Origin of the sequence: Pseudomonas sp. NFR02, from assembly GCF_900119375.1 — a bacterium.
Lineage (GTDB): Bacteria > Pseudomonadota > Gammaproteobacteria > Pseudomonadales > Pseudomonadaceae > Aquipseudomonas > Aquipseudomonas paracarnis.
Map to the genome: position 1 here is coordinate 1050145 of NZ_FPJJ01000001.1, position 56984 is coordinate 1107128.

Below are 56984 nucleotides of genomic sequence, written 5' to 3' on the forward strand. Positions count from 1 at the left end.
AGCGGTGGCTCAGTTGAAGAATCATTGACTGACTGGTCGCCATCGCAGGCAAGCCAGCTCCCACATTTTGATCCTCATTGTTCTTCGAATTGTAGGTGAGCCAAAACAAAAAATGCGCCCCTTTGGGCGCATTTTTTGCTCGGTCAGCTATGGCCTATCAGGCCGTCGCATCCCAGGCCCGATCACCGTTCTCGTCTTTGATCCGAGTCGGCAAGCCCATCACATCCAGCGCCTTGAGGAACGGCTCAGCTGGCAGTTCCTCGACGTTGGCCATGTGCTTCACATCCCACTCGCCACGCGCCACCAGCAGTGCAGCGGCTACCGGTGGTACGCCTGCGGTGTAGGAGATGCCCTGGCTGTCAGTCTCGGCATAGGCCTCTTCATGATCAGCCACGTTGTAGATGAACATCTCACGCGGTTGGCCATCCTTGGTGCCTTTGACCAGGTCGCCGATGCAGGTCTTGCCGGTGTAGCCCGGGGCGAGCGAAGACGGGTCGGGCAGCACGGCCTTGACCACTTTCAACGGCACCACTTCCAGGCCTTCGGCGGTCTTGACCGGCTGTTCGGAGAGCAGGCCGAGGTTTTTCAGCACGGTGAACACGTTGATGTAGTGTTCGCCGAAGCTCATCCAGAAACGCACGTTGGGCACGTCGAGGTTTTTCGACAGCGAGTGCACTTCATCGTGGCCGGTGAGGTAGAGGTTCTGCGAGCCAACTACCGGCAGGTCGTCGGTGCGTTTGACTTCGAACATGGTGTTGCTGGTCCACTGGCTGTTCTGCCAGCTCCACACCTGCCCGGTAAATTCGCGGAAGTTGATTTCCGGATCGAAATTGGTGGCGAAGTATTTGCCATGGGAGCCGGCATTGACGTCGAGAATGTCGATCGAATCAATGCGGTCGAAATGCTGTTGCTGCGCCAGCGCGGCATACGCGTTGACGACACCTGGGTCGAAGCCCACGCCAAGGATGGCGGTGATGTTCTTCTGTTTGCATTCTTCCAGGTGGTTCCACTCGTAGTTGCCGTACCACGGCGGGGTCTCGCAGACCTTGCCCGGCTCTTCGTGGATGGCGGTATCGAGGTAAGCCACGCCCGTGTCGATGCAGGCACGCAGTACCGACATGTTGAGGAAGGCGGAGCCGACGTTGATGACGATCTGCGAATCGGTCTCGCGGATCAGGGCCTTGGTCGCTTCCACGTCCAGGGCGTTCAGCGCGAAGGCCTGGATATCGGCGGGAACCTTGAGGCTACCCTTGGCCTTGACGCTGTCGATGATGGCCTGGCATTTGGAGATGTTGCGCGACGCGATAGCAATACGACCGAGTTCGTCGTTGTGCTGCGCGCACTTGTGGGCCACCACCTTGGCGACACCTCCTGCACCAATGATAAGAACGTTCTTTTTCAATTGCTTTATCTCTCCTTTATCCGCCAGCTCAGGACAGGCTGGACAGGTAGTCGTCGTAACCAAATTCACGAACCACCTCGACTGTACCGTCGAGTTGTTTCACTACGATGGACGGCATTTTCAGGCCGTTGAACCAGTTTTTCTTGACCATGGTGTAGCCTGCGGTGTCGATGAACGACAGCCGATCGCCGATGGCCAGCGGACGATCAAATTGATACTCGCCGAAGATGTCCCCGGCCAGGCAGGATTTGCCGCACACCATGTAGGTGTGTTCACCCTCGCTCGGCGCCAGTTTGGCGTTGAGGCGGTAGATCAGCAGGTCCAGCAGGTGGGCTTCGATGGAGCTATCGACCACGGCGAGATTCTTGCCGTTGTAGAGAGTGTCGAGCACGGTGACTTCCAGGGAGGCGCTGTTGGTGATCGCCGCTTCGCCGGGTTCCAGGTAGACCTGCACGCCGTACTTCTCGGAGAACGCTTTGAGCCGTGCGCAGAATGCATCCAGTGCATAGCCTTCGCCGGTGAAATGGATGCCGCCGCCGAGGCTGACCCACTTGACCTTATGCAGCAGCGCACCGAAGCGTTCCTCGATGGTGCCGAGCATTTTGTCGAACAGGCTGAAGTCACCGTTCTCGCAGTTATTGTGGAACATGAAACCGGAGATCTGATCGATCACGCCATCGATCTTCACCGGGTCCCACTCGCCCAGGCGGCTGAACGGGCGCGCCGGGTCGGCCAGCAGGTAGTCAGAGCTGCTCACCTGCGGGTTCACACGCAGGCCGCGGGTCTTGCCTTCGCTGCGTTCGGCAAAACGCTGCAGCTGGCTGATGGAGTTGAAGATGATCTTGTCGCAGTTCTCCAGCATCTCTTCGATTTCATCGTCGGCCCAGGCCACGCTGTAGGCATGCGCTTCACCTTCGAACTTCTGGCGGCCGAGCTTGAGCTCATACAGCGACGACGAGGTGGTGCCGTCCATGTATTGCTGCATCAAGTCGAATACCGACCAGGTGGCAAAGCACTTGAGCGCCAGCAGAGCCTTGGCGCCGGACTGTTCGCGCACGTAGGCAATCTTCTGCATGTTGACCAGAAGCTTCTGTTTATCGATGAGGTAGTACGGCGTTTTGATCATTTTTGAGAGCCTGCGGCGGTGCCTGCCAAAAAAGGACACGCATTGTGCCCGCACTTGGAACAGATCGAAAGGTTAGCCGGCGGATTTTGCGCGCCACGTTAAGCATAGGGCGTAAGTATGACCGTTCATAAGAATCACCCCGCCCCCCGTGGGAGCGCTCGGGCCTCAGCGAGGCCGCGATGACGCCGGCTCTGGCACTACAAACACCCACAGTAGCGCCGCTAATATCATGCCCACCTAAACATGAGTGAATCTTGTGATGATCTAGAGCAAAATGAGTTTGTCTCAAGACATCCCTCTGCCGACAATGACCGCCATCAATTAGACCATCGGAGTTGTAAGTCATGGCAGTCGCTCATTCCCTCGGGTTTCCACGCATTGGACGCGATCGTGAACTGAAAAAAGCGCAGGAAGCGTTCTGGAAGGGTGAGCTCGACGAAGCCGGCCTGCGCGCCGTTGGCCGTGACTTGCGCAGCACCCACTGGGCGCTGCAACAGCAAGCCGGTATCGAACTGTTGCCGGTCGGTGATTTCGCCTGGTACGACCAGGTGCTGACCCATTCGTTGATGTTCGGTGTGGTCCCTGAGCGGTTCCGCCCGGTCGATGGCCAGGCCACGTTGCATACCTTGTTCGCCATGGCCCGTGGCGTCAGTGACAGCTGCTGCGGCGGTGCCCATGCCCAGGAGATGACTAAGTGGTTCGACACCAACTATCACTACCTGGTGCCGGAGTTCAGCGTCGATCAGCAATTCCACCTGGCGTGGGATCAACTCTTCGAAGAGGTCCAGGAAGCCCTCGACCTGGGGCACAGCGTCAAGCCCGTGGTGATCGGCCCGCTGACCTATTTGTGGCTGGGCAAGGCCAAGGGCGCTGACTTCGACAGGCTCGACCTGCTCGAGCGACTGCTGCCGCTGTATGGCCAGATATTCCAGCGCCTGGCCGAATTGGGCGTGGAATGGGTGCAGATCGATGAGCCAATCCTGGCGCTCGATCTGCCCCAGGACTGGAAGAACGCTTTTGAGCGCGCCTATAACCTGATCCAGCGCGACCCGCTGAAAAAATTGGTGGCCACTTACTTCGGCGGCCTGGAGGAAAACCTTGGCCTGGCTGCCAATCTTCCGGTGGATGGCCTGCATATCGACCTGGTGCGTGCACCGGACCAGTACCCGACCATCCTCGACCGCCTGCCAGCGTACAAGGTGCTGTCCCTGGGCGTGGTCAACGGCCGAAACGTGTGGCGTTGCGACCTGGAAAAAGCCCTGGCCACCTTGCAGCATGCCCATGAGAAGTTGGGCGATCGCCTGTGGGTCGCGCCGTCCTGCTCGCTGCTACACAGCCCGGTGGACCTGGAACGGGAAGACCAGTTGGATGCCGAATTGAAAAGCTGGCTGGCCTTCGCCGTGCAGAAGTGTGCGGAAGTGGCGCTACTGGCCAAGGCCGTTGATCAGCCCGAAGCCCCTGGTGTACTCACCGCCCTGGCTGAGAGCCGCGCGGTGCAGGCAGCTCGCGCCGCATCGTCACGTATTCACAAACCTGCCGTTCAAGCTCGTGTGGCCGCCATCACGGCGCAGGACAGCCAGCGCCAGTCGCCGTTTGCCCAGCGCATCGAAAAGCAACGGGCCGGCCTTAACCTGCCGCTGTTCCCGACCACCACCATCGGCTCGTTCCCACAGACCGCGTCGATCCGCCTGGCGCGCCAATCGTACAAGGCCGGCAAGTTGAACCACGCCGAATACGTCGAAGCCATGCACAGTGAGATCAAGCACGCTGTCGAGGTGCAGGAAAACCTCGGCCTGGACGTGTTGGTGCACGGTGAAGCCGAGCGTAACGACATGGTCGAGTACTTCGCCGAACAACTGGATGGCTACGTGTTTACCCGGTTCGGTTGGGTGCAGAGTTACGGTTCGCGTTGCGTGAAACCCGCAGTGATTGTCGGCGACCTGAGCCGCCCGAACGCCATGACCGTGGAGTGGATTCGCTATGCCCAAGGCCTTACCGACAAGGTGATGAAGGGCATGCTGACGGGCCCGGTGACCATGTTGATGTGGTCGTTCCCACGGGAAGACGTGAGCCGAGAAGTGCAAGCCCGGCAACTGGCCCTGGCGATTCGTGACGAAGTGGTCGATCTGGAAGCCGCCGGCATCAAGATCGTGCAGATCGACGAAGCGGCTTTTCGTGAGGGCTTGCCGTTGCGCCAGGCGCAGTGGCAACCCTACCTCGACTGGGCGACTGAAGTGTTTCGTTTGTGCGCGAGTGGCGTGGGCGATGAAACCCAGATCCACACTCACATGTGCTACAGCGAGTTCAACGATGTGATCGAGTCCATCGCCGCCATGGATGCCGACGTGATCACCATCGAAACCTCCCGCTCGGACATGGAGCTGCTCGACGCGTTCGAAGCCTTCGCCTACCCGAATGAGATCGGCCCGGGGGTCTACGACATCCACTCGCCGCGGGTGCCGGATGCCTCGGAAATGGCCAACTTGCTGCGCAAGGCCGCCAAGCGGATTCCGGCAGAGCGCTTATGGGTGAACCCCGATTGCGGCTTGAAGACGCGGGGCTGGCCGGAGACCGAGGCGGCGCTCATTCATATGGTCACCGCCGCTCGCCAACTGCGTGCTGAACTGGCCTGATTCCTGAGCCCGGGCGCGGTTAAAAACTGTGGGAGCGGGCTTGCTCGCGAATGCGGTCTTCCAGTCACAGCAGCAGTGGCTGACACACCGTATTCGCGAGCAAGCCCGCACAGGGGATCTGTGGCAGGCGCTGATTATGTGGGCGATGCGTAACCAGTGTGGGAGCTGGCTTGCCTGCGAAAGCGGTGGTTCAGTTGAATATTTAGTAGCTGACACACCGCCCCGCACAATTAGCCTGCATCAGGTCAGAGGTATTTGAGCCACGCCAGGTCCCGCCGCCGTGCTTTCAGGCCGGCGAACCAACGTACCGGCAAGTACAGGGCAATCGGCAACAGCAGCGCTGCCAGCCACACCGCACCGATACCGTCGAAGCCAAAGTAATTGCCATGGTTGAGGCCAAACAGCGCATCGCAGGCCACATAGAGGATTTTCAGTACATAAAGGTGCAACAGATAAAAGAACATCGGCGCCGCGCCGAACACCGCCAGCACGCCGATCCAGCGCTTATGCCCCGCGCGTTCAAACGCCAGCAGCAACAGCAAGCCAATCCCCAGGGTCAACGCCAGAAACAACAGCGAAGGCGGATACTTGGTGATGTTGAAAAAGCTCATCAGCGTCAGCACGCTGCTGTCATACACCTGCCAAGGCTGCTCGCCATAGCCGTTGAGCGCGCGCAGCAACCCAAAGCCCACCAACGCGCCCACCCCCGCGACCCGTAAATAACGCTGGCGCACAGCCGGCAGCGTGGCATCGGCAAACCATGGCCCGAGGCCGTAACCCAGGGCAATCACACCGATCCATGGCAGCACCGGGTAGGTGGTGCGCAGGCGCAGGTTTTCAGAGACTTCAATCCAGTTGCGTTCATGCAAGATCGTCCACGGCACATGCAACATCGAGCCCGCTGCAACGTGCAACCCATCGAGCAGGTTGTGCCCGGCGATAATCACCAGCGCCAAGCCGATCAGCCAGGCACGCGGTAGCCAGACCAACGCGGCGAGGGCGATCATGCTGATGCCGATGGCCCAGATCACTTGCATGTAGATCACGCTGGGCGGCAGTTGGAAGGTCCACGCGAAGTTGACCAGGGTGAATTCCAGCACCACCAGGAACAGCCCGCGCTTGAACAAGAATGCCGACACGTCGCGACGACCCTGATATTTCTGGCCGTACAGCCAAGCCGACAATCCGGTGAGCAGCACAAACACCGGCGCGCACAAGTGGGCCAGGGTGCGGCTGAAAAACAACGCAGGCTCGGTGCTGTCTATGCTCATGGGGTCGCTGACCTGGCGGTGCAGCAAGAAGGTTTCACGCACGTGGTCCAGCAACATAAACAGGATCACCAGGCCGCGCAGGGCGTCGATGGACAGCAGGCGTTTGCGTAAAGTCATAGCGTCAGTCATAAGTTAAGGATCACACGCAGGCAAAATATTGACGTTATTCTATAACATTAAGCGAGGCGCTGATGACAAGCATGACCCCACACTCGGCCGAAGCCGTAATCGCGTTCTGGAAACAGGCGGGGCCCAAGCGTTGGTTCGCCAAGGACGACGAGTTCGATGCGACCTTTCGCGACAGCTTCCACGCCACTCATATGCAGGCGGCGCGGCGTGAACTCGAAGACTGGTTGACCACGGCGGATGGCGCGCTGGCGTTACTGATCCTGCTGGACCAGTACCCGCGCAACGCCTTTCGCGGCACGGCGCATATGTTCGCCACCGACCCGCTGGCGCGGTTGTATGCGCGAAAGATGGTGGACGCAGGATTGGATCAACAGGTTGAACCTCTGTTGCGTGCGTTCTGCTATTTGCCTTTTGAACATTCGGAAGACCCCCAGGACCAGCAACGCTCCCTGGCCCTGAACCAGCAGTTGGATGCCAGCACCTACCACTGGGCCAAGGAGCATGCCGACATCATCGAGCGGTTCGGGCGGTTTCCCCATCGTAATGGGGTGTTGGGCAGGACGAGCACCGACGAAGAACGCGCCTTCCTCAAGGCCGGTGGCTTCGCCGGTTAGGCGTGCTCTGGCGCCAGGCTTCGCTGGGCGCCAACACGGCGAAACCGCCGCACACCCTTGAGGTCAATCGCCCATCGCAACGCTTCAGTGGCCGAAGGACGCGGGCCCTGGTTGATCGCCTGTTCATCCTTGCCCAGTGCGCTGAGGTAACCCTGCGTACCGCCGCGTTCGCTCCAATAGTGAGTGTGGCTCAACCAGGATTTGGCCAGCCAGCCTTTGCCATTGCCCACGGTCACCGGCAAGTCCAGCACGCCGCCGCCCATCACGGGCTTGACCGGGCCGCCGACGATATCGCCGAACAGGCCGAAGGGGGCAGGGAAGTACAGGTTGGTCCAGCGCGTGACGGCAAAGGCTGCGGCGTGGTGCAGGTAGTGCGGGGTGAAGGGCTTTTGGCCGAGCATCAGCGGTTGGCGGGCGTTGTAGCCGTAGCCTTGGGTGTCTTCGGTGGGCGGGCAGGCCGGGGCTTCGCGGCGTTCCATACGCTGCTGGAAGTCACTGACGCTGCGGCCCAGCAACAGGCTGGCGTGGGCCATTGGGCTGCCGACCGTGACCAGGTCGGTGATGCGCCAGGGGTTGCCCAGGCCGCGCTGTTCGGCAAAAGCTTCGGTCTGTTGCTGACGAAAATTCAACAGGCTGCTCAGGCTGCCGTCCAGCAAGGCGCCGGCGGCGGGCAGGGCATCCTTGACCACCGGTTGCAGCGGTTCGCGGTTGGCATAACGGGCCGCCAGCTCACGGTTGCTGGGGGTCAGTTGGGTCAGTTGGTCGTGGTATTCATGCCAGAGGTAGCCGACGATGTCATAGGCAATCACGCTGCCCAGGCTGTGACCCACGACGATGATGCGCTCGTAGTCGCCCTGGTTGTGCAGGGCACGCAGCAGGTCTACACCGTCGGCACGGATCTGCTCGCGCACCCTCACGTTCTGCGGGTTGGGGCTGAGGTAGCGTGCGGCGTCTCCCAGGTACGCCAGCGCCGAATAGCGCAGCCCCAGTCCCATGGCCACGAGCAGCAGGGGGATCAGCGCGAAGGGGTTGTCGCTGGGGGGCAATTGGCCCCAGGCCGTGGCCAATGTACCGCTGGCAACCAGCAGCAATAACACCAGCACCGTCCAGCGCGTGCTGCGCCAGATCGGCACGATGGCCTCGGGAATGTCGCGACGCGGGCGCTTGAAGATGTCCCACAGCCAGCCCAGCAGATGGCCGAACTTGGTGCCCTGCATCTTGTGGGCCCAGTAGTACTCATAGAAATCCGTCGAGGTACGGCCCGAGGCCTTCAGTACGCGCAGGTCGAAGTTGCGCGATAGCCGATCCGGCTTGCTCCAGTACAGAGGTTTGCCATCGGGGGTGTCCGTGGGGATCATCGCTTCGACAAAGCCGCGCAAGGTGTCCATTGGGCGCTGCTCGCCGATGCCGTGGATAACCACAACTGCTTGTTTCATGTGCTGTTCCTTCCTTGAAAATCAGCGGTAGCCATAATATTGCCACTAGCCGCGCTATTCCCGCCAGGAATGCCCCCATAAAAACCCTGCATTGTCTTTATCGGCCGGCATCTCGTAGCGTGACGCCTCACCCCAGGAGATTGCCCATGAGCCAAGGCCCGCTGCACCTCTACGTTGATTCGCTGTTTACCAGCCCCTATGCCATGTCGGTGTTTGTCGCCTTGCGCGAAAAAGGCCTGGCGTTCGAGACCCTCACCCTGGACCTCGATGCCGGGCAAACCCAGGCGGCAGATTACGCCCAACGCTCCCTGACCCAGCGAGTGCCGACCTTGGTAGACGGTGATTTTGCATTGTCTGAGTCTTCGGCCATCACCGAGTACCTGGACCAGGCCTACCCCGAAACCCGCGTGTACCCGGCGGATGTGCAACAGCGGGCGAGGGCGCGACAGGTTCAAGCGTGGTTGCGCAGCGACTTGCTGCCGATTCGCCAGGAGCGCTCGACCCTGGTGGTGTTCTGCGGGCAGAAGAGGCCGCCGTTGTCAGCAGAGGCTCAAGCCGCCGCGACCAAGTTGATCAGCGCGGCGCAAGCCTTGCTGGCGGATAACCGCGAGTACCTGTGCGGCCAGTGGTCGATTGCCGATGTGGACCTGGCGGTGATGCTCAATCGCCTGATCCTCAACGGTGACGCCATGCCAGCGCAGCTGGTGGCCTACGCGCAACGCCAGTGGCAGCGGCCGTCAGTGCGCGAGTGGGTCGAGCTGCGACGGCCCGCGCTCTAGTTGTGCCTGCTGGGCAACACGCCGGTCGAGGTCTTCCCAGTCGGCCATGCCCAGCACGCGCATGGTGTTCAAACCGCGCAAATAACCGCGCAATTGCTCGGCGCTGGCGCTGCTTTTCGCGGCGTCGGCGTGTGAGTTCAGCAACACGGTTTCGTACTCAACCAGGTAGTCGGCGACTCGCTCGCGAAACTCTGGCAGTACCGCCTCGCGGATACGATCGAAGATTTTCTGGTAGGGCTTCATGGCGGGGTCCTTATAGATTTTATGGGCGGCCTGACACTATCGGTTCAAATGATAGTCACCATCAAGGATCACAAGTTCTGTTTTTTCGCCAAACGCGCAGAATCTGCACATCGAGACGCAGCCAAGGAAAATGCGCGATGAGGACGATTATCCAGTTGGCTTTGATGGCCCTGATGCTGGGCACCGCGGTCATGACCACCCCGGCGATGGCCGATGAAGTGCGTACAGGCCATTTGCTGCCACTGGTGGGTAGCGTAGACTCCCTGCAGCGTGCCCAGTCGGTGGGGGTATTGTTCAGTGAAAACACCCGCGACAACCTCAGCTACCTTGAACGCTACCACGCCATGGCGCAGAACGGCGCCAAGGATGCCCTGGATGGGCGGATTCGCGAGGCGTTCGTCAACAGCTCCGACCCGGAACTGGCGATCGACTGGTTGATGCACTCGTTGCAGGGCACTTTTCTCTCGGTGACGGTCTATAGCAGCCTGGATGAGTTGGTGCAGGCGCACCCGGATGTGGTGGTGGTGCTCGATACCCATAACCAATTGCTCACCCAGCGTAATGACCGGGTCGAAGCACGCTTTGTCGCACGCTTCTACGACGCGAACCTGCAATTTATCGCCAAGGCCGAAGGCTCGGTGGATAAGCACGTGCCGTCAGTGTGGGTGCACGACAAGGCGGCGCCGGAGATTGCTGCACTGATCGAGCAACAACGCGATGTACAGCAAGATGCCCTGAAGCAGTTCGATGCGTCGCTCAAGGCCCTGATTCGCGCAGGTTGATCCGCGATGGTTGTGAACCCTATTTGGTTATTTTCAGGAATGTTTATGCGCTCTTTCTTCGCCTCGGCCCTGGCTTGTGCTTCGTTGCTGCTGACCGGTTGTATCACGGCGCCCAACGCCCCATCGCTGACCCTGCAAACCAACAAGACCCCCGATGGCTATGTGCAATGCGTATTGCCCAAGCTGGAAAAGCACGGCATCACCTCGACCGTCACCCAGAACTCGCGCCACGCCAAGGTGCTGTTGACCAGCAAGATTGCCGCCGATGATGTGCTGGAGGCCTACAAGTCCCAGGACGGCACCAAAGTGTTCCTGTATGAGCGCAAGCCGTTGGCTTCGGCGATCAAGCCATCTAGGCTCGAGCAGGCCGCCCAGGATTGCAAATAAAGCCGGGTACAACGCAAATCCATCCTGTAGGAGCGAGCAAGCTCGCTCCTACAGGCTATTGGCGCCCATTTGGATCAGGGTTTGGCTTCGTTGCTGAAGCTGTCGACGGTCTTGACCAATCCCTGCGCCGCCAACGCCACCAACTCACCGCCTTTCTCCACAGTAGCCAACGCCGGGTCCGAGCCCATGCGGCCGTCAGGGAAGCGCGCACGGAAGTCCAGGGCTTCACGGATCGGACCAGTGTTGGCGATTTGCGGTGAGTACTCGGCAGACTTGATCGCATCCGGATACGCCCACTGCGTCACGGCAATTTCCGATGGCGTGGCGTGGCTGCCATGCCCCACCGGGAATTGACGCTGGGCCAGGTCAGTGACGCCTTCCAGGTCCCACCAGTTCACCAGTTTCAGCGCAAACCCGGCCGGGCGTCGGGCGAAGCTGGCTTCGGCGTACAGCTCGGAGAACGCCGCTTCAATCGTGGCGATGTTGCCGCCGTGACCGTTCAGGAACAGGATCTTTTCGAAACCATGCCCGGCCAGCGAGCGCACCCAGTCGCCAATCGCGGCGATAAAGGTGGAAGGGCGCAGGGAGATGGTGCCGGGAAAGCCCAGGTGGTGTTGGGCCATGCCGATATTGAAGGTCGGGCCGACCAGGATGTCGGCGTGCTTCTGGGCGTGGTGGGCGATGATCTCCGGGCACATCCAGTCAGTGCCCAGCAGGCCGGTGGGGCCATGTTGCTCGTTGGAACCGATGGGAATCACCACCGTGCGGCTGCGTTCCAGGAACTGCCCGATTTCGATCCAGGTGGAGGTGTGTAGAAGCATGCGACGCTCTCTTTTATCTATGGGGACAGGCTATCCGCCACGGATTGTACGACTACTCGCCACCTGTTGGGGTTTGCAATTGAGGTAGGTCGACGACTTCAGCCAGCGCTGGTCGGGGTACCACGAAAACATGAACTGCCCGTCCTTGAGCTTGTCCACCACTTGACGGGCAACTTGCGGGCGCACGGCCGGGCAACCCTGGCTGCGGCCGATGCGGCCTTCGCGCTTGCTCCACAAGGGGCTGACGTAGTCGGCGGCATGAATCACGATGGCGCGGTCGCGGGCCTGGTCATTGAAGCCGGGTTCCAGACCGTCCATGCGTAGCGAGTAGCCATGGGCGCCCAGGTAGCTTTCCTGGGTGCGGAACAAGCCCAGGCTCGACTGGTGGCTGCCCTCGAGATTGGAGAACTGGGTAGCGAAGTTTTCCCCGGACTTGGCACCGTGAGCCACCAGGTCGCGTAGAACCAAGGTCTTTTTGCGCAGGTCGAAGATCCATAGGCGACGGGCGGTCGAGGGCTGGGAGTAGTCAATAACCGCAAGGCGATCGGAACGCTCCTCGCCGTTATTGACCGCGCACTGCACGGCGCTCAGGGCGCTTTTCAGCACGGTGGGATTGAGTTCTGGAGCCGAGCGCGCCAGGCTGCTATACAGGGAAGGAGAGGTGCCATTGGCGGCGAGCGCAACATTGCTCAATAAAGCCAGGCACCCAGTGATCAAGCCCAGGCTGGTTAGCCTGAGCAGGCGTATAAAAGTCAGCATCTACAGTCGAGTCCCCGCTGTGGAGTGGAGCTAAGTCAATTGTTCAAAAAACACGCATGTTACTTGAGCATTTGCCTGCTCGTTGCACCATTGGTCGCTACAGCCGAAACGCTGCCGGTGGAGCCATTGCCCGTCACCACCCCTGCGCCGGTCGCGCTGGCGCCGTTGCAACAGGCGTTAGCGCAGTTGACCAGTGTCTGCCCGCACCTTGCGCCGCGTATCGATGCCGCCGCGCTGGCGCGCCTACAAGCCTTTTACCAGCAGCAGGGCGATGCCCCGCTATGGTCGGCTGACGAACGCCGGCATGCCTTGCACAGCCAGTTGCTGATGCTTGCCGACGATGGCCTGGACCCCACCCACTATAGCTTGCCCGCGGCGGATGCCACGGCCAACGTGCTGTGCAGCGATATCGCCAACAGCCAGCAGTACCTGCAGGCCCTGCAGGATTTGCATTACGGGCGCCTGCAGCAATCGCGCTTTGAGCCCCTCTGGCACTCCCAGCCACCCAGTGGCGATCCGAATACCCAAGTACTGGCGTTCGCCGCCACCGGCCTGCAAGACATGGCCCAAGCCTTCGATCATGCGCGGCCCAGCGCCGATTTGTACCGCAGCCTGCGCAATGCCTATGCCGGCGTGCGCCAGCAGCCGCTGCCCCATTGGGACCCGGTCGCCGAGGGCGCGTTGCTGCGCCCGGGCATGAACGACGCCCGGGTGCCGGAGTTGGCGCGGCGCCTGCACAGCGGTGGCTACCTGGCCCAGTTGCCCAGCGGCAACGGCAAGCAATACCAGGGCGAATTGGTCAAGGCGGTGAAAGCCTTCCAGCTCAGCCACTCGTTGCAGGCCGACGGCGTGGTCGGCGCCGGCACCGTGGCTGAACTCAATATCAGCCCGGCGATGCGTCGTGAACAACTGCGCATCAACCTGGAGCGCTTCCGCTGGCTGGCCCAGGACCTGGAGCCTGAAGGCGTCGTGGTCAATGTGGCCGCCGCGCAACTGAGCGTGTACCAGAGCGGCATCCCGGTGTGGCAAACCCGCCTTCAAGTGGGCCGGGCCGAACGCCAGACGCCATTGCTCAAGTCGCGCATCACCCGGCTGACCCTCAACCCCACCTGGACCATCCCGCCCACCATCATGCGCGAGGACAAGCTGCCCGCCATCCGCCTCAACCCTGAATACCTGCGTCAGCAAAACCTGCAAGTGCTCGACGCCGAAGGTCACCCCTTGACGCCCGACCAGGTCGACTGGGCACGCCCCGGCAATATCCTGCTGCGCCAGCAGGCCGGCCCGCGTAACCCGCTGGGCAAGATTGTGATGCGCTTTCCCAATCCGTATTCGGTGTACCTGCATGACACCCCCAGCCAGCCCTTGTTCACCAAGGGCCCACGGGCGTTCAGTTCGGGATGCGTGCGGGTCGAGCAACCGTTGTTATTGCGCGACCTGCTGGTAACGCCCGCCGAACGCACCCGCACCGATGAGCTGCTGGCGACCGGCGAAACCCATGAATTCAGGCTGGCCACGCCGGTACCGGTGCTGTTGGGGTATTGGACGGTAGAAGTGGATCGTCAGGGCGAGTTGGTGTACGCGCCGGATATCTATGCGCGTGACCCGGTGTTGATCAAGGCCATGGGCAGCGTGCTCTAGGGCACGCTTATTCCGGCATCAGTTGCTGGCGGCATTCCAGCACCAGGCGGGCGCCGCCCAACTCACTGGTGCCGACCTCCAGCTTGAACCCATGCAAGTTGATGATCGCCGCCACAATCGACAGGCCCAGCCCAAAGCCGCCTTGCTGATCACTCTCATCGACCCGATAGAAACGCTGGAACACCGACGCGCGCTCGGCAGCCGGAATGCCTGGCCCGGAGTCGAGCACTTCGATGCGCGTACTGCCCAGGTCGTTGACTGCTCGCAGGATCACCTTGCCCTTGGGCGGGGTGAACTTGATCGAGTTACTCAGCAGGTTGGCCAGGGCTTCGAATAGCAGCGCACGGTCACCGGTAATCCACGGCAGTGAATCAGGCGCTTGTAACACCAGCTCCAGTTCGCCTTCTTCGGCCAGGGGCAGATAGAAGTCATGCAGCTCGCGCAGCAACGGCAGCGGGTCCAGCACCAGGAAGCCCGAGCGGCGCTGGTGGTCTTCCAGTTCCGAGATGCGCAGCAGCCCGCGAAAACGTGCCATCAGCGTATCGGTCTCGGCGATGGCGTCATCGAGCTTTACCGCGTGGGCCGAGTCTTCCTCGGCTTGTTGCTTGATGCGGTAAAGCTGGGCGCGCAAGCGGGTGAGCGGGGTGCGCAGGTCGTGGGCGATGTTGTCGCACACGCCCTTGACCTCGTTCATCAGTTTTTCGATGCGGTCGAGCATGGCATTGACGATGGCGGCAAGCATGTCCAGCTCGTCGCGCCGGTTGGACAGCGGCAACCGGTGCGTGAGGTCGCCGGCGACAATGGCCTCGGCGCTGGCCTGGATCCCGCGAATACGCCGCAGCGGGCGACGGCGCAGCAGGTGCCAGCCGGCAGCGCCGGGGATGATGGTCAAGGACAGCGCCCACAGTAGGGCGTGCCAGATAATCCGCGTTACCCCGAACAACGAGCCGTTGGCGCGCACCAACACCAGCCAGCGGCCGTCTTCGGTGTGGGTGGCCACGGCGTCGCAGCTGTCCTTGGGCAGCTTGGGATCATCGGATTGCACGCAATTGGTCAGGGCGTAGATCTTGCCATCCAGCGGCAAGTCGGGTGGCACGGCGCGGATCGGCCCGCTCAAGGGGCGAAATTGCTCATCGAACAGGCCATAGGCGTCCACGCCCTTCATGTCGAAGGTCATGCTGGTGGTCAGCGCTTCCACCAGCTCTTCGCCGTCGAAACGCTGGAAAAGATGCTGGCGCTGCAACAGGGAATGGCGCGACAAGTCGCTGAGGTAGCCTGAGACCTCGTAGTACAGCACCCCCATGAGGATGCAACTCCACGCCACGAACAACGAACTGTACAGCGCCAGCAAGCGGCTGCTGGAAGAGCGCCAGCCTTTAGAGGGGTTCAGCAATGACATAACCCGAGCCTCGTACCGTGCGGATCAGCGGCGTGAGGCCCGGTGGGTCGATTTTCTTGCGCAGACGGCCGATGTGCACGTCGATCAGGTTGGTGCCGGGGTCGAAGTGATAGCCCCAGACTTCCTCGAAAATCATCATCCGCGACAGGATCTGCCCGGTGTTGCGCATCAGGAATTCAAGCAGTTTGTATTCAGTGGGCAGCAGCGTCAGCGGTTGATCGGCGCGGCTGGCTTCGCGGCTGATCAGGTTCAGTTCCAGGTCGGCCACGCGCAGGGCGGTTTCGAATTCCTGGACCGTACTTTTACGCCGCAGCAGCACTTCGACACGGGCGGCCATTTCATCCGAGGCGAACGGCTTGGTCAGGTAATCGTCGCCGCCGGCACGCAGGCCGCGCACGCGCTCGTCGACATCGGAGAGGGCGCTGATCATCAGGATCGGCGTAGACACTCCAATAGTGCGTAACGTGGTGACGATGGCCAGGCCATCCAGTTCGGGCAGCATGCGGTCAAGGGTGATCAGGTCGTAATCACCACTCACGGCACGGACCAGGCCCTCGCGGCCGTTGTCCACCCAATCTACGTCCAGTCCATGGCTACTCAGCTCGGCGACAATCTCGCGGGCCGTTACGGCGTCATCCTCGATGGTCAAAATGCGGGTCATAGGATTACCTGGTGAGCGTTCACACTAGAAGTGGCGACATTTTGCCAAGAAGTTGCTGAATGTTTCCTAAATAAAACTTCATCTTCTTAAAGCCGACATCGCACTGTGGGAGCTGGCTTGCCTGCGATGGCGGCTTACCTGCTGGCATATTCGTTGGCTGCCATGCCGCTATTGCAGGCAAGCCAGCTCCCACAGGGGAGTGCATTACGCCCGCCTAATATCGCCGTTTATTGCAACCTGCATGATCTGGCTAAGTTCAATTTAAATAAATCATTGAAATTAAAGGAATTTAATTTTAATCGCAGCTGGCACGCTGCCTGCACTGTCCGTTTTGAGACTTGTAACATCATTTTTCGTGCCTGGAGCAAAACAACAATGATCACATCCTCATCCACGCTGCAAGAGTCAAGCACGCTCTCCGGGGTTTCCTGGGGGGCGATTTTCGCCGGTGCTGCTGCGGCGGCCGCCTTGTCATTGATCCTGGTGTTGCTGGGCTTCGGCCTGGGCTTTTCGGCGGTGTCGCCTTGGGCTGACAGCGGTATCAGCGCCAAGGGCCTTGGCATTTCCACGATTGTCTGGCTGGCGTTCACCCAGATTGTCGCTTCTGGCCTGGGCGGCTATATCGCCGGTCGTTTGCGGGTGAAGTGGGCCAATATGCACGGCGACGAGGTGTACTTTCGCGACACCGCCCATGGCTTCCTGGCGTGGGCAGTGGCCACATTGATCACGGCGATGTTGGTGGTCGGTTCGGTCAGCAGTGTGGTCAGCGGCGGCGTGAAAGCTGGCGCCAGCGTGGCATCGGGTGCCGCCAGCGGCCTCACCCAAGCTGCGGGCAGCGCGGCAAAGGGTGCCGACAGTGGTGACTTCGGTTACTACGTCGACAGCCTGTTTCGCGATGATCGCCCAGCGGCGGTCAGCGATGATGCAGCCCACGCCGTGGTCGGTCGTATCCTGACGCGTACGTTGAGCAACGACGGCCAACTGGCAGCGGAAGATCGCGCCTACCTGGCCCAACTGATCAGCCAGCGCACCAACCTGAGCCAGGCCGATGCCGAAGCCCGTATCGACAAGGTGTATGGCGATGCGCGCAAAGCCGTCGAAGACGCCAAGCTCAAAGCCAAGCAAGCTGCTGAAACCGCAGCGAAAGTAGCGGCCTACACATCCCTGTGGACCTTCGTGGCCTTGCTCATCGGTGCGTTCTTCGCCAGCTTCGCCGCTACCTTTGGCGGTCGCCGCCGGGATGCCGTGGTGTATGTCGAAACCGAAAACTACGTTCGTTAATTCAAGGAGAACATGATGCGCTCATTACTGCTGTGGTTCCTCGGCGTGCCGATTCCGGTGATCATCCTGATCGCGATTTTCATGCACTAATTGTAGGAGCGAGCTTGCTCGCGAAGAACTGCTAGGCGCCGCGCTCATTCAAAATGGCCGCGGCGTTCTTGCGTTTTTCGCGAGCAAGCTCGCTCCTACAGGGGCAGGGGTAGGGCAAGCCCCGTCAGTCGTCGAACCCGACCTGCTCATGAATTTCATCCACCTTCAATTCCAACCGATACGCCACCGCAATGAACAACGCCTGGCACAGGCACAGCGTGGCGCTCAGCGAGCGGAAAGCAAACGAGGAGCCTTCATTGACCAACAGCACCGCATTCGCGCGCTTGGCCAGGGGCGACAGGTTGCTGTCGGTGATGATCAGGGTCTTGGCCTGGTGATGCTGTGCGATGCGCAGGCAGTGCTGGGTCTCTTTGCCGTAGGGCGTGAAGCTGATGGCTATCACCAGGTCATTGGCGCGCACGCTGCGCATCTGCTCGCGATAACTGCCGCCTAGCCCCGAGATCAGGTGGATGCGCTTGTTTGTGTGCTGCAGGTTGTAGACCAGGTAGTCGGCCACCGCAAAGGAGCGGCGCACGCCGACCACGTAGATGTTGTCGGCATTGACCACCAGGTCCACGGCTTTCTCGAAGACCGCATCGTCCAACTCCAGCCCCAAGCGTTCGATGCCCGAGAGGGTGGCGTTGACGCACTCGCGCGCCAGGTCGCCGCCACTGGCCTTCTGGGACTTGTTGGCGATCATGCTGCGGATGCGCTGCTGGTAGTTCTGTACCGGCGTGGTCTTGTGGGTATACGCCTCGCGAAACAGCGCCTGCATCTCACTGAACCCGCTGAAGCCGAAGCGCTGGGAAAACCGCACAATGGCCGAGGGGTGCACTTCGCATTCCCGGGCGATGTCGCTGATGCGGTCGACCATGATCCGGTCGCTCTGCTGGCTCATGTAGCTGGCGATACGCTTGAGCTGGCGCGGCAGGCTCTCGTATTCGTCGGTGATCAGCTGCAACAGGCGTTCGGCATTGATCGGAGGGCTGGCGACAGTTTCTTCCAGGGTGGTCTCGGGATCGGTGCGGGACATGGGCAATCCTTCTGGCGTGTTCGTCTGATGCGCTGATAGGTGGCGCAAGTCTACAGGGTAGGCGCAAAAAAATACCCCGGCATCACGGCCCGCGTGGCCTGCTGAAACGATGCATGGGCGCTGGCGTGCCGCTAGCCTGAGGTATTGGAAAAAATATTCCACTAAAAATAATTATGGAATAAATATTGATTGCTGCCACCGGACGTTCTAGTCTGCTCCCACAAAGAGCGTTTGCCGTCGCCACGGCGGCACAGCGCAGGCTGATAAAAATAACAGGAGCCAGCATGGGCCAGACTCGTTTTGCCAGTGGGCGTCAATTGGATCTGATTTGCCTCGGGCGCCTGGGCGTCGATCTCTATGCGCAGCAAGTCGGTGCGCGGCTTGAGGATGTGTCCAGCTTCGCCAAGTATCTGGGCGGATCTTCCGCCAACATTGCTTTCGGCACGGCCAGGCTGGGGCTGAAGTCGGCGATGCTGAGCCGGGTCGGCGATGACCACATGGGCCGTTTCCTGGTGGAATCCCTGGCCCGCGAAGGCTGTGATGTCAGTGGCATCAAGGTCGACCCTGAGCGCCTCACCGCCCTGGTCCTGCTGGGCCTCAAGGACCGCGAAACCTTCCCCCTGGTGTTCTACCGCGAAAACTGCGCCGACATGGCCCTGCGCGCCGAAGACATCAGCGAAGCCTTTATCGCCTCCAGCAAAGCGTTGTTGATCACCGGTACGCATTTCTCCACCGACGGCGTGTACAAGGCCAGCCTCCAGGCCCTGGATTACGCGGCCAGGCACAACGTCAAGCGCGTGCTGGACATCGACTACCGCCCCGTGTTGTGGGGCCTGGCCGGCAAGGCCGATGGCGAAACCCGTTTCGTCGCCGACCAGAATGTCAGCCTGCATGTGCAGAAGATCCTGCCGCGTTTCGACCTGATCGTCGGCACCGAAGAGGAATTCCTGATTGCCGGCGGCGGTGAAGACCTGCTCACCGCCCTGCGCACCGTGCGTGAACTGACCCCGGCCACCCTGGTGGTCAAGCTCGGCCCCCAGGGCTGCACGGTGATCCACGGCGCAATCCCGGCGCGCCTGGAAGACGGGGCCATCTATCCTGGCGTGCGGGTTGAAGTGCTCAACGTGCTGGGCGCAGGCGATGCTTTTATGTCGGGCTTTCTCAGCGGCTGGATCAATGACGCCAGCGATGAGCGTTGCAGCCAGTTGGCCAATGCCTGTGGCGGCCTGGTGGTATCGCGCCACGCCTGTGCGCCAGCGATGCCGACCCCCGCCGAACTCGATTACCTGTTCAACAGCCCCGTGCCCATCACCCGGCCGGACCAGGACGTGACCCTGCAACGCCTGCACCGTGTCACGGTGCCGCGCAAGGCCTGGAAGCAACTGTTCGTCTTTGCCTTCGACCACCGCTGGCAATTGGTGGAGTTGGCGCAAAAAGGCGGCCAGGCCCCTGAGCGTATCAGCGACATCAAGCAGTTGTTTATCCAGGCCATCGAACGCGTGGAGCGCAAACTCAGCGAGCAGGGCGTCGAGGCGGATGTGGGCCTGCTAGCCGACCAACGCTTTGGCCAGGATGCACTCAACGCCGCCAGCGGTCGCGGCTGGTGGATCGCTCGCCCGGTGGAAGTGCAGAACTCGCGGCCCCTGGCGTTCGAGCACGGGCGTTCGATCGGCAGCAACCTGATTGCCTGGCCCCAGGAACACATCATCAAGTGCCTGGTGCAGTTTCACCCCGATGACGAGCCGATGCTGCGCCTGGAACAGGAAGCGCAACTCAAGGCGGTGTACGAGGCGTCGCTGGTCAGTGGCCACGAACTGCTGCTGGAAGTCATCCCACCCAAGGATCACCCGTCCACCTACCCGGACGTGCTCTACCGCAGCCTTAAACGCCTGTACAACCTTGGCATTTACCCGGCCTGGTGGAAGATCGAAACCCAATCGGCCGAAGACTGGAAAAAGCTCGACGAACTGATCCAGGAACGCGACCCCTACTGCCGTGGCGTGGTGTTGCTGGGCCTGAATGCTTCCCCCGAGTTTCTCGCCGATGGCTTCAAGCAAGCCAGCCAGAGCAGCACCTGCCGTGGGTTTGCCGTGGGCCGCACGATCTTCCACGAGCCGAGCCGGGCGTGGATGGCGGGGGAGATTGATGATGAAACGCTGATCCAGCAGGTGCAGGCGACCTTCGAACAGCTCATCAATGCCTGGCTCAGCGCCCGACAGTAAATACGATCAAATGTGGGAGCTGGCTTGCCTGCGATAGCAATCTATCCGTTGCAAATGTACTGCCTGACACACTGCTATCGCAGGCAAGCCAGCTCCCACACAAAGCAGATCCCAGTGAATTCTGAAGATAAAAACAAAAGGTGCAGCCATGCCCGCAATCCGAATTGGCATCAACCCGATCTCCTGGAGCAACGACGACCTCCCGGCCCTCGGCGGTGAGACCCCGCTGAGCACGGCCCTGAGCGAAGGCAAGGACATCGGCTACGAAGGTTTTGAACTCAACGGCAAATTCCCCAAGGATGCCAAGGGCGTCGCTGACGTGCTGCGTCCTTATGACCTGGCGCTGGTGTCCGGTTGGTACTCCAGCCGTCTGGCCCACCGTTCGGTGGCTGAAGAAATCGAGGCGATTGCCGCCCATGTCGAACTACTCAAACACAACGGCGCCTCGGTACTGGTATACGGCGAAGTGGCTGACTCGATCCAGGGCTCGCGCATCCGCCTGATCGAGCGCCCGCGTTTTCACAGTGAACAGGCCTGGCAGGCTTACGCCGACAAGCTTACCGAGCTGGCGCGTTTCACCCTGTCCCAGGGCGTGCGCCTGGCCTATCACCACCATATGGGCGCGTACGTCGAATCCCCCGAGGACATCGACCAGTTGATGAAACGCACGGGCCCGGAAGTCGGCTTGCTGTTCGATTCGGGCCACTGCTACATGGGCGGCGGCGAACCCATCGAGGTGCTGCGCAAGCATATCGACCGCGTATGCCATGTGCATTTCAAGGATGTACGCAAACCCGTGGTGCAACTGGCGCGTAACCAGATGTGGAGCTTCCCGGACTGCATCGTCAACGGCACTTTTACCGTGCCCGGCGATGGTGATATCGACTTCGCACCGTTGCTGGATGTGTTGCTCGCGGCGAACTACAAGGGCTGGCTGGTGGTGGAAGCCGAGCAGGACCCGGCCGTGGCGCCCAGCTATATCTACGCCAAGAAGGGTTACGACACCCTGCGTGCGCTTCTCAACCAGAGGACTTGAGTGATGAGCTTGTTGGTCAAAAGCAGCAAACGCGGGCAAACCATGGTGGCGCTGGAAGCCGGGCGCCTGGAATACGTGGGCTTTGCCGCCTACCGCCTGAGCCTGGGCGAAACCCTGCCGGTCAGTGCGGGCGATCAGGAACTGTGCCTGGTGCTGCTCAGCGGTCGGGTGAATATTGAAGGCGAGGGCTTCAATTGGCAGAACCTGGGGGATCGCCAGTCGGTGTTCGAAGACAAGTCACCGTTCGCCGCCTATTTGCCGCCGGGCACTGACGCCCGAGTCACGGCCCTGAACGATGTGCAGATTGCCGTCTGCGCAGCGCCGGGTGCTACGGGTTTTGCCCCGCGCTTGATCCGCCCCGAGCAGTGCAAGCGCAGTGTGCGCGGCAAAGGCGCCAATACCCGTTACGTGTGCGACATCCTGCCCGACAGCGAGCCGGCTCATTCGCTGCTGGTGGTGGAAGTGCGCACGCCGTCGGGGCATTCCTCCAGCTACCCGCCGCACAAGCACGACACCGACGACCTGCCGCACCAGAGCTTTCTGGAAGAGACCTACTACCACCAGGTCAATCCGCCTCAGGGCTTCGTGTTCCAGCGTGTGTACACGGATGATCGCAGCATCGACCAGGCCATGGCCGTGGAAAACAGCGACCTGGTGGTGGTGCCCAAGGGGTATCACCCGGTCAGTGTGCCGTATGGCTACGAGTCTTATTACCTGAACGTGATGGCCGGCCCCAAGCGTGCATGGCATTTCCATAACGACCCGCAGCACAGTTGGCTGCTGGACCTATAAACGGTTTTGGACGGAGAACAACAATGAAGTCGCCGCTACGTTTTGCCCTTAACCGTATGGTCGCGCCTGATTTGCCCCTGGCGGATTTTATCCAGTTGGCCAAAGCCCTTCAGTGCGATGCCATCGAGATCCGCAACGACCTCAAGAACCGCGAGATCGAATACGGCATGTCCGCCAGCCGCGTGCGTGAGTTGTGCGCCGCGCAGGGCATCAAGGTGTTGTCGATCAACGCGCTGTACCCCTTTGATGTGTGGAACGACGAACGCCGTGCCCAGGCAATCGAACTGGCCACCTACGCCCGTGAGTGCGGGGCCCAGGGCCTGGTGATGTGCCCGTTCAATCAGCCTGGTGATACGCGCAACGACGCGCAGCGCGCCGCCGGTTTGCGCACGGCGTTGAGCGAGCTGGCGTTGATCCTGCGCGAGTACGGGATTCTGGGTTTCATCGAGCCTCTGGGCTTCACCGTATCCGCCCTGCGCCGCAAGCGCGTGGCAGTGGATGCCATCAAGGCCATCGGTGGCCTGGATGTGTTTCGTGTGGTGCACGACACCTTTCACCATCACCTGGCCGGCGAGCATGAGTTCTTCCCGGAGCTGACCGGGCTGGTGCATATCTCCGGGGTGGAAGACCGCGAGGCGCCGCTCGACTCGATCCGCGACGGCCACCGCGTGCTGGTGGGCGAGGACGATATCCTCGGGAATGCGGCGCAGATCGACACCTTGCTCAGCACTGGCTACAGCGGCTATTTGTCGTTTGAGCCGTTTGCCGAAAGCGTGCATGGGTTGGCGGATATCCGGCAGGCATTGGGCAGCAGCATGGCGTATTTGCAAAAGCCCTTGCCATAACGCGATCAAAAATATGGGAGCTGGCTTGCCTGCGATAGCAGTGTGTCAGGCAATACATGTGCAACTGATAGACCGCTATCGTAGGCAAGCCAGCTCCCACAGTGGATCGGTGTTGAACACTTCAATTGCAGTCACACAAGGTGCAAGTGATGACCACAACAAGATTGACCATGGCCCAGGCCCTGGTGAAGTTCCTGGACAACCAATACATCGAAGTCGACGGCGTACAGAGCAAGTTTGTCGCCGGGGTCTTCACTATTTTCGGGCATGGCAATGTGTTGGGCCTCGGTCAGGCCCTGGAGCAGGACAGCGGCGACTTGGTGGTGCATCAGGGCCGCAATGAGCAAGGCATGGCCCACGCCGCCATCGGGTTCGCCAAGCAGCACCTGCGCCGCCAGATCTATGCGTGCACGGCCTCGGTCGGGCCGGGCGCGGCCAATATGCTCACCGCCGCGGCGACTGCCACCGCCAACCGCATCCCGTTGCTGTTGTTGCCCGGCGATGTCTATGCCAGCCGTCAGCCCGACCCGGTGTTGCAGCAGATCGAGCAATTCCACGACCTGAGCATCAGTACCAACGACGCCTTCCGCTCCGTAAGCAAATACTGGGACCGCATCAACCGCCCGGAGCAACTGATGACCGCGGCGATCCATGCCATGCGCGTGCTGACCGACCCGGCTGAAACCGGCGCAGTGACCCTGGCCTTGCCCCAGGATGTACAAGCCGAAGCCTGGGACTACCCCGACTATTTCCTGCAAAAACGCGTGCACCGCATCGACCGACGCCCGGCCACCAGCGCCATGATCGGTGACGCGCTGGCTGCGTTTCGCGGCAAGCGCAAGCCGCTGATCATTTGCGGCGGCGGGGTCAAGTACTCCGGCGCCAACCAGGCACTGCAAGCCTTTGCCGAGCGTTTCGATATTCCTTTCGCGGAAACTCAGGCGGGCAAGAGCGTCGTGGTTTCCAGCCATCCGTTGAACGTCGGCGGCATCGGCGAAACCGGCTGCCTGGCGGCTAACCTGCTGGCGCCTGAGGCCGACCTGATTATTGGCATCGGCACTCGTTATACCGACTTCACCACCTCGTCAAAATCGCTGTTCAAGCACCCCGAGGTGAAGTTTCTCAACCTCAATATCAGCCCCTGCGATGCGTTGAAGCTGGACGGTGTGCAAGTGCTGGCCGATGCGAAAGTTGCGCTTGAAGCACTGGCCGATGCCCTGGGCGATTACCGTTCGGGCTGGGGCGGACAGGTCGCTGACGCGAAGGCGCAACTCGACGCCGAAGTGGACCGCGTGCATCAGGTGCACTACCAGGGCGATGAGTTTGTCCCCGAAGTCGACGACCACCTGGACCGTGCCGTCCTGCGGGAATTCATCGAGCTGACCGGTTCGTGCCTGACCCAAAGCGCGGTGCTCGGCGTGCTCAATGCACGCCTGGCCGATGACGCAATCATCGTGGCTGCCGCCGGCAGCCTGCCCGGCGATTTGCAGCGTGCCTGGCGCAGCAAGGGCGTCAACACCTACCACGTCGAATATGGCTATTCATGCATGGGCTACGAGATCAACGCTGCCCTGGGCGTGAAGCTGGCCGAGCCAAGCAAGGAGGTGTACGCCCTGGTTGGCGATGGCTCCTACATGATGCTGCACTCGGAGCTGGCCACCTCGATCCAGGAGCGCCGCAAGATCAACGTGGTGCTGTTGGACAACATGGCGTTCGGTTGCATCAACAACCTGCAGATCGGCAACGGCATGGACAGCTTCGGTACGGAGTTCCGCTTTCGTAACCCCGAGAGCGGCAAGCTCGACGGCGGCCTAGTGCCGGTGGATTTCGCCATGAGCGCGGCGGCCTATGGCTGCAAGACCTACAAGGTCAGCACGGTAGAGCAGCTGGAAGCGGCCCTGGCCGATGCGCGCACGCAAACCGTCTCGACCCTGATCGATATCAAGGTGCTGCCCAAGACCATGATCCACGGCTACCTGTCGTGGTGGCGGGTGGGTGTGGCGCAAGTGTCCACCAGTGAACGCACGAATGCAGCGGCAAAAAAACTCAATGAACACCTGGCCAAGGCCCGGCAGTACTAACAACAAGAGGAGTGTTTGCATGTCTTTGAAACTTGGAGTGATTGGTACGGGCGCCATTGGCCGGGACCATATTCGTCGTTGCAGCCAGGCCTTGCTCAACAGCCAGGTGGTGGCCGTCACCGACATCAACCTTGAGCAGGCGGCCCAGGTGGTGGCGGATTTAAAGCTGGACGCCGAGGTGTACCCGGACGGCCATGCGTTGATCAATTCGCCGGAGGTCGAAGCGATCCTCGTGACCTCGTGGGGCCCCAGCCACGAAGAGTTCGTACTGGCCGCCATCGCCGCCGGCAAACCGGTGTTCTGTGAGAAACCCCTGGCGGTGACGGCCGAGGGCTGCCGCAACATTGTCGAGGCCGAAGTGGCACACGGTAAGCGTCTGGTCCAGGTGGGCTTCATGCGCCCTTATGATCAAGGCTACCGCGCCCTCAAGGCGGTGATCGACAGCGGCCAGATTGGCGAGCCGTTAATGCTGCACTGCGCGCACCGTAACCCCACGGTGGGCGAGAACTACAACACCGGCATGGCGATCACCGATACCCTGATCCATGAGCTGGACGTGCTGCGTTGGCTGCTCAACGACGACTACGTGTCCGTGCAGGTGGTGTTCCCGCGCAAGACCAGCAAGGCGTTGGCGCACCTGCGCGACCCACAGATCGTGCTGCTGGAAACTGCCAAAGGCACGCGTATCGACGTGGAAGTGTTTGTGAACTGCCAATACGGCTACGACATCCAGTGTGAGGTGGTGGGGGAGAGCGGTATCGCCAAGTTGCCGGAGCCATCTCAGGTGCAACTGCGCAGCGACGCGAAGCTGTCCAACGCGATCCTGATGGATTGGAAGGATAGGTTTATCGGTGCCTATGACGTGGAGTTGCAGGCATTTATCGACAGCGTGCTGGCCGGGCAGGTCGGCGGGCCGTCGGCCTGGGATGGGTTTGCGGCGGCGGTGGCGGCAGATGCGTGTATTGAAGCCCAGGGCAGTGGGCAGATTGTGAAAGTCAGCCTGCCAGATCGCCCACACTTCTACGGCTAACCACTATCCAACATTGGAATGCAGTCTGTGTGGGAGCGGGCTTGCTCGCGAATGCGGTGTATCAGCTAAGGCATTTATATCTGATACACCGCATTCGCGAGCAAGCCCGCTCCCACATTTGGAATGGATTTGCACTTCCTATAAGGAGTTGAGCATGCGAATCGGACTAGTGGGCTACGGCCACGGTGGGCGCTTTTTTCATGCGCCGCTGATCGCCACCCTGCCTGGCGCCACCTTTGTCGGCGTGGTGACGCGTTCACCCGAACGTCGCCAGCAATTGAGTACTGATCTTCCAGGTGTCAAAGCCTTTGACTCCATCGGCCAGATCGTCGAAGCCGGCGTCGATGCCCTGGTGATTTCCACCACCCTCAAAGGTCGCCCGGCCTTGGTGCTGGAAGCCATCGAGCACGGGGTGGCGGTGGTCAGCGACAAGCCCTTTGCCGCCAACGCCGAACAAGCCCAGGCCCTGATTACCGCTGCCGAGCGTCAGGGCTCGTTGCTCAGTGTTTATCAGAATCGGCGCTGGGATTCGGATTACCTGACCCTGCGCAAACTGATCGACGCTGGCGCCTTGGGCACCATCACCCGCTTTGAATCCCGCGTGGAGCGCTACAGCCCGCAAGCTGTGGGCAATGCCAGCGGTGGAGGATGGCTGCGCGACCTGGGCAGCCATCTGGTGGACCAGGCGTTGCAACTGTTCGGACCGGTGGAGCGGGTGTTCGCCCAATTGCACTACACACCAGAACATCCCACCGTGGACCACGGCTTCTTTGTCTCCCTCACTCATGCCAATGGCGTGATATCGCACCTGTGGGGCAACGCGTTGCAGAACAGCCAGGCGCCGCGATTTCGCGTCAGTGGCAGCCTGGGTTGCTACACCGTCGACGGCCTGGACGGCCAAGAAGAAGTGCTGCTGGCCGGCAAGTCGCCGAAAACCGAAGGTGACCACTGGGGCGCTGAGGAGCACCGACGCTGGGGCTGGTTCGAACAAGGGTCGGAGCGTGAGCGGGTGCCGTCGGAGAAGGGCTGCTGGCCCCAATTCTATCGGCAGTTGCAAGCGGCCGTGGTGGGGCAGGGGCCGCTGCCGGTCAACGCCTATGACGCCCTGGAAACCACCCGTATATTGGATGCCGCACGGTTGAGCGCTGAGCGCCAGCAGGTGGTCTCGACAAAAATAGAATAAAATTCTAAAACAAGTTGATATGGAAATTATTTTCTAATACAGTCTTTTCCAGGTTGCATAAAGTACGTCCCGGAACCTACGGGCGACTCAACAAAAACAAGATCAAAAACAACCAGGTACCGTCAGATGAAAATCTTCAACGCTGTACTGCGAGTTTTACGCTCCCTCCAAGCGCCACGCGGACTGCCCCGCGCCCGGCCGTTCTACTTCTCCTTCCTGAATGTGCTGTGCGTCGAAAACCAGGGCGCGCTGGTGTGCTGCATTCCTGGCGCGCCGGTGGTGCGACTGACAGCCGAGTCCTGATCAACGCAACGTCGAAAAAAACCAACAAGAAAGTGGAGACAGACCGTTCATGAAGACCCCGATCCGTTTTACCGCCCTGGCCCTGTCCATGCTGCTGGCCAGTGGCGTTGCCGGCGCCGCCGACCTCAAGGTGGGCGTGACGATGTCCGCGTTCGATGACACCTTCCTCACTTACCTGCGCGAGGACATGGACAAGCAAGCCAAGTCCTATCCAAAAGGCGATGGCGTGCAACTGCAGTTCGAAGATGCCCGCGCCGATGTGGTCAAGCAGTTGAGCCAGGTCGAGAACTTCATCAGCCAGAAGGTCGACGCGATTATCGTCAACCCGGTCGATACCGCGTCGACCAAGAACATCATCAGTGCCGCCACCAAGGCGGGTATCCCGCTGGTGTTCGTCAACCGCCGTCCTGACCAGAAAGACTTGCCCAAGGACGTGGTGGCCGTGACCTCCGATGACGTCGAGGCCGGCCGCCTGCAAATGCAGTACATCGCCGAAAAGCTCGGCGGCAAGGGCAAGATCGTGATTCTTTTGGGCGACCTGGCGAACAACTCCACCACCAATCGCACCAAGGGCGTGAAGGAAGTGCTGGCCAAGTACCCGGACATCAAGATCGAGCAGGAGCAAACCGGCATTTGGTTGCGTGACAGGGGCATGACCCTGGTCAACGACTGGCTGACCCAGGGCCGGGAGTTCAATGCGGTGCTGGCCAACAACGATGAGATGGCGATCGGTGCGTCCATGGCCCTGAGATCGGCCGGCAAGGAAAAAGGCAGCGTGTTGATTGCCGGTGTCGACGGCACGCCCGATGGCTTGAACGCGATCACCAAAGGCGACATGACCGTGTCGGCGTTTCAGGATGCCAAAGGCCAGGCGGTGGGTTCGGTAGAGGCGGCGCGCAAGATGGCCAAGAACGAGCCGGTCGAGCAGAACGTGGTGATCCCGTTCCAGTTGATCACCCCGGACAACGTCAAAGACTTCAAGTAGCCCTGACACCACAACAATAAGCCGGCAGGGCGGTTACGGCCGTCCTGCAGATGGAGTACCTCCCTATGCTTGCTCAAGCCGCCACGTCGCAGCCCGCCGCTCAACCGGCGCTGGCGCTGGACGAACCCTACCTGCTGGAAATCCTCAACATCAGCAAAGGCTTTCCCGGTGTCGTGGCCCTGGACGATGTGCAACTGCGGGTGCGCCCCGGCACGGTGCTGGCGTTGATGGGCGAGAACGGCGCGGGTAAGTCGACGTTGATGAAGATCATTGCCGGCATCTACCAGCCCGACGCCGGCGAGATTCGCCTGCGTGGCAAGCCGATCACCTTTGAAACGCCGCTGGCCGCGCAAAAGGCCGGGATCGCGATGATCCACCAGGAACTCAACCTGATGCCCCATATGAGCATCGCCGAGAACATCTGGATCGGCCGCGAACAGCTCAACAGCCTGCACATGGTCAACCACCGCGAAATGCACCGTTGCACCGCCGAGTTGCTGGCGCGCCTGCGCATCAACCTCGACCCGGAAGAACAGGTCGGCAACCTGAGCATTGCCGAACGGCAGATGGTCGAGATTGCCAAGGCAGTGTCCTACGACTCCGACATCCTGATCATGGATGAACCCACCTCGGCCATTACCGATAAGGAAGTGGCCCACCTGTTTTCGATCATTGCCGACCTCAAGTCCCAGGGCAAAGGCATCGTCTATATCACCCACAAGATGAACGAAGTGTTCGCCATCGCCGATGAAGTGGCGGTGTTCCGCGACGGCCAATACATCGGCTTGCAACGGGCCGACAGCCTGAACAGCGACAGCCTCATCTCGATGATGGTCGGGCGTGAATTGAGCCAGCTGTTCCCGGTGCGCGAAACGCCTATTGGCGAGCTGTTACTGTCGGTGCGCGACCTGAGCCTGGACGGTGTATTCAAGGACGTATCGTTCGACCTGCACGCCGGGGAGATCCTCGGGATCGCCGGGCTGATGGGCTCCGGGCGCACCAATGTGGCGGAAACCATTTTTGGTATCACTCCAAGTTCCAGCGGGCAAATCACCCTGGACGGCAAGGCGGTGCGCATTACCGACCCGCATATGGCCATTGAGAAAGGCTTTGCGCTGTTGACCGAGGACCGCAAGCTCAGCGGCCTGTTCCCGTGCTTGTCGGTGCTGGAGAACATGGAGATGGCGGTGCTGCCGCACTATTCGGGTAACGGTTTTATCCAGCAGAAGGCCTTGCGTGCCCTGTGTGAAGACATGTGCAAGAAGCTGCGGGTGAAAACCCCGTCCCTGGAGCAATGCATCGACACCTTGTCCGGTGGCAACCAGCAAAAGGCCTTGCTGGCGCGCTGGCTGATGACCAACCCACGCTTGCTGATCCTCGATGAGCCGACGCGTGGTATCGATGTGGGCGCCAAGGCTGAGATCTATCGCTTGATCGCCTTCCTCGCCAGCGAGGGCATGGCGGTGATCATGATTTCTTCCGAACTGCCCGAAGTGCTCGGCATGAGCGACCGGGTGATGGTAATGCACGAAGGTGAACTGATGGGCACCCTGGATCGCGCCGAGGCGACCCAGGAAAAAGTCATGCAGTTGGCTTCCGGGATGACCGCAGTCCACTGATCTACAGAATAAGAAGGTGATGGGTTATGAACGCAATAACAGACAACAAGCCGGCAACCGCACCGGTCAAGAACCGTCGACGCATGCCCACCGAGCTGAGTATCTTCCTGGTGCTGATCGGTATCGGCCTGGTGTTTGAACTGTTTGGCTGGATCGTGCGCGACCAGAGCTTTCTAATGAACTCCCAGCGTCTGGTGCTGATGATCCTGCAGGTGTCGATCATCGGCCTGCTGGCCATCGGTGTGACCCAGGTGATCATTACCACGGGCATCGATTTGTCGTCCGGCTCGGTGCTGGCCTTGTCAGCGATGATCGCCGCCAGCCTGGCGCAGACCTCCGACTTTTCCCGGGCGGTGTTTCCGTCCCTCACCGATTTGCCGGTGTGGATCCCGGTGGCGATGGGCTTGGGCGTGGGGCTTTTAGCGGGCGCGATCAACGGCAGCATTATTGCGGTCACCGGCATTCCGCCGTTTATCGCAACCCTGGGCATGATGGTCTCGGCCCGTGGCCTGGCGCGCTATTACACCGAAGGTCAGCCGGTGAGCATGCTCTCGGACTCCTACACGGCGATCGGCCATGGCGCGATGCCGGTGATTATCTTCCTGGTGGTGGCGGTGATCTTCCACATTGCCCTGCGTTACACCAAGTACGGCAAGTACACCTATGCCATCGGCGGCAACATGCAAGCGGCGCGCACTTCGGGGATCAACGTCAAGCGTCACTTGATCATCGTCTATAGCATCGCCGGTCTCCTGGCGGGCCTGGCCGGTGTGGTTGCCTCGGCACGTGCAGCGACGGGGCAAGCCGGCATGGGCATGTCCTACGAGCTGGACGCGATTGCCGCCGCAGTGATCGGCGGTACCAGCCTGGCCGGTGGAGTAGGGCGCATCACCGGCACGGTGATCGGCGCGTTGATCCTCGGGGTGATGGCCAGCGGGTTTACCTTTGTCGGGGTGGATGCGTATATCCAGGACATCATCAAGGGCCTGATCATTGTGGTGGCGGTGGTGATCGACCAATACCGCAACAAGCGCAAGCTCAAGCGCTGAGTTCCTGCCCTGTAGGAGCGAGCTTGCTCGCAAAAGCTGCAAAGATAACGCGGGCTTTCTGACTGAACGCGGTGTCCTTGAGTTCTTTGCGAGCAAGCTCGCTCCTACAGGGGATGAGGCACTTTCAACCGTTTGTCTTCTATATAGCTCCACAACACTGAATTTCTTGCTATAAACGCACTCCGATGACCATTCGCCAAGCCCGTCCTGGTGCCTTTGGGGGTTAATCGGGAAAAAATGCCTGTCTTTTCAGTTGCTGCGCCCTCAAGTCGGCCTTAGACTGCCGCCCCTCGTAAATTGAGTGCCGGGTGGCGCTTGAAATGGACGGCGCCCTTCCGAGACCTGCACAGGCCTTGCGGAACGCTCCCTTATTCGCCTTAATGCACGTATTTTTTATAGAGAAATCAATGACAAAGGAAAAGTTGCTGGCCATGCCGGCGGATGACTACATGAATGCCGAACAGCACGCTTTTTTCGAGAAGTTGCTGCAAGACATGAAGGTGGAACACCACGAGCGCATTGAGCAGAACCGTATCGCCATTGAAAGCCTGGACACCCCGGCCGACCCGGCTGACGCGGCTTCTGTCGAAGAAGAGCGCACCTGGCTGGTGAACGCCATTGACCGCGACCAGCGCATGCTGCCGCAACTTGAGCGTGCCCTGGAACGCATCAAGGAAGATTCCTTTGGCTGGTGTGACGACAGCGGCGAGCCTATCGGCCTCAAGCGCCTGCTGATCAGCCCCACCACCAAGTACTGCATCGAAGCGCAAGAGCGCCACGAGCAGATCGACAAGCACCAGCGTCAAGCTTGATCTGATGAATGGGGCGGCACTCGAGCTGGCCGTCCCCGTCTCTACATTGTTGCTGTTTATGCAATGAAGCTATTCCGCAGATAGCTTTTTCCAACTGGAATAAAACCGTAGCATGGCCAACATTGTTAGCCAGCTAACTAATGCTGCGGAGAAGCTCCATGCAAAACAAAGTCGATGTGGCCGTGATGATCGGCAGTGGCGTGCCTGAAACCCTTCGTGCCCTGGGCCAGCGCGCCTGCTGGGTGGTGTTGCTCAACGGTGAGCAACGCGGCACCGCGTTCGCCAGCCGGGACGAGGCGCAGGAATGCCAGGCTGCCTGGCAAGCGCTGTTACGCAGTGAAGAGTCAGACAGCCTGCATTGAATCAAACGTGGGGACGTTCATGCAGCAGCGCATTGAGGTCATCCACTGCGGGCGCCCACTCTGCGTCGACGTGCAATTGTTCCCTGAGGAAGTTCGCCTGCTGTTCGCTCCAGAATGGCGCGTCGATGAGTTTTACCTCATCGGGCAGGCGATGTTCGGCGGTGAAACGTTCGATGGCTTCCTGGCTGGAATCCAGGCCCAGTTGTTCGAACAGGGTTTCAAGGGTTGGGGTCGTGGTGTCCATAACGTTCTCCAAGCGGGTTTATCGTCATGCATGTGAGGGCTTGGGGGACGCCAGAGTTCTATCGGATTGTCAGGAATTGAGCGCGCCGCAATCCACGGCGGCTTTCAGTGCCTTGGCCGCCTCTTTGCCAGCGACGGCTGCTGCGTCGGCGGTTTTGAACCAGCGGTCTTTTTCCACTTGGTGCGCGGTGACCTTGTTCAGCGGTGGTTTGGCTCGCATGATGATGACCGCTTGAAACTCACCGTCTACTTCTCTCGCATCGCCGTGGATAATAAATTCGCCAATATCAAATTCCGTCACGTATAGCCTTCCCTTCAAGGTAACTGCGCTGATGAAACCTGACCCGCAGGGGGCAAACTTCAATGGACGGGCGAGTATGGCAGTTGTTGAGGGGCGGTGGCGCAGTAAAGTCAGCCAGGTGACGAAACGACGCCACCGCAACGAGCGTGCAGCTTGGCTTCGAGGATCTTGGCCAGTTCGCAGGCCTTGTTGTGATCGCTGCGAAAACCCTTGATCCTGCCACTGGGCACTTCAAGAATGTGAAAAAAGTTCTTTCCTGCCGGTACAACTTGGTACAGAACTGAATTCGAGTACCCATCAAGGTTAAGCAGGCAGTAGGATTGGCGTTCGTCTGGACATGATGAACGAGTGTGGAAAGACGTAGCGTCGTGTTGACGTCGTTGCATGCTCAGCTCCTGTCGATCGATCTTATTGGCCTGTGGTTAGCGTTACCGGTGGTTTTGACCCCGGTCACTGTTTTAGTATTGTCGTCGGCAGTTCGCGACTGGTTCCATGCCCTGCTTTTTTTTGTGTTGGGTGTCGGAAAACTGCATTTTTAATCGGGTTATTCTCTGAAGTTGGTCGACCTGTATTCTCGGGTCGTTGAACCTGTGATTTGCTGTACCACCGGATAACCTTGTATGAGGTCATCCGCAGATGTCTGTACTAGCCTTACGAGTTCTCTTCAGTTTTTTAATGACGCTGTGATCGTGTCGTAACGGCCATTTTTTTGTGCTGCTCGCTTTGTCGACAGTGCTTTTTTTGATGTGGGGGCGTTTCCTTGGCAGTCAGTAATCTGGATATGCACGCGTTATTCGTGCTGGGTGATTTGCGCGCTAAGTTGGTCAAGCAGTTTCAATCCCGGTTTGTCTACGTCACTGAACAGACGCCGGAAGGTATTTATATCGCCGAAATCGATACCGAAACGGCGCTGGTCGTGGATGACAAGCCACGTCTGGAACTCAAAGTGGGTGACCATTTTCGCGCGGCGGTGTTGCCCAGCCGTGAAGGTGGAAAGTTCGAATTGAGGTTTCGCGATATCAAGTTGACTGTGTACGGCATCGGCGACTATGCCTTTGTGTCGTCGAACGAAGGCCAGGGTATCGTGTTCAAGGAAGGCCACAGCGTGATGCTGGTATTCGCTGCCCACGATCAATTGCAAGAAGGGTTGACCAAAACCCTGAAAGCCGTGACGGGCAAAGCCGCCAAATGGCGCAAGGGTGAGCTGGTGACCTTCAAGGCCAGCGAGTAGGCGCTGAACATGTTGTGCCTCTTTGTCTTTTGGAACCTCTACTACAGTTGAGTTGACTTAACTATTCAGAGGCTTCGCGCATTTGCAGCAAAGCCGTTCGCCATGACTGCGAAAACGCGAGGTGCAAAGGCATGAAAGGATTGAAGTCACTGCTGGCGATGGGCCTGACGACCCTGAGTCTGTCATTGCCGGTATCGGCCGCCCAGGCGCCGGTGCATTTTGCCGACCTGAACTGGGAAAGCGGCAGCCTGATCACAGAAGTACTGCGTTTTATCGTCGAGAAGGGCTATGACCTGCCCACCGACACGTTGCCTGGCACCACCATCACCCTGGAAACCGCCCTGGCCAAGAATGATATCCAGGTGATCGGCGAGGAGTGGGCAGGCCGCAGCCCTGTGTGGGTCAAGGCGCAAGCCGAAGGCAAGGTGGCGGGCCTGGGCGATATCGTCAAAGGCGCTACCGAAGGCTGGTGGGTGCCGGAATACGTGGTCAAGGGTGACCCCTCTAAAGGACTCAAGCCCCTGGCACCAGATTTGAAAAGCGTACAGGACCTGGCGCGCTACAAGGACGTGTTCAAAGACCCGGAGTCCCCAGGCAAGGGGCGCTTTCTCAACAGCCCCATCGGCTGGACCTCCGAGGTGGTCAACAAACAGAAGCTCAAGGCTTATGGGCTGGACGACAGCTACGTGAACTTCCGCAGCGGTTCGGGGGCGGCGCTGGATGCGGAGATTGCCTCGTCGATTCGCCGGGGCAAGCCCGTGCTGTTCTATTACTGGTCGCCGACCCCGTTGATGGGGCGCTATAAATTGATCCAGCTGGAAGAACCGCCATTTGATGCAGATGCGTGGAAGACCCTGACTGACGCCGACAACCCGAACCCGAAGCCGACACGCTCATTGGCTTCCAAGCTGAGCATTGGCGTTTCGACGCCGTTCCAGCAGGAACACCCACAGATTGCCCAGTTCTTCGAGAAGGTCGAGTTCCCCATCGAGCCGCTTAACAAAGCCTTGGCGACGATGAGCGAACACCACACGCCGCCTCGGGAGGTCGCCCAGGCGTTCCTCAAGGAACATCCGCAAGTGTGGAAGGCCTGGTTGACGGACGATGTGGCGCAGAAGGTCGAGGCGAGCCTCCAGTAACCGGCGGTCTTTGTATCGAGCGAAGATCAAGATGTGGGAGCTGGCTTGCCTGCGATGACTGAGTGTCAGACAACATATTTTTATGCTGACCCACCGCTATCGCAGGCAAGCCAGCTCCCACATTCAATTGCATTTCAAGTCAACGGTCGTTGCAGCGTTAGAACTTGGTCTGTACGGCCAGCTCAAAGGTCCTCGGTGATCCCAGATAGTACGCCGGCGACACATGGGCAAACTCTGCGTACACCTCGTTAGTCAGGTTACGCACGCGCCCGGTTACCGAGGTGTTCGCATCTAGCTTATAGCGCAGGAAGGTGCCGAACAGCGTATAGGCCGGTACGGTCTGGGTATTGGCATTGTCCGCGTACACCTGGGCGACATACCGCGCATCCACCCCACCTTGCCAATCCTCGGCAAAATCGTAGGTCAGCCATAGGTTACCCACGCGCTTGGGCACGTTGGTCGGCGTATTGCCCTTACGCGACACCACCTCGCCGCTGGCGGTTTTTTCGTTGAACTCATCGTACTGCGCGTCCACCCAAGCGAAGTTGCCTTCGGCCAATAGCCTCGGCGTGATGTGCAACGAGCTGGCCAGTTCGATGCCCTTGGACGACTGCGCGCCCACCGGGATGCTGTTGGTCGGGTCCAGCGGGTCGGTGACGGCAAAGTCCTTGCGTTCGATCTTGTAGGCGGCGACCGTGGCGGAGCCCCGACCTTCCAGGTAATCGAACTTGCTGCCGATTTCCCATTGCTTGCCCGTGGACACGTCGAACACCTGGGTGGTGGTATTGGGCTGTTCGACGGCGGTGCTGTATTGCACATAGACGTTGGCGGACGGGATGAACTGATAGGTCAGGCCCACCCGGCCCGTCACCGGCTCCCAACTGCGCTTGAAGTGCCGCGGGTTGGTGGCGGTGATGGTGCGGTGGTTGGTCACGTCCAGGTCGATGGCGTCATAGCGCAGGCCGGTCAGCAGCGAGAGCTTATCCGTCAGTCCCAGACGGTTTTCCACGAACAGTGCCTTGGTGGTTACTTGGTTGGTCTTGTCCTTGGCGAAACCTGGCTGGGTACCGGGAATATCATAAAAGTGCCCTGGGTCGTAGTGGTTCGGGTCCACGGTACTTTTGCCCGGCACGTTCAAGGGGCTGTTGGTGGTGCTGTTGACCTTGTACTCAAAACCACCCGACCAGGTGGTGGCAAGGCCGAACACGCTCGTGTCATGGCGCAGTTCGAACTGGTTGCCGTTCTGCTCGCCCTGATGCCGCACCTGATAGGCCGTTGAGCGGTTCACCGCGCTGTTGTCGGCGTTGTACTGGTAGGTCTCCAGGTTGCGATAGTCGCGCTGGCTGTCGAGGTGATAGAGGGTATTTTTCAGTGTGGTGCTGTCGTTGATCCGGTAGTCGATGATTGAACGTGCCCAGATCGTGCGTTGCTCATAACGGCCGTCGGCAACGTTGTAGTTATTGAAGCGGTTGTGCTTGTCGATCTTCAGTTCACCGGCCTTGGGGTTGAGCACAGGCGTACCCCAATACGGGCTGTCTGCATGTTCGTCCTGATATTCCAGGGCCAGGGTGTGGGACAGGTTGGGGGTGAGGTCGCTGAGCAGGGAAAACGCCACGCTCCAGGCATCGCGCTGGTCGCGGTCGATGTAGCTGTGGTTGGTGTTGCGGCTCACATCCAGGCGGGCGTAATGCTGCACCTCGGCACCGGGTTCGGTCAGCGCATGGTTGAGGCCGAACGCCAGACCGGCGGTGTCGTAGCTGCCATAGCTCAGTTGGCCTTCGATGGCCTGTTCCTCGCGGTTTGCCAGCTTGGTCACGTAGTTCAGCGAGCCACCCACTGAGCCTGCGCCGTTGATCAAGGAGGAGGGGCCGCCTACCAGTTCGACGCGGTCATAGATCCACGCATCCACCGGCCGCGCCAGGCCCGTGGCGACATTGATGCCGTTGAACATCTGGGTGATCTGGCTACTGGTAAACCCTCGGTACGAGACAAAACCGCCAAAACCGGGCGGGGCGCTGGCGTTGACACCGGGCAGGGTATTGGCCGCATCGCGGAAGGTCTTGGCGCCGTGGCGCTCGATATCGTTGCGGTTGGCGATGGCCACTGACGCCGGGGTTTCCCGCACGCTCAGGCCCAGGCGCGAGGCCATGCCGCTGGATTGGTCCAGGGCCAGCCCAGGCTCGGCACTTTGCTCGCCGTCAATGGTGGTCGGGGCCAACTCAAGGGCCGAGGCGCAAACAGGCAGGCAGCCGAACAGGCCCGCCAGCAGGGGTAAATGTTTCATGGTTGGAATCCTGAAAACTTGGCTCGAAAACAACGCACTGCTACCCGTACTCCTGACGGAAACGGGGCGATGCAGATCAGTAAGCGCAGGGATCAGGCAAGGGCAGGTGGCGCGCGCGGATTAGCCGCAGGCCAGGTGAAGCGGGCAGGGATGTCAGCGGCAAGCACCACCGCAGCAGGCGGTGCATGGGGTTGCGGCAGGACCGCCACATTCAGGTGGGAGTTGAGCGCCGGGCCCATGCCGCCGGTAGAACACAGCGGGCAACCAAACGCCTTCGACAGCGTTGGCAGGTTCTCGTCCGTCGAGTTGCTGGGCAGCGGCGCCTGGGTACGTGGGTCGACCGTACAGAACTGGCCGCTGATGCCGTTGAGCTGCATCCCCACCCTTTGCCCATGACCAATACTGCAGGCGAACACATTGAACAGGACGCAGCAGTAGAGCATCCAGGCAATGAGTGAACGGTCGGCACGGGCAAGTTTCATGGGGCGGCACTTTATCATCAGCGACCGACGAAATGCCTGCAAAAAAACTCAGGGCGGCTATCCTCATTCGCACATTTTTGTGGAGCGCCGACCATGAGCTTTGTGATTGCGCGGTGGATCGTCGGGGTATTTACCTTCATCAGCATGGTGCATCTGTATTGGGCTGCGGGTGGCAAGCTCGGCAGCCTGGCCGCTATCCCGCAACTGCCCGGAGAGTTTGCCAGCGGGCCCAGGCCGGCGTTCAAACCGTCGGCGCTGGGCACTTTTCTGGTGGCGATGGGGCTGGTGGCGATTGCCTTGCTTGTGTGCCTGCGCGCCGGGCTGTATTTCTCGCCGGTGTCCCATGGGGCGTTGCAGTGGGGCATCAGCGCGATTGCCGTGCTGATGTTTGCCCGAGCGATAGGGGATTCGGAGCTGGTGGGGTTCTTCAAGAAGGTCGGCGGGTCGCGGTTCGCTCGTCTGGACACCTACTTCTATTCGCCGTTGTGCCTGGTGTTGGGCGCCGGCTTGCTGGTAGTCGCCTGGACCTGAGCCTGAGCCCACAGATACCAGGCTGACACCGCGCAATCCAAAGGTGGGAGCTGGCTTGCCTGCGATGCAGGCACCTCGGTCTATCAACCAAACCGGGTCGATCCCTTCGCAGGCAAGCCAGCTCCCACCTTCAGCCGCGTTCGACAGGTAACCCCGAGCGCCACCAAGCCACGCTGGCCGCCATTTGATTCACCTCCAAGTATTTCCCAGACAAAACACACCCCCGGTTTTATAGCGCTTGACCTTCCCAGTATGGCAAGCCGGATAAAAACCCACGTGTCGGTTTGTCTTGAAAATTCCAAGGAGGGTGAACGATGTACACCAAACCAGTCAGCCTGATCACCGGGGTGTTGGCCGTAGCGTTGACGCTGGGCGGATGCTCAGACAATTCACCGCCAGCCGCGGCCGCCAAGCCCCCTGGCGTGCCGGTAGCCCAGGTGGTGGCGCGTGCGGTGACGCCGTTTGTGGAGTACACCGGTTCGTTGACCGCCATCGACCAGGTTCAATTGCGCCCGCGAGTCAGTGGCTATCTGCAAAGTGTCAGCGTGCCTGAAGGGCAGTTCGTGGCCAAGGGCAGTCCATTGTTTGTGATCGATCCGCGTATGTTCCAGGCGGCAGTGAACGCAGCCAAGGCACGTCTGCGCGAGGCCGAGGCCAATGCGTTGCTGGCCCAGGCCGAGCATGGCCGTGCCGAGCAGTTATATGCCAAGAAGGTGGTGGCACGTGATCGTCTCGACACCGCCGTTGCTTCGTTGAACGCCGGCAGAGCGCAGGTGGAGGCCGCCAGGGCTGCGCTGGATACGGCCCAACTGGACCTGAGTTACACCCGCGTCACCGCACCTATCAGCGGGCGTATCGACCGCGCCCTGGTGACGGAAGGCAACTATGTCACCCGTGGGGAAACAGCGCTGACCACGATTGTTTCCATCGACCCCTTGCATGTGTATTTCGATGTGGATGAACGCACCTACCTGCATTCGTTGGCAGCGACGCGGCAACACGCCGGGGCCAAGGGCGAACAAGCCGCCAAGGTCATGGTGGCGATGCTCAACGACACCACCTATGCACGGGCCGGTCGCGTGGATTTTCTGGCCAACTCGGCTGACCGCAAGACCGGCACGGTGCGCGTGCGTGCGGTGGTGGAAAACCCGGATGGGCGCTTGACGCCGGGGCTGTTCGCCAAGGTCAAGCTGGACACCGGCGCGGCGCAACCCCGGGTGTTGATTGCCGACCATTCCATCGGCACCGACCAGGGCCGTCGCTATGTGCTGGTAGTCGGTGAAGGTGATAAAACCGAATACCGCCCGGTGGAACTGGGCCCAGTGGTCGACGGCCTGCGGGTCATCGAACAGGGGCTGCAACCGGGCGAGCGCATTGTCGTCAAAGGGCTGGTGCGCCCCGGCATGCAGGTGACACCGCTGGCTGCCAGCATCGAGGGCAAGCCGCTTGAGGCTCCGCTGGCGGTGGGGGGCGTGCAATGAGCTTCCCACGCTTTTTCATTGACCGACCGATCTTCGCCATTGTCCTCTCGGTGTTGATGATGATCGGCGGCATCGTGGCCTTCTTCCATTTGCCGTTGAGCGAATACCCGGCCGTCACGCCGCCCACGGTGCAAGTGACCGCGTCGTATCCGGGGGCCAACCCGCAGGTGATTGCCGAGACGGTGGCAGCGCCGCTGGAACAGGTGGTCACCGGGGTGGAAGGCATGCTTTACATGACCTCGCAGTCGGCCACCGATGGCCGCATGATCCTGACCGCGACCTTCGCCCAGGGCACCAACGCGGACATGGCGCAGATCCAGGTGCAGAACCGTGTTTCGCGAGCTTTGCCGCGCTTGCCCGAAGAGGTGCAGCGCCTGGGCGTGGTCACGCAGAAGACCTCGCCGGACATCCTCATGGTGGTCCACCTGCTGTCCCCCGACCAACGTTATGATCCGCTCTATATCTCCAACTATGCCTACCTGCAGGTGCGCGATGAGTTGTCGCGCCTGCCGGGGATCAACGATGTGCTGGTGTGGGGCGCGGGTGAATACAGCATGCGCCTGTGGCTCGACCCGGACCTGATCGCCGCCCGAGGCTTGACCGCCGGTGATGTGATTGCTGCCGTGCGCGAGCAGAACGTGCAAGTGGCCGCCGGCTCGGTCGGCCAGGCGCCGGACTCTACTGCGGCGTTCCAAGTCACGGTCAATACCCTCGGGCGCCTGACGGACGAAGAGCAGTTCGGCGATATCATCATCCGCACCGGCGATAACGGCCAGGTCACGCGCCTGCGTGATGTGGCCCGTATCGAGATGGGCGCCGATGCCTACGCGCTGCGCAGCCTGTTGGACGGCGAGCCGGCGGTGGCCTTGCAGATCATCCAGAGCCCAGGGGCCAATGCCCTCGATGTGGCGCAGTCGGTGCGCGAGACCATGCAGCGTCTGCAAACCAACTTCCCCGAGGGGCTGGTGTCGCGGATTGCCTATGACCCCACCGTGTTTGTGCGCGCTTCGCTGGAGTCGGTGGCCATCACGCTGATGGAAGCGATCCTGCTGGTGGTGATCGTGGTGGTGGTGTTCCTGCGCAACTGGCGTGCGTCGCTGATTCCTTTGATGGCCGTGCCGGTGTCGATCATTGGCACCTTTGCGGTCATGCACCTGATGGGCTTCTCCCTCAATACCTTGTCGCTGTTTGGCCTGGTGCTGTCGATTGGCATCGTGGTCGACGATGCCATCGTGGTGGTGGAGAACGTCGAGCGGCATATCGAGAACGGCGAGGAGCCGATGCAGGCTGCGCGACGGGCGATGGGCGAGGTCACCGGCCCTATCATTGCGATCACCTCGGTGCTGGCGGCCGTGTTCATTCCCACCGCGTTTCTCAGTGGCCTGCAAGGCGAGTTCTATCGGCAATTTGCGCTGACCATCGCGATTTCCACCATCCTCTCGGCGGTCAACTCGTTGACCCTCAGTCCGGCGCTGGCCGGCCTGTTGCTGCGGCCACGGCATGCGGCCTTGGTGCATGACCCGCGCAGCCTGCGTGGTCGCGCCACGCGGCTGCTTGAGGTGCTGGGCCGGCCGTTTCAGCGAGCGCCACAAGCCTATGGCAATACCGTGCGCAAGGTCGTCGGCCGTCGCGGCGTGGCGCTGTTGGCCTACGGCGGTTTGCTCGCGTTGACCTGGTTCGGCTTCAACGCGGTACCGGCCGGCTTCGTGCCGATGCAAGACAAATACTACCTGGTCGGCATCGCCCAACTGCCGAACGCGGCCTCGTTGGAGCGTACCGATGCGGTGGTGCGGCAAATGTCGAAAATCGCCCTGGATGAGCCGGGGGTCGAGAGCGTCGTGGCGTTCCCGGGGCTGTCGGTCAACGGCTTCGTCAACGTCCCGAATGCGGCGGTGATGTTTGTGATGCTTGATCCGTTCAAAGAGCGCACCTCGCCGGATATGGCGGCGGTCGCCATCGCCGGGCGTCTGCAAGCCAAGTTTGCGAGCATCCCCGACGGCTTCCTCGGCGTGTTCCCGCCGCCACCGGTGCCGGGGCTCGGGGTGACCGGGGGCTTCAAGCTGCAGGTCGAGGACCGTGGCGGCGTCGGGCTTGAGGCGCTGGTGCAGCAGACCCAGGTCCTGATGACCAAAGCCACTGAGTCAGGCCAAGTGGCCGGGCTGATGACCAGCCTGGACGTCAATGCGCCGCAACTGAATGTCGACATCGACCGCACCCAGGTCAAGAGCCAGGGCGTGCGCCTGGCGGATGTGTTCGAGTCGCTGCAGGTCTATCTGGGGTCGCTGTACGTCAATGACTTCAACCGGTTTGGCCGCACCTACAAAGTCACGGCCCAGGCCGATGCGGACCATCGCATGCAAGCCGAAGCCATCGGCCGTCTGCAGGTGCGCAATGCCGTCGGGGACATGCTGCCGTTATCAGCGTTTGTCACGGTCACGCCGAGCTCCGGGCCTGACCGGGTGATTCACTACAACGGCTATCCCTCGGCGGATATCTCTGGCGGCGCGATGCCTGGGGTCAGCTCCGGGCAGGCGGTTGCGCTCATGGAACGCCTGGCCCAGGAGGTACTGCCCGAGGGCGTGACCTATGAATGGACAGACCTGACCTACCAGCAAAAGCTCGCCGGGTCATCGGCCCTGTTTATTTTCCCGCTGTGTGTATTGCTGGCGTATCTGATCCTCGCCGCGCAGTACAACAGTTGGCTGCTGCCGTTGGCGGTGTTGCTGATCGTGCCCATGTGCCTGCTCAGCGCAATCCTCGGCGTGTGGCTGGTGGAGGGCGACAACAACGTGTTCGTGCAGATCGGGTTGGTGGTGCTGGTGGGCTTGGCGGCGAAGAACGCCATCCTGATCGTCGAGTTTGCCCGCAGCCTCGAAGCCGAAGGCGCCAGCCCATTGGAAGCGGTGATCCACGCCTGTCAATTGCGCCTGCGCCCGATCCTGATGACGTCCCTGGCGTTTATCGCCGGCGTAGTCCCGCTGGTATTTGCCAGTGGGGCAGGCGCCGAGATGCGCCATGCCATGGGGGTTGCGGTGTTTGCCGGGATGTTGGGCGTGACGCTGTTCGGTCTGTTCCTGACGCCCGTGTTCTATGTGGTGATGCGCAGCCTGGCGCTGCGCGTGCAGCGCCAGGGGGCGAGTCCGAAGGTGCAGCTAAAGGAGAGCGCATCATGAAACAGGCGTATCCAGCTTTTCTGTTGTCGTTGACCCTGCTGGCCGGTTGCGGCTCGGTTGGGCCTGATTACTCCGCGCCGGTGCTGCCTGCTGCGCAGCGGGCGACGAGCTTCGGCGCGCCCATCGCCGGGCTTGGTCCGGGCGAGGTAGAGGTGCAGTGGTGGCAAGTGTTCGACGAGCCGGCACTGAGCCAATTGATCCAACAGGCACTGGCGGCCAACCACGACATCGGCATCGCTGCCGCGCGCCTGGACGAAGCCAAGGCGTTGCTGCGCGAAAGCCGCCAAGGCTTCCTGCCCAGCGGCGGCGCTGCCCTGGGCTACGAGCACCGCCAGCGTAGCGAGGTCGAGACTCCCTTCGGCGAGCAGCGCTCTATTGAAACTACCCGCGCGGCGGTGGATGCAGCCTGGGAAATCGACTTGTTTGGCCGCGTGCGTCGCTCGGTGGAGGCGGCCCAGGCCCAGGCGGGGTCGCGTCAGGCATTGCTGCGCAGCGTGCAAGCGAGCGTCGCGGCGACGGTCGCGGCAACCTGGTTCGAGTTACAAGGGATCGAAGCCGAACAGGCGGTGGTCGCGGATATCAGTCAGAGCCAGCGCGACAGCCTGGGCCTGGTGGGGCAGATGGTCAGCGTCGGCGCCGCCACCGAATTCGACCGGCTGCGGGCCGAGGCCTTGTTGCGCAATGTCGAGGCGGTAGCGCCTGACCTGGAGCGACGTCGCGCCAAGTCAACCAACGCGCTGGCGGTGCTGCTGGGGCAAGCGCCCCAGGGGTTCAAGCCACCGCTGGCCCGGCCTGGGCGTGAAACCTTGAACCTGCGCACGTTGCAGGTGGGAGACCCGGCCGGCCTGCTGGCGCGTCGCGCCGATATTGCCGCGGCCGAACGCACGCTGGCGGCTGCGACCGCGCAGATTGGCGTGGAAACCGCTGGCTTGTATCCGGACATCCAGGTGCAGGGCTCCATCGGTTTACTGGCCGGAAGTCTCAGCGCCCTGGGCGATGCGGGCATGCAGTCGAACTTTATCGCGCCGGTGATTCGCTGGTCGTTGCTGGACACCGGGCGCGTACGAGCGCGGATTGCCGCCAGCGAAGCGCGCACCCAAGCTGCCTTGATCGCTTATGACCAGACCGTGTTGCGAGCCCTGCAGGAAACCGATGATGCGTTCCAGGCCAACCTTACAGCCGGTAATGCCCTGGGCCTGCGGCTGCTGGAAGCGGCGGCCAATCGTGAGGCAGCCAGCTTTGCGCGTGAGCGGTTTGCGCAAGGTGAAGGGGTGTACCTGGATGTGCTTGAGGCCGAACGCGCGGACTTCACCAGCCGCCGGGCGTTGACGGCGGCGCGCACGGAACAGCGCTTGGCGGTGGTGGGGATCTATAAGGCGCTGGGTGGTGGGTGGGAGGTCTGTGAGCGGGCGGGGCAGGCGTGCCAGGGGGCCACGGTGTTGCGCTAACGTGGACCTGTGGGAGCTGGCTTGCCTGCGATAGCGGCCTGACAGTCGTTACAGTTATACCGAGTACATATCCATTCCTGCGGTAACGGCCACTTAGGGTTCCGCTTTTACAGCGGCTCACTTTTGAAAAGCCGGAATGCCGGCCCAGACAAAAGTAAGCAAAACGCTCTTGCCCCACCACTCGGCACCTCGCCTGGGCTCGGTGTGCCCGTAATCCGCCAGTGATTTGGGGGGCCGCCGCCACGCGCCATCCATGGCGCGGGGCGGCTAAACCGGCATCCCTGCCGGTTTACCCCCCAAATCCCTGTCGAATTACGGCCAGCGTGGTTTAACGGGGCGCTTAAGATCAAAAGCAGATCAAGAGCAAGATCAAGAGCGGCTCGCTTCGCATCGTGGTTACCGTTGGCAGGCAAGATTTCGCGCCTCGACAGCTCTGCGTCCGTCATACTGGCAAGCATGACTTTCGACTCGCCTCTCGCCGCTTATCAACATGCAATCGCCCAACCAGGTTTCGTCGCCGACGATGCCCAGCGCCGGGCGGTACAAGCCTTGCAAGCCTGTCACGAGGCCTTGCATCAAGGGCGTTCGTCGATTGCCGGCGTTTACCTCTGGGGGCCGGTGGGGCGTGGCAAGACCTGGTTGATGGACCAGTTCTACCAAAGCCTGCGCGTGCCTGCGCGGCGTCAGCATTTTCACCACTTCATGGCCTGGGTCCACCAGCGTTTATTCCAGCTCACGGGCACCCAGGACCCCTTGCAGGCGTTGGCCAGGGAGCTGAGCCAGGCGGTGCGTGTGCTGTGCTTCGATGAGCTGTTTGTGAATGACATCGGGGACGCGATCATTCTCGGTCGCCTGTTCCAGGTGATGTTCGAGGAGGGTGTGGTGATGGTGTGCACGTCCAACCAGCCGCCCGACCAGCTGTATGCCGATGGCTTCAACCGTGAGCGTTTCCTGCCGGGCATCGATGCGCTCAAGCAGCATATGCAGGTGGTGGCCGTGGACGGTGGCGAGGATCATCGCTTGCATCCCGGCGTGGGCATGCAGCGTTATTGGGTGAATCAACCCGAGGCACTGGCGGCGGTGTTCCGACAATTGAGCCAAGGCCAAGCCGTGAACAGTGTGGCGGTAAGCGTAGGGCACCGCACCATCATGACGGTGCAGGCCAGTGATACCGTGCTTTGGTGTCGCTATGCCGACCTGTGTGAGCAACCCCTGGCCGCCATGGATTTCATGCTGGTGTGTGATCGCTTCCACGCCATTCTGCTGGGAGACGTCCCTAACCTCAGTGCACAAATACGCCCGGGTCGAATTGCCCGTGGCACCGAAGATGGCGCCGAGCGCGTGGTGGCCGGGGATCGAGAGTTGCCGCAGTTGTCGGTGCACGATGACAGCGTGCGACGTTTTATCGCGTTAGTGGACGAATGCTACGACCGCAAAGTGCCACTCTTTATCGACGCCGCGGTGCCGTTGCACAGCCTGTACACCGAAGGCTACCTGGAGTTTCCTTTCCGCCGCACCCTGAGCCGTCTGCAAGAGATGCAGCTGCAACGCTTCGCCACATAGGAAAAATCGCTGTACCAAAGCTCATTGCACGCTTTGATGCGCGCAACCTTCGCACTTTCTGTCAGCTATTTGTCGCTTATCTCCTTCATCTACTGCCGACTCCACGCTTACAATCGCACCTCTCAAAGGGAACCGATTCCCTGGTTGTCGCTATCGAGGAAGGACATGGACACCCCAGACATCCTGGTGCTGCAAGCCAGCTATACCAACGCCGTGCACGCCGACGCCATTGGCCTGCTGCTCAACTCTTACGCTGAAGACCCGATGGGCGGCGGCCACAGCCTGCCAGCTGATCTCTTGCAGCAGCTGCCAGCCGAACTGGCCAAGCGCCCACACGCGTTCAGTGTGCTGGCGTTCGTCGGGGGGGAGCCAGCGGGGTTGGTCAATTGTTTCGAGGGCTTTTCGACCTTCGCCTGCCGGCCCTTGGTCAACGTCCATGACGTGATGGTGAAGGAGCAATTTCGGGGTTTGGGGTTGAGTCAGAAGATGCTGCAAAAGGTCGAGGAAATCGCCCGGCAGCGCGGTTGCTGCAAGATCACCCTCGAAGTGCTGGAAGGTAATGCCCTGGCGCAGTCGGCATACCGCAAGTTCGGGTTTGACGACTCAGTGTTTGATCCCGCCCATGGGCGAATGCTGTTCTGGCATAAGCCGTTGTAATAAATAACCGGCAAAAAAAGGGCGCCATTAAAGGGCGCCCAATAAACCTTTGCCAACGGAGCAGAATGGCGCAGGGTGCTACGGATTAAGTAAGCATTAACTCAGCTGTTCGGTTGTGCCTGATCAACAGTCTCAGACTTAACCGATTTGCCATCGGCGCTGGCAACTTGTTGCTCAGCCTTGCCGTGGGTTTTTTCCTGAATGAAGCTGAAGTTGTTGTAGAACTCCTTGGAGCGCTCTGCGCCGCCCTCTGCAAAGGCGGCGGCGGAGGTCAGGGTCATCAGGCTGGCCAGTATCAAGGTCGACATTTTCATCGCGGTATTCCCATTAAAAGTGATAGGTGTCCGGTCGCTCCGTGATCAGATCATGGAGCGACTATGGCGCTATCTTATTAAGTGGGAATTAACGGGAGATGCCGTTGAAGTTAACAGTTTTGTTAACTTCAACGGGCGGGGCTATAACTTCCAATCCAATGCCAGCGTGACGGAACGCGGCTCACCCCAATACACGCCGTTATAAAAACCAACGCGCTCGTAGTATTTCTTATCAAAGAGGTTATTCACATTGACCGACGCCGAAACCTGTTCGTCGAACTGGTAGCGCGACATCAGGTTGACCACGGTATAGCCCTGTTGCGTGATCTTCGCCCGGGTGGTTATCGGCCGGCCTTCGCTGTTGCGCTGCCCGGTCGGGCGGTTGCTGAAGTCGTAGGTTTCGCTCTGCCAGTTCACTGCGCCGCCCACCGTCAGGTTGCGCCAGGCGCCCGGCAGGCGATAGGCGCTGGAGATCTTCACCAGGTTCAAGGGTTGGCTGGTGTTATTGCGTTTGTCCGAGCCATTGACTGAATGGGTGTAGGTGTAGCCGGCGGTCAGGTTCCAGTCCGGCGTGATTTCACCGGCGGCTTCCAGCTCGAAGCCGTTGACCTTGTTACCTTTGCCGCCGGATCTGTAGTACTCCTCGCCCGTGACCGGGTTGGGCGGGACTGAGTCATCCCGCTCGGCGACGTTGTCCTGGGTACTCCAGAAGTACGCGGCGGCCAGGTTCAAGCGCTCGTTCAGCACGCTGCCCTTGAGGCCCACTTCGTAGTTACTGCCGACCACGGGCTCCAGGTACTTCTTGTTGGCATCACGGTAGTCCTGGGGTTTGAAGATGTCGGTATAGCTGGCGTAGACGGTGTACTGCGGCGTGATGTCGTAGAGCAGGCCGGCGTATGGCGTCCACATATCATTGTGGGTCTGACTGGTTTTGCCCGAAGCGGTCAGTTGGTCGTTGGCATCGTATTTGGGCTCTGCGCTTTCCAGCTCCCAACTGCCGTAACGGCTGCCCAGTACGGCGTGCAAGCGGTCTGTGAGGCTCAGCCTTGTGGCCAGGTAACCGGCTTTCTGTTGTTTCTTGCTGTGCTCACCCTTCAGGTCGGTCACCTGGTCGGTGAACTTGCCGATGCCGCCCATGTGCTTCCAGTCCTGGATGGGGTAGTAGCTGGCTGGCAGGTCGCTGCGCATGAAGGGCGAGACATCCCGTTGGGCGGCTTCGCCATAGCCCATCATCAGCGCGTGTTCGCGGCCCAGCAGCGTGTAGCTGCCGGCCAGGTTGAGGTCGATGGCCTCCATGCGCGAGGTGCCGCGCATATGGCTGGCCCAGGCCGTCATGCCGCTGCGGTCGGGGTTGGGGAAACCGGCGCCGCCGTAATACACCTTGCCATCGGTGTCGCTCTGGCGATGGGTATAGGCGGCCTTCAGGTGCCAGTCGCCGCCGAGCCGATGGTCGAGGGTGGCGAAGGTGGTCTTGTCGGTCAGCGGCCAGGAACTCCAGTGCGCCGCCATGTTGGTGGAGCGGGGCAGCCTGGCCTTGCCGCCCTGGCTGTTCCAGTAGGGCACGGTGCCCCAGGAGGTGCCTTGTACCTGTTTGTCCTGGTAATCAAAGCCGACGGCCAGCACGGTATCGTCGGAAAGATCGCCCTCGAGAATGCCGTAGCCCACTGCCCGCTGCAGCCCATAGTTGTCACGAAAGGACTGGCTGTCACGGTAAGCCAGCACGTTACGCCCGCGCAGTTTGCCGTCGAACGCCAGCGGGCCGCCGACGTCGACGTAGCTGTAGTAGTTGTCATGGCTGGCGCCACTGATACCGGTCTTGGCCTGCCAGTGGGCGGTAGGGCGCTTGCGCACCATGTTGACGGTGGCCGAAGGGTCGCCTGCGCCCGTGGTCAGGCCCGTCGCGCCGCGCACTACTTCGATGCGGTCGTAGATGATGGTGTCGGCGTCGGTCTTCATGTAGCCAAAAGTGTTGAGCATCCCGTCAACCTGGAAGTTGCTGATGCCATAGCCTCGGGCGGAGTAGTAGACACGATCGGAGTCGTAATGCTGAACGTTGACGCCCGTGGTCTGGCGCAACACATCCGTCAGGGTGTTGAGATTGAAGTCGTCCATCTGCTGGCGTGTGACCACCGAGATCGATTGCGGGGTTTCCTTGACGGAGAGGTTCAGCCGCGTGGCGGTGCTCATCGAGCCAGTAGTGTAGGCGCCGGTGTGCTCGGTGGTGGCGCCCAGGTTGTCGGCGCTGATGGTGGTCGCGCCCAGTTCCAGGGCTTTGGCGGGGGCTGTATCGGGGTCGGTGTCGGCCAGCGAATCCGGGCTCAGCGCCAGGCTGAACAGGCCGAGGGTGAAGGTCATGGAACGGGTGAAGGGCGCGAACATCGCTGCAGACTCCTTGTCGTCTTGGATACCTCCCCAGGCAGGGAGGGCTTGGTTCAAAGACGAAAGGAGCTGCGGAACTTTATAGTTAAACGAGAATTATTATTATCTTTCTGTTGCAAGCCCCTGGCTTATTTGGCCACCACTTCGGCGCTGTCGGCCTTCTTGGGCTTGATCAGGCTGAAGTCGATCAGCGCCTTCTGCTTGGTCTCGTAAGGGTTGCCGATCAACAGGGGGCGTGGCTTGAAGCTGTCGCTTACCAGGCTCTTGCTGTGGTCCAGCTCATCGAAACTCAAGCCTGCCATGTCGGCCCAGGTGTGGATCAACTGCGAACTGCTGTAAGGCCGTTGCAAGTCGCCGGCGAAGCTCCAGTCGTGGCTTTCGCGCCATTTTGGCGAGGCGTAGGCCATGAACGGGATGGTGTACATCGGCGCGGTCGGCTTGCCTTCGTTACGGCCCAAGGTGTCGTGGCCGGCGGAGTCGAACACGTCTTCGCCGTGATCCGACAGGTACAGCAAAAAGCCGTTGGGGTCGGTCTTGGCGTAGTCCTTGATCAGGCTGGAGACCACGAAATCGTTGTACAGCACCGCGTTGTCATAGCTGTTGTAGGTCGGCAACTGCGCATCGCTGACACCCGCTGGCACGCCCTGGCGGTCGGTGAACTTGTCGAAGGTCGGCGGGTAGCGGTACTGGTAGCTCATGTGGGTGCCCAGCAGGTGCACCACGATGAACTTGCGTTCCGCGGTATCGGCCAGGGCCTTGGAAAACGGCGCCAGTACATCGCCGTCGTACTGACGGGCGTTCTGGTTGCGGTTGTTGTTGAGGTACACCTGCTCGTCGGCCTGTTCGGAAAAGGTCGTGAGCATGGTGTTGCGTTTGGTCATGGTCTGCTGATTGGTGATCCAGAAGGTCTTGTAGCCGGCCTGTTTCATCACGCTGACAATCGACGGTGTCTTGAGGTACAGGTCTGGGTTTTCTTCGTCAGCGAAGGTCAGCACCTGTTGCAGCGCTTCAATGGTGTAGGGGCGCGGGGTGATGACGTTATCGAACACGGCCAGTTGGTCGCGCAGCTTGTCCAGTTCCGGCGTGGTGTTGCGCGGGTAGCCGTAGAGGCTCATGCGCTGGCGGTTGGTCGACTCGCCGATGACCAAGACAAGTGTGGACGGCTGGCCGGCCATGCTGTCCTTGAGGTTGTTCAAGGGCGGGATCTTGCTTGCACTGGTGAGCATGCCTTGCATGTTATCCAGCTGCTCGGTGTAGCGACGGTAGGCGACGATCATCTGCCAAGGCACGGCAGGCTCGATGCGGGTTTCGAAACGGTCGATGGCCAATTCCATGGTTTCGCTGGTGGCGATCTGCTTGACCAGTGGGTAGCCCACCACCGCCAGGACGATGGCAATGGCTGCCACGATTGACTGACCGCGCGGCAGGTACACCGGGCGCAAGCGCGTCCACAGGAAGATGGCGAAGGCGGTGTGGGCAATGAACGCCAGCACGATCCACCAGGCAAAGTATTGGGTGGCGTATTCGCCGGCTTCAGAGATGTTCGACTCGAACATGATGAAGATGACGCTCTGGGAAAATTCCTGCTGATAAATGAAGAAATAACCCAGGCTCGCCATGGAGCAAGCCCACAGCACCACGCCGATCAAGGCGGCGAGCAGGCGTGTACGACGCGGGAACAGCAACATCGGCGCCAGCCACAGCGCACTCATGAAGAAGGCCTGGCGGAAGCCACTGAAGCCGGAGGTGCCGGTCAGTTGGATAAGAAGTTGGGTAATACCCGAGAAATACCAGAAAAACAGGAATAACCAGCCAAGGCCGGCCCAATCAAAGCCTTTCGCAGTCGTCGTGCTGCGTTTGAACATCGCCATCCAGCGCCCCATCAGAGAAAGATTGTCGCGCACAGGCGCGCAACATCGGGCCGCCCAGGAAGTGAGCGGCATCGCGGAACGGGAGTATCAAGAGGGGAATGTGAAAACTTTGTGAGTTTTCTGTAGGTATTGCCTTACAACGCGTTCGGCCCGGCTTTCAGCACAGGGCTGGCTTGGCATCCGACGGTTGATTGAGCTGGGCTTGAAGGTGCAAGCGCAGGCGCAGGACTTCCTGTTGCAACTGATCGCGCTCGTCTTTCAACTGGCGCAGTTCATCGCGACGGAGGGTGACGTAGAGGGTCTGTGGCGGACGGGTCATCTGTGCTGTGCTCATTGCTTACCTCGCAAATAGCCGGTAGATCGCGGTGCCAAAACAGGTTTTTGGCAACAGTCGGAAGCAAGTTTGAATTCTTTTTCGCAGCAAGGGAACTTTTTTATTTTTGGTGGTCGTGTGACTTTTACCGGGGTGATGGTGAAACGATGGCAAATTTTTTGCCATGAAACTACACGGATCCGCTCTGGACTAACCCTCATTAGCCTCATTGCGCTATAAACTATGTCACACATTTTTTAGAAGTTAGGAGCATCAGCACATGCAACTGGGGATTATCGGACTAGGCCGCATGGGCGGTAACATTGCGCGGCGCCTGATGCTCAATGGGCATACCACCGTTGTATACGACCGTAACGAAGCCTTCGTCAAAGCCTTGAGCGAGGAGGGCGCCACCGGCGTCGCCGACTTGAAAGCGCTGGTGGCCGGCCTGCAAAAGCCCCGTGCTGTCTGGGTCATGTTGCCGGCGGGCGCGCCCACCGAAGACACCATCAACGCACTGAGCGAACTGCTGGAAGACGGCGATGTGATCATCGACGGCGGCAACACCAACTACAAGGACGACGTACGTCGCGGCAAAGCCCTGGCTGAAAAGGGCCTGCACTATGTAGACGTGGGCACCTCGGGCGGCGTCTGGGGCCTGGAACGTGGCTACTGCATGATGATCGGTGGTGACACCGAGACCGTGAATCGCCTCGACCCGATCTTCAAAAGCCTGGCGCCGGGCCTGGGTAACATCCCGCGCACCAAGGACCGTTCGGCCTCTGCCGACCCACGTGCCGAGCAGGGCTACATTCACGCCGGCCCAGCGGGTTCGGGGCACTTCGTCAAGATGATCCACAACGGCATCGAGTACGGGATGATGCAGGCGTTTGCCGAAGGTTTTGACATCCTCAAGACCAAGAACTCGGAAAACCTGCCGGAAGACCAGCGCTTTGACCTCAACGTCGGCGACATCGCCGAAGTCTGGCGTCGTGGCAGCGTGGTGTCGTCCTGGTTGCTGGACCTGACCGCCGATGCCCTGGCCACCGACCCCAAACTTGACGGCTACTCGGGCTCCGTGGCCGACAGCGGTGAAGGTCGTTGGACCATCGAAGCAGCCATGGAGCAGGCGGTGCCGGTTCCGGTGTTGTCGACCTCGCTGTTCGCGCGTTTCCGTTCCCGCCAGCAGAGCACCTACGGTGACAAAATGCTGTCTGCCATGCGCTTCGGCTTTGGTGGCCATGTGGAGACTTCCAAAAAATGACCGCCAACGGCAAGAAACCCAAGGCCGAACCTGCTCCACCCACCACATTGTTTCTGTTTGGCGCCCATGGCGACCTGGTCAAGCGCCTGCTCATGCCGGCGCTGTACAACCTGAGCCGCGATGGGTTGCTGGGCGATGGCCTGCGTATTGTCGGCGTTGATCACAACGCCATCAGCGACGCGGACTTTGCCAAGAAACTTGAGGACTTCATTCGTACCGAAGCCTCCAGCAAGGTCAGGGGCAATGCCGAGAACGCCCTCGACCCCGCGTTGTGGGCACAATTGGCCAAGGGCATCAGCTACGTCGAGGGCGATTTCCTCGACGACAGCACCTATGCCGATATCGCCAGCAAGATCGCTGACAGCGGCACCGCCAATGCGGTGTTCTACCTGGCCACCGCTCCGCGCTTTTTCAGTGAAGTGGTGCAGCGCCTGGGCAGCGCTGGCTTGTTGAATGAAACGGACGATGGCTTTCGGCGCGTGGTGATCGAGAAGCCGTTCGGCTCCGACCTGGCCACCGCCGAGGCGCTCAACGCCTGCCTGCTCAAGGTGATGAGCGAGAAGCAGATCTACCGCATCGACCATTACCTGGGCAAGGAGACGGTGCAGAACATCCTGGTCAGCCGTTTCTCCAACGTGCTGTTCGAAGCGTTCTGGAACAACCACTACATCGATCACGTGCAAATCACTGCCGCTGAAACCGTCGGCGTTGAAACCCGGGGCAACTTCTTCGAGAAGACCGGCACACTGCGGGACATGGTGCCCAACCACCTATTCCAGTTGCTGGCGATGGTCGCCATGGAACCGCCGGCAGCCTTTGGTGCCGACGCGGTGCGGGGTGAGAAGGCCAAAGTGGTCGGTGCCATCCGCCCCTGGTCGCTGGAAGATGCGCGGGCCAACTCCGTGCGCGGCCAATACACCGCCGGAGAAATCGCCGGCAAGCCATTACCCGGCTATCGCGAAGAAGCCAACGTCGCGCCGGACAGCAGCACTGAGACGTTCGTCGCGCTCAAAGTGATGATTGATAACTGGCGTTGGGTCGGTGTGCCGTTTTACCTGCGTACCGGCAAGCGCATGAGCATCCGTGACACCGAGATCGTGATCTGCTTCAAGCAGGCGCCTTATGCGCAATTTCGCGATACCGAAGTCGATGAACTCAAGCCCACTTACCTGAAAATCCAGATCCAGCCGAACGAAGGCATGTGGTTCGACCTTTTGGCCAAGCAGCCTGGGCCGACCCTGGAAATGGCCAATATCGAATTGGGCTTTGACTACAAGGACTTCTTCGAGATGCAACCGTCGACGGGTTACGAAACCCTGATCTACGACTGCATGACCGGCGACCAGACCTTGTTCCAGCGTGCCGACAACATCGAGAACGGCTGGCGTGCGGTGCAGCCGTTCCTGGATGCATGGAAGGAAGATGACGGTATCCAGGCTTACAAGGCTGGTGAGGATGGCCCAGCAGCGGCCGATGCCTTGCTGGCCCGCGATGGCCGCGCTTGGCATAGCCTCGGATGAGTGACGCGACGATTCAACCCATCCGGTTTGTCCTCAGTGATGTGGACGGGACGCTATTGCATCCCGACCACAGCCTCAGCCAACGCACCGCCGATGCCATTCGCGCCATGCGCGAGGCCGGGGTGCTTTTCAGCCTGGCCAGCGGGCGTCCGCCCAAAGCCATGCGGCATTTGATCGAGACCTTTGGCATCGATGTGCCGGTGGCTGGCTTTAATGGCGGTACGTTGGTCAACCCGGATGGCAGCATCCTGGTTGCTCACCATCTGCCGGCGGAAGCGGCGCTGATCACCCTGGCGCTGTTTTCGGCCGAGCCGGACGTGGAAGTCTGGGTGTTTGCCGATGGCGACTGGCTGCGCCGTGATCCGCCCGGGCCCATGGTGCAGCGCGAAGCCGACGGCTTGGGCTATGGGCCGGTGGTGGTGGAGAGTTTCGAGCCTTACCTGGACCGGGTCGACAAGATCGTCGCCGCCAGCAACAACACCCAGTTGCTGGTGGAGCTGGAGGCGCAATTGCAGCCGAAAGTGCAGGGGTCGGCCCAGGTGTCGCGTTCGCAGCCGGTGTATCTGGATGTGACCGCGATGCTGGCCAACAAAGGCGAAGCCTTGAAAACCCTGGCCGAGCACCTGGGCGTGCCGCTTGCGCAAACGGCTGCAATTGGTGACGGTGGCAATGACCCGGCGATGTTTCATGTGGCGGGATTGTCGATTGCCATGGGCCAGGCCGAAGAAACCGTCAAGCGCCAGGCCAATGTGGTGACCGGCAGCAATGTCGAGGACGGCGCTGCCGAGGCGTTCGAACGGTTTATTCTCGCGGCACGCTAAGTAACTGACGTTTTAGTGCGCAACTTCCAGCCGATGTTTGGCGTTGGCTGGAAGTTGCCGCATTGCATTACTTCGGCATTGCCCAAGACTGCAACTGGTGGCCATCTTTATCGAGCTCGGCGCGGGCCTGTAACAACAGGTTTTCAAGTTGAGCCGGGTCGGTATACGCAGTGCAGGACAGCTGTTTGCTGCCGATGCGGGTGTTGGTACGGTCGATGACGCTCAGGCTGAGGGCGCCGACGCCATCGTGCCAGGCCACGCACTGAAAGGGCTGGAAAGCGCGGTCTGCAATCAAAAGAGCTTCGTTGATGCGCAGCGGAGCGTTCATTTGGGTCTTCTCTCTGTATGCCCATTCAAGTGAGTACCGGCGGTTGGGCTGACCGTGCGGTGGGTTACTTGTACTGATGCACGATGGTGGCGTGCGGGTCACATGCTAGGGCAAGAAAATTTAACTTTTCCTGATTGACGTCATGTAAGCGGCTGTTTTGAAAGCGCCATAAGCGTTTCACTGACGAGCAACTTTCGGCGTGCTACGAAACAAGCATGGCTTTTTGCCCGCACTTATAGCGAAAGGGTACAAGGAAAGCGTCAAGATCTTGCTAGGGTTACCAACGGTCGCCACAAACTGTTGTTTCTAAATAACTTTAACAATCTTGGCGCCAAGGAATAGTCATGATTGCGACACCCGCCCAACGCCGCTTATTGGTGGTCGACCCCTGTGACGATTGCCACGGGTTATTACCCGGTTTACGCACCGCCGGCTGGGAAGTAGACAGCTGTGCCTTGGAGGCGGTGGGGGAGCGCTCCTGCGATGTGGGCCTGCTGCGCTTGCAGCGGGATCACCTGGAGCGCCCCGAAGCGGTCAAGGAGTTGATTGGTCGCAGCGGCACCGAGTGGATCGCCGTGCTCAGCCAGGATGTACTGCGTTTGCAGAACGTCGGCGATTTTGTCTGCGAATGGTTTTTCGACTTCCATACCTTACCCTTCGATGTGTCCCGGGTACAGGTGACCCTGGGTCGCGCGTTCGGCATGGCGCGCCTGCGTGGCAAGGGCTACGCGCCGGTGGATGAGCCCCATGAATTGCTGGGCGAGAGCCGCCCCATTCGTGAGCTGCGCAAATTGTTGTCCAAGTTGGCGCCGACTGAATCCCCGGTGTTGATCCG

General features: G+C 60.5%; 52 protein-coding genes (1 of these 52 running past the window's edge). 32 read left to right on the forward strand and 20 right to left on the reverse strand.

Going from position 1 to position 56984, the window contains the following annotated elements:
- Positions 1-157 precede the first annotated feature (157 nt).
- Entirely contained in the window at positions 158-1402 is a 1245-nt protein-coding gene (locus BT199_RS04970) for a saccharopine dehydrogenase family protein (RefSeq protein ID WP_019817179.1), read from the reverse strand.
- Between the two features lie 28 nt (positions 1403-1430).
- Entirely contained in the window at positions 1431-2528 is a 1098-nt protein-coding gene (locus BT199_RS04975) for a carboxynorspermidine decarboxylase (protein WP_032896982.1), read from the reverse strand.
- 344 nt (positions 2529-2872) lie between these two features.
- Here BT199_RS04975 and metE point away from each other — a divergent pair, with 344 nt between their 5' ends.
- The gene (gene metE, locus BT199_RS04980; protein WP_072434045.1) at positions 2873-5161 is read left to right on the forward strand and encodes a 5-methyltetrahydropteroyltriglutamate--homocysteine S-methyltransferase; all 2289 of its coding nucleotides are present in this window, start codon (positions 2873-2875) and stop codon (positions 5159-5161) included.
- Positions 5162-5406: 245 nt separating this feature from the next.
- On the opposite strand, the gene BT199_RS04985 is transcribed toward metE, so the two are convergent.
- Complete coding sequence (locus BT199_RS04985; RefSeq protein ID WP_072434046.1) at positions 5407-6561, reverse strand: acetyltransferase domain-containing protein; 1155 nt, start codon at positions 6559-6561, stop codon at positions 5407-5409.
- Between the two features lie 71 nt (positions 6562-6632).
- On the opposite strand from BT199_RS04985, the gene BT199_RS04990 reads away from it, so the two are divergent.
- Complete coding sequence (locus BT199_RS04990) at positions 6633-7175, forward strand: DUF924 family protein (protein WP_072434047.1); 543 nt, start codon at positions 6633-6635, stop codon at positions 7173-7175.
- Here BT199_RS04990 and BT199_RS04995 read toward each other — a convergent pair.
- Positions 7172-8611 (reverse strand): alpha/beta hydrolase family protein, encoded by a 1440-nt coding sequence (locus BT199_RS04995; RefSeq protein ID WP_014718783.1) that lies wholly within the window; start codon positions 8609-8611, stop codon positions 7172-7174. The two genes, BT199_RS04990 and BT199_RS04995, sit on opposite strands and share 4 nt — an antisense overlap.
- A 146-nt stretch (positions 8612-8757) precedes the next feature.
- Between BT199_RS04995 and yfcF the strand changes: the two genes are divergently transcribed.
- A complete protein-coding gene (gene yfcF, locus BT199_RS05000; RefSeq protein ID WP_058410523.1) occupies positions 8758-9390 on the forward strand; it encodes a glutathione transferase in 633 nt (210 codons plus the stop codon).
- On the opposite strand, the gene BT199_RS05005 is transcribed toward yfcF, so the two are convergent.
- Entirely contained in the window at positions 9349-9633 is a 285-nt protein-coding gene (locus BT199_RS05005) for a hypothetical protein (RefSeq protein ID WP_014718781.1), read from the reverse strand. The genes yfcF and BT199_RS05005 overlap by 42 nt on opposite strands.
- A 137-nt stretch (positions 9634-9770) precedes the next feature.
- On the opposite strand from BT199_RS05005, the gene BT199_RS05010 reads away from it, so the two are divergent.
- Complete coding sequence (locus BT199_RS05010) at positions 9771-10415, forward strand: ATPase (protein WP_072434048.1); 645 nt, start codon at positions 9771-9773, stop codon at positions 10413-10415.
- A 45-nt stretch (positions 10416-10460) separates the two neighbouring features.
- Complete coding sequence (locus BT199_RS05015) at positions 10461-10802, forward strand: hypothetical protein (RefSeq protein WP_014718779.1); 342 nt, start codon at positions 10461-10463, stop codon at positions 10800-10802.
- A gap of 74 nt (positions 10803-10876) precedes the next feature.
- On the opposite strand, the gene BT199_RS05020 is transcribed toward BT199_RS05015, so the two are convergent.
- Positions 10877-11623 (reverse strand): creatininase family protein, encoded by a 747-nt coding sequence (locus tag BT199_RS05020; RefSeq protein WP_014718778.1) that lies wholly within the window; start codon positions 11621-11623, stop codon positions 10877-10879.
- Positions 11624-11653: 30 nt separating this feature from the next.
- Complete coding sequence (locus BT199_RS05025) at positions 11654-12382, reverse strand: murein L,D-transpeptidase catalytic domain family protein (RefSeq protein WP_019817186.1); 729 nt, start codon at positions 12380-12382, stop codon at positions 11654-11656.
- Between the two features lie 39 nt (positions 12383-12421).
- Between BT199_RS05025 and BT199_RS05030 the strand changes: the two genes are divergently transcribed.
- Positions 12422-14023: a L,D-transpeptidase family protein gene (locus tag BT199_RS05030; RefSeq protein WP_020301790.1), complete on the forward strand. Its 1602-nt coding sequence runs from the start codon at positions 12422-12424 to the stop codon at positions 14021-14023.
- A 7-nt stretch (positions 14024-14030) separates the two neighbouring features.
- On the opposite strand, the gene BT199_RS05035 is transcribed toward BT199_RS05030, so the two are convergent.
- Entirely contained in the window at positions 14031-15422 is a 1392-nt protein-coding gene (locus BT199_RS05035) for a sensor histidine kinase (protein WP_014718775.1), read from the reverse strand.
- Positions 15400-16083, reverse strand: coding sequence for a response regulator transcription factor (locus BT199_RS05040; RefSeq protein WP_003191687.1), 684 nt, complete (start codon positions 16081-16083; stop codon positions 15400-15402). The genes BT199_RS05035 and BT199_RS05040 overlap by 23 nt, the downstream gene beginning before the upstream one ends.
- 375 nt (positions 16084-16458) lie before the next feature.
- Here BT199_RS05040 and BT199_RS05045 point away from each other — a divergent pair, with 375 nt between their 5' ends.
- Positions 16459-17364 carry a hypothetical protein gene (locus tag BT199_RS05045; RefSeq protein ID WP_014718774.1) on the forward strand — a complete coding sequence of 302 codons (906 nt, stop codon included), beginning with the start codon at positions 16459-16461 and terminating at the stop codon, positions 17362-17364.
- A gap of 214 nt (positions 17365-17578) precedes the next feature.
- Here BT199_RS05045 and BT199_RS05050 read toward each other — a convergent pair whose 3' ends face one another.
- Positions 17579-18487, reverse strand: coding sequence for a MurR/RpiR family transcriptional regulator (locus BT199_RS05050; protein ID WP_072434049.1), 909 nt, complete (start codon positions 18485-18487; stop codon positions 17579-17581).
- A 284-nt stretch (positions 18488-18771) separates the two neighbouring features.
- On the opposite strand from BT199_RS05050, the gene iolC reads away from it, so the two are divergent.
- The 13 genes from iolC (at position 18772) to BT199_RS05110 (ending at position 32806) form a co-directional block, all read left to right on the forward strand.
- A complete protein-coding gene (gene iolC, locus BT199_RS05055) occupies positions 18772-20709 on the forward strand; it encodes a bifunctional 5-dehydro-2-deoxygluconokinase/5-dehydro-2-deoxyphosphogluconate aldolase (RefSeq protein ID WP_072434050.1) in 1938 nt (645 codons plus the stop codon).
- A gap of 148 nt (positions 20710-20857) precedes the next feature.
- Entirely contained in the window at positions 20858-21745 is an 888-nt protein-coding gene (iolE, locus tag BT199_RS05060; RefSeq protein WP_019817189.1) for a myo-inosose-2 dehydratase, read from the forward strand.
- A 3-nt stretch (positions 21746-21748) separates the two neighbouring features.
- Positions 21749-22537, forward strand: coding sequence for a 5-deoxy-glucuronate isomerase (gene iolB, locus BT199_RS05065; RefSeq protein ID WP_014718771.1), 789 nt, complete (start codon positions 21749-21751; stop codon positions 22535-22537).
- Positions 22538-22560: 23 nt separating this feature from the next.
- The gene (locus tag BT199_RS05070) at positions 22561-23382 is read left to right on the forward strand and encodes a TIM barrel protein (RefSeq protein ID WP_014718770.1); all 822 of its coding nucleotides are present in this window, start codon (positions 22561-22563) and stop codon (positions 23380-23382) included.
- 149 nt (positions 23383-23531) lie between these two features.
- Entirely contained in the window at positions 23532-25463 is a 1932-nt protein-coding gene (iolD, locus tag BT199_RS05075; protein WP_072434051.1) for a 3D-(3,5/4)-trihydroxycyclohexane-1,2-dione acylhydrolase (decyclizing), read from the forward strand.
- Between the two features lie 19 nt (positions 25464-25482).
- Positions 25483-26493, forward strand: coding sequence for a bifunctional inositol 2-dehydrogenase/D-chiro-inositol 1-dehydrogenase (locus BT199_RS05080; RefSeq protein WP_019817191.1), 1011 nt, complete (start codon positions 25483-25485; stop codon positions 26491-26493).
- A 154-nt stretch (positions 26494-26647) separates the two neighbouring features.
- Positions 26648-27676, forward strand: a complete 1029-nt coding sequence (locus BT199_RS05085) for a Gfo/Idh/MocA family protein (protein ID WP_072434052.1) — start codon at positions 26648-26650, stop codon at positions 27674-27676.
- Positions 27677-27802: 126 nt separating this feature from the next.
- Positions 27803-27979, forward strand: a complete 177-nt coding sequence (locus tag BT199_RS27195) for a hypothetical protein (RefSeq protein ID WP_175556194.1) — start codon at positions 27803-27805, stop codon at positions 27977-27979.
- Positions 27980-28028: 49 nt separating this feature from the next.
- Complete coding sequence (locus BT199_RS05090; RefSeq protein ID WP_014718766.1) at positions 28029-28964, forward strand: sugar ABC transporter substrate-binding protein; 936 nt, start codon at positions 28029-28031, stop codon at positions 28962-28964.
- 65 nt (positions 28965-29029) lie between these two features.
- A complete protein-coding gene (locus BT199_RS05095) occupies positions 29030-30583 on the forward strand; it encodes a sugar ABC transporter ATP-binding protein (protein WP_072434053.1) in 1554 nt (517 codons plus the stop codon).
- Between the two features lie 26 nt (positions 30584-30609).
- A complete protein-coding gene (locus tag BT199_RS05100) occupies positions 30610-31632 on the forward strand; it encodes an ABC transporter permease (RefSeq protein WP_003191668.1) in 1023 nt (340 codons plus the stop codon).
- Positions 31633-32039: 407 nt separating this feature from the next.
- Complete coding sequence (locus tag BT199_RS05105; RefSeq protein ID WP_003191666.1) at positions 32040-32444, forward strand: TraR/DksA family transcriptional regulator; 405 nt, start codon at positions 32040-32042, stop codon at positions 32442-32444.
- Between the two features lie 158 nt (positions 32445-32602).
- Complete coding sequence (locus BT199_RS05110) at positions 32603-32806, forward strand: hypothetical protein (protein ID WP_014718764.1); 204 nt, start codon at positions 32603-32605, stop codon at positions 32804-32806.
- A 1-nt stretch (position 32807) separates the two neighbouring features.
- Here BT199_RS05110 and BT199_RS05115 read toward each other — a convergent pair whose 3' ends face one another.
- From BT199_RS05115 to BT199_RS05125, 3 genes are all read right to left on the reverse strand, one after another.
- A complete protein-coding gene (locus tag BT199_RS05115) occupies positions 32808-33050 on the reverse strand; it encodes a DUF2789 domain-containing protein (protein WP_072434054.1) in 243 nt (80 codons plus the stop codon).
- Between the two features lie 69 nt (positions 33051-33119).
- Entirely contained in the window at positions 33120-33350 is a 231-nt protein-coding gene (locus BT199_RS05120; RefSeq protein WP_014718762.1) for a hypothetical protein, read from the reverse strand.
- Positions 33351-33460: 110 nt separating this feature from the next.
- Positions 33461-33736: a hypothetical protein gene (locus tag BT199_RS05125; protein ID WP_072434055.1), complete on the reverse strand. Its 276-nt coding sequence runs from the start codon at positions 33734-33736 to the stop codon at positions 33461-33463.
- Positions 33737-34131: 395 nt separating this feature from the next.
- Here BT199_RS05125 and BT199_RS05130 point away from each other — a divergent pair, with 395 nt between their 5' ends.
- Together BT199_RS05130 and BT199_RS05135 are read left to right on the forward strand one after the other, a co-directional pair.
- Positions 34132-34581, forward strand: coding sequence for a hypothetical protein (locus tag BT199_RS05130; protein ID WP_019817194.1), 450 nt, complete (start codon positions 34132-34134; stop codon positions 34579-34581).
- A 131-nt stretch (positions 34582-34712) separates the two neighbouring features.
- The gene (locus tag BT199_RS05135) at positions 34713-35720 is read left to right on the forward strand and encodes an ABC transporter substrate-binding protein (RefSeq protein ID WP_058410531.1); all 1008 of its coding nucleotides are present in this window, start codon (positions 34713-34715) and stop codon (positions 35718-35720) included.
- A gap of 157 nt (positions 35721-35877) precedes the next feature.
- On the opposite strand, the gene BT199_RS05140 is transcribed toward BT199_RS05135, so the two are convergent.
- Positions 35878-38004 carry a TonB-dependent receptor gene (locus BT199_RS05140; RefSeq protein ID WP_072434056.1) on the reverse strand — a complete coding sequence of 709 codons (2127 nt, stop codon included), beginning with the start codon at positions 38002-38004 and terminating at the stop codon, positions 35878-35880.
- A 92-nt stretch (positions 38005-38096) separates the two neighbouring features.
- Positions 38097-38486 (reverse strand): DUF2946 domain-containing protein, encoded by a 390-nt coding sequence (locus tag BT199_RS05145; protein ID WP_014718757.1) that lies wholly within the window; start codon positions 38484-38486, stop codon positions 38097-38099.
- A 93-nt stretch (positions 38487-38579) separates the two neighbouring features.
- On the opposite strand from BT199_RS05145, the gene BT199_RS05150 reads away from it, so the two are divergent.
- From BT199_RS05150 to BT199_RS05175, 6 genes are all read left to right on the forward strand, one after another.
- Positions 38580-39017, forward strand: coding sequence for a DUF3995 domain-containing protein (locus BT199_RS05150; RefSeq protein WP_014718756.1), 438 nt, complete (start codon positions 38580-38582; stop codon positions 39015-39017).
- A gap of 314 nt (positions 39018-39331) precedes the next feature.
- A complete protein-coding gene (locus BT199_RS05155) occupies positions 39332-40498 on the forward strand; it encodes an efflux RND transporter periplasmic adaptor subunit (protein ID WP_014718755.1) in 1167 nt (388 codons plus the stop codon).
- Positions 40495-43671 (forward strand): efflux RND transporter permease subunit, encoded by a 3177-nt coding sequence (locus tag BT199_RS05160; RefSeq protein ID WP_072434057.1) that lies wholly within the window; start codon positions 40495-40497, stop codon positions 43669-43671. Before BT199_RS05155 ends, BT199_RS05160 begins: the two co-directional genes overlap by 4 nt.
- On the forward strand, positions 43668-45119 hold the full coding sequence (locus BT199_RS05165; protein ID WP_072434058.1) for an efflux transporter outer membrane subunit: 1452 nt from the start codon (positions 43668-43670) through the stop codon (positions 45117-45119). Before BT199_RS05160 ends, BT199_RS05165 begins: the two co-directional genes overlap by 4 nt.
- A gap of 456 nt (positions 45120-45575) precedes the next feature.
- The gene (gene zapE / locus BT199_RS05170; RefSeq protein ID WP_058410957.1) at positions 45576-46682 is read left to right on the forward strand and encodes a cell division protein ZapE; all 1107 of its coding nucleotides are present in this window, start codon (positions 45576-45578) and stop codon (positions 46680-46682) included.
- A 165-nt stretch (positions 46683-46847) separates the two neighbouring features.
- Positions 46848-47339: a GNAT family N-acetyltransferase gene (locus BT199_RS05175; RefSeq protein WP_014718751.1), complete on the forward strand. Its 492-nt coding sequence runs from the start codon at positions 46848-46850 to the stop codon at positions 47337-47339.
- Positions 47340-47440: 101 nt separating this feature from the next.
- Here the strand turns inward: BT199_RS05175 and BT199_RS05180 are convergent, their stop codons facing one another.
- The 4 genes from BT199_RS05180 to BT199_RS27200 form a co-directional block, all read right to left on the reverse strand.
- Positions 47441-47653 carry a hypothetical protein gene (locus BT199_RS05180; protein WP_014718750.1) on the reverse strand — a complete coding sequence of 71 codons (213 nt, stop codon included), beginning with the start codon at positions 47651-47653 and terminating at the stop codon, positions 47441-47443.
- Between the two features lie 141 nt (positions 47654-47794).
- Complete coding sequence (locus tag BT199_RS05185) at positions 47795-50032, reverse strand: TonB-dependent siderophore receptor (RefSeq protein WP_072434059.1); 2238 nt, start codon at positions 50030-50032, stop codon at positions 47795-47797.
- A 128-nt stretch (positions 50033-50160) separates the two neighbouring features.
- Positions 50161-51903 carry a phosphoethanolamine transferase CptA gene (locus tag BT199_RS05190; RefSeq protein ID WP_069868542.1) on the reverse strand — a complete coding sequence of 581 codons (1743 nt, stop codon included), beginning with the start codon at positions 51901-51903 and terminating at the stop codon, positions 50161-50163.
- 157 nt (positions 51904-52060) lie between these two features.
- The gene (locus tag BT199_RS27200) at positions 52061-52237 is read right to left on the reverse strand and encodes a DUF6026 family protein (protein WP_256575928.1); all 177 of its coding nucleotides are present in this window, start codon (positions 52235-52237) and stop codon (positions 52061-52063) included.
- A gap of 259 nt (positions 52238-52496) precedes the next feature.
- On the opposite strand from BT199_RS27200, the gene gnd reads away from it, so the two are divergent.
- The 3 genes from gnd to BT199_RS05205 are packed head-to-tail and all read left to right on the forward strand — an operon-like array spanning position 52497 to position 55821.
- Entirely contained in the window at positions 52497-53480 is a 984-nt protein-coding gene (gene gnd, locus BT199_RS05195; RefSeq protein ID WP_019817573.1) for a phosphogluconate dehydrogenase (NAD(+)-dependent, decarboxylating), read from the forward strand.
- Positions 53477-55000 carry a glucose-6-phosphate dehydrogenase gene (zwf, locus tag BT199_RS05200; RefSeq protein ID WP_014718746.1) on the forward strand — a complete coding sequence of 508 codons (1524 nt, stop codon included), beginning with the start codon at positions 53477-53479 and terminating at the stop codon, positions 54998-55000. The genes gnd and zwf overlap by 4 nt, the downstream gene beginning before the upstream one ends.
- Complete coding sequence (locus BT199_RS05205; protein WP_072434060.1) at positions 54997-55821, forward strand: Cof-type HAD-IIB family hydrolase; 825 nt, start codon at positions 54997-54999, stop codon at positions 55819-55821. The genes zwf and BT199_RS05205 overlap by 4 nt, the downstream gene beginning before the upstream one ends.
- 67 nt (positions 55822-55888) lie before the next feature.
- Here the strand turns inward: BT199_RS05205 and BT199_RS05210 are convergent, their stop codons facing one another.
- Entirely contained in the window at positions 55889-56149 is a 261-nt protein-coding gene (locus BT199_RS05210; protein WP_014718744.1) for a hypothetical protein, read from the reverse strand.
- Positions 56150-56493: 344 nt separating this feature from the next.
- Between BT199_RS05210 and BT199_RS05215 the strand changes: the two genes are divergently transcribed.
- On the forward strand, positions 56494-56984 hold the beginning of the coding sequence (locus BT199_RS05215; RefSeq protein WP_020302097.1) for a sigma-54 dependent transcriptional regulator. The gene runs 832 nt beyond the window's last position; 491 of the gene's 1323 nt are visible here — the first part of the coding sequence; it begins with the start codon at positions 56494-56496; its stop codon lies off the right edge, out of view.

Bases quoted from the DNA above. Each gene is read 5' to 3' on its own strand.
- BT199_RS05070 (WP_014718770.1), top strand. From the start codon at position 22,561: ATGAAGTCGCCGCTACGTTTTGCCCTTAACCGTATGGTCGCGCCTGAT.
- iolB (WP_014718771.1), top strand. From the start codon at position 21,749: ATGAGCTTGTTGGTCAAAAGCAGCAAACGCGGGCAAACCATGGTGGCG.
- BT199_RS05125 (WP_072434055.1), bottom strand. From the start codon at position 33,736: ATGCAACGACGTCAACACGACGCTACGTCTTTCCACACTCGTTCATCA.
- BT199_RS05035 (WP_014718775.1), bottom strand. From the start codon at position 15,422: ATGTCATTGCTGAACCCCTCTAAAGGCTGGCGCTCTTCCAGCAGCCGC.
- BT199_RS05155 (WP_014718755.1), top strand. From the start codon at position 39,332: ATGTACACCAAACCAGTCAGCCTGATCACCGGGGTGTTGGCCGTAGCG.
- BT199_RS04975 (WP_032896982.1), bottom strand. From the start codon at position 2,528: ATGATCAAAACGCCGTACTACCTCATCGATAAACAGAAGCTTCTGGTC.
- iolE (WP_019817189.1), top strand. From the start codon at position 20,858: ATGCCCGCAATCCGAATTGGCATCAACCCGATCTCCTGGAGCAACGAC.
- BT199_RS05165 (WP_072434058.1), top strand. From the start codon at position 43,668: ATGAAACAGGCGTATCCAGCTTTTCTGTTGTCGTTGACCCTGCTGGCC.
- BT199_RS05085 (WP_072434052.1), top strand. From the start codon at position 26,648: ATGCGAATCGGACTAGTGGGCTACGGCCACGGTGGGCGCTTTTTTCAT.
- BT199_RS05210 (WP_014718744.1), bottom strand. From the start codon at position 56,149: ATGAACGCTCCGCTGCGCATCAACGAAGCTCTTTTGATTGCAGACCGC.
- zwf (WP_014718746.1), top strand. From the start codon at position 53,477: ATGACCGCCAACGGCAAGAAACCCAAGGCCGAACCTGCTCCACCCACC.
- BT199_RS05135 (WP_058410531.1), top strand. From the start codon at position 34,713: ATGAAAGGATTGAAGTCACTGCTGGCGATGGGCCTGACGACCCTGAGT.
- iolC (WP_072434050.1), top strand. From the start codon at position 18,772: ATGGGCCAGACTCGTTTTGCCAGTGGGCGTCAATTGGATCTGATTTGC.
- BT199_RS05145 (WP_014718757.1), bottom strand. From the start codon at position 38,486: ATGAAACTTGCCCGTGCCGACCGTTCACTCATTGCCTGGATGCTCTAC.
- BT199_RS04995 (WP_014718783.1), bottom strand. From the start codon at position 8,611: ATGAAACAAGCAGTTGTGGTTATCCACGGCATCGGCGAGCAGCGCCCA.
- BT199_RS05010 (WP_072434048.1), top strand. From the start codon at position 9,771: ATGAGGACGATTATCCAGTTGGCTTTGATGGCCCTGATGCTGGGCACC.
- BT199_RS05025 (WP_019817186.1), bottom strand. From the start codon at position 12,382: ATGCTGACTTTTATACGCCTGCTCAGGCTAACCAGCCTGGGCTTGATC.
- BT199_RS05185 (WP_072434059.1), bottom strand. From the start codon at position 50,032: ATGTTCGCGCCCTTCACCCGTTCCATGACCTTCACCCTCGGCCTGTTC.
- BT199_RS05130 (WP_019817194.1), top strand. From the start codon at position 34,132: ATGCACGCGTTATTCGTGCTGGGTGATTTGCGCGCTAAGTTGGTCAAG.
- BT199_RS05150 (WP_014718756.1), top strand. From the start codon at position 38,580: ATGAGCTTTGTGATTGCGCGGTGGATCGTCGGGGTATTTACCTTCATC.
- BT199_RS05100 (WP_003191668.1), top strand. From the start codon at position 30,610: ATGAACGCAATAACAGACAACAAGCCGGCAACCGCACCGGTCAAGAAC.
- iolD (WP_072434051.1), top strand. From the start codon at position 23,532: ATGACCACAACAAGATTGACCATGGCCCAGGCCCTGGTGAAGTTCCTG.
- gnd (WP_019817573.1), top strand. From the start codon at position 52,497: ATGCAACTGGGGATTATCGGACTAGGCCGCATGGGCGGTAACATTGCG.
- BT199_RS05205 (WP_072434060.1), top strand. From the start codon at position 54,997: ATGAGTGACGCGACGATTCAACCCATCCGGTTTGTCCTCAGTGATGTG.
- yfcF (WP_058410523.1), top strand. From the start codon at position 8,758: ATGAGCCAAGGCCCGCTGCACCTCTACGTTGATTCGCTGTTTACCAGC.
- BT199_RS05050 (WP_072434049.1), bottom strand. From the start codon at position 18,487: ATGTCCCGCACCGATCCCGAGACCACCCTGGAAGAAACTGTCGCCAGC.
- metE (WP_072434045.1), top strand. From the start codon at position 2,873: ATGGCAGTCGCTCATTCCCTCGGGTTTCCACGCATTGGACGCGATCGT.
- BT199_RS05020 (WP_014718778.1), bottom strand. From the start codon at position 11,623: ATGCTTCTACACACCTCCACCTGGATCGAAATCGGGCAGTTCCTGGAA.
- BT199_RS05115 (WP_072434054.1), bottom strand. From the start codon at position 33,050: ATGGACACCACGACCCCAACCCTTGAAACCCTGTTCGAACAACTGGGC.
- BT199_RS27195 (WP_175556194.1), top strand. From the start codon at position 27,803: ATGAAAATCTTCAACGCTGTACTGCGAGTTTTACGCTCCCTCCAAGCG.
- BT199_RS05045 (WP_014718774.1), top strand. From the start codon at position 16,459: ATGATCACATCCTCATCCACGCTGCAAGAGTCAAGCACGCTCTCCGGG.
- BT199_RS05110 (WP_014718764.1), top strand. From the start codon at position 32,603: ATGCAAAACAAAGTCGATGTGGCCGTGATGATCGGCAGTGGCGTGCCT.
- BT199_RS05105 (WP_003191666.1), top strand. From the start codon at position 32,040: ATGACAAAGGAAAAGTTGCTGGCCATGCCGGCGGATGACTACATGAAT.
- BT199_RS04985 (WP_072434046.1), bottom strand. From the start codon at position 6,561: ATGACTGACGCTATGACTTTACGCAAACGCCTGCTGTCCATCGACGCC.
- BT199_RS05040 (WP_003191687.1), bottom strand. From the start codon at position 16,083: ATGACCCGCATTTTGACCATCGAGGATGACGCCGTAACGGCCCGCGAG.
- BT199_RS05175 (WP_014718751.1), top strand. From the start codon at position 46,848: ATGGACACCCCAGACATCCTGGTGCTGCAAGCCAGCTATACCAACGCC.
- zapE (WP_058410957.1), top strand. From the start codon at position 45,576: ATGACTTTCGACTCGCCTCTCGCCGCTTATCAACATGCAATCGCCCAA.
- BT199_RS05140 (WP_072434056.1), bottom strand. From the start codon at position 38,004: ATGAAACATTTACCCCTGCTGGCGGGCCTGTTCGGCTGCCTGCCTGTT.
- BT199_RS04990 (WP_072434047.1), top strand. From the start codon at position 6,633: ATGACCCCACACTCGGCCGAAGCCGTAATCGCGTTCTGGAAACAGGCG.
- BT199_RS05095 (WP_072434053.1), top strand. From the start codon at position 29,030: ATGCTTGCTCAAGCCGCCACGTCGCAGCCCGCCGCTCAACCGGCGCTG.
- BT199_RS05080 (WP_019817191.1), top strand. From the start codon at position 25,483: ATGTCTTTGAAACTTGGAGTGATTGGTACGGGCGCCATTGGCCGGGAC.
- BT199_RS05005 (WP_014718781.1), bottom strand. From the start codon at position 9,633: ATGAAGCCCTACCAGAAAATCTTCGATCGTATCCGCGAGGCGGTACTG.
- BT199_RS05190 (WP_069868542.1), bottom strand. From the start codon at position 51,903: ATGGCGATGTTCAAACGCAGCACGACGACTGCGAAAGGCTTTGATTGG.
- BT199_RS27200 (WP_256575928.1), bottom strand. From the start codon at position 52,237: ATGAGCACAGCACAGATGACCCGTCCGCCACAGACCCTCTACGTCACC.
- BT199_RS05160 (WP_072434057.1), top strand. From the start codon at position 40,495: ATGAGCTTCCCACGCTTTTTCATTGACCGACCGATCTTCGCCATTGTC.
- BT199_RS05015 (WP_014718779.1), top strand. From the start codon at position 10,461: ATGCGCTCTTTCTTCGCCTCGGCCCTGGCTTGTGCTTCGTTGCTGCTG.
- BT199_RS05180 (WP_014718750.1), bottom strand. From the start codon at position 47,653: ATGAAAATGTCGACCTTGATACTGGCCAGCCTGATGACCCTGACCTCC.
- BT199_RS05090 (WP_014718766.1), top strand. From the start codon at position 28,029: ATGAAGACCCCGATCCGTTTTACCGCCCTGGCCCTGTCCATGCTGCTG.